The sequence below is a fragment of the Glycomyces paridis genome, assembly GCF_004912155.1.
Classification (GTDB): Bacteria; Actinomycetota; Actinomycetes; order Mycobacteriales; family Micromonosporaceae; genus Glycomyces; species Glycomyces paridis.
Genome location: NZ_STGX01000015.1, coordinates 1 through 57,492, shown reverse-complemented (window position 1 = coordinate 57,492; position 57,492 = coordinate 1). Strand labels below are relative to the sequence as shown.

The window sequence follows — 57,492 nt, the reverse complement described above, 5'->3', positions numbered from 1 at the left end:
GGCATTTCGCGGCGATGGAGGTGCCGGACCTCTTCGCGGCGGAGGTGGCGGGGTTCTTCGGGAAGATCGCCGAGGGTCGCTTTATTGGGTGAATTCGTCGATGAGGGCGTGGAGGCGGGCGGCGGCGGCCCGGTCGCCGCTGGCGGGGACGGCTGCGGCGTCGGTGCGGCGCCACAACCACAGCAGGAGTGCGGCGGGGTCGGTCTCGATGCGGGCGGCGGGGTCGGGGTGCGAGCCTGGCCCGGCGGTGACGGTGTCGGTGCCGACGGCGAGGGTCCAGGTGCGGTCGGCGGCGGCGAGGTCGACCACCAGGCCGGCGTCGGCGGCCAGGCGGGGGGCCAGTTCGGCGCTCCAGGCGCGTGAGCCCCAGTCGACCATGACGGTGAGGATCTCGTCGATGCCGTCGAGGGCGAGGCGCTGGTCGATCGCGGTGCGGGGGCGGTCGGCGGCGAGTTCGGCGTCGACGCGGTGGATGAGGGTCTCGTGGGCCATGCGCCGCATCCAGAAGCCGACGGTCTGGTCGGGCCCGTACCAGGTGTAGGCGAGGGTGTCGGGGCCTCTGGCGTCGAATTCGGCGAGGAGGTCGGCCAGGGCGGCGTCGAACCGGTCGGCGGCGGTGCCGGGCCGGTCGGTGCGGTGGTCGTCGCCGGGGTCGCGCAGCAGCCGCATCGAGGCGATCTTGTGGTCGTAGGTCTCGGTGACGTGGTCGAGGAGGTCGGTGGCGGTCCATTCGGGGCAGGTCGGGACGCGCGCCTCGGCGGGTGCGGCGAGTGCGGCCTCGCGCAGGAGGGCGGCTTCGGTGACGAGGTGGGCGCGGAAGGCGGTGGGTTCCATGCGGCGATCCTCGCACGTGCGTGCGACACGATGGGCGGCGGTGGGGCCCTTGCGATCAGGCGGTCAGGTGTGCCCTCCAGCCGCCTGCGGCGGTGATGTCGGTGCCGGTCGGGGCGGTGGCGCAGAAGCCGGTGGCCCAGGTGCCGTCGTCGAGTTCGATCTTGCCGAGGGTCATGGGGGCGGGGAGGTCGGCGAGGAAGCGGCCGAGGGCGGCGGGGGCCAGGAGCCAGCGTTCGCCGGGGAGGCTCGCGCCGAGCTCGGATCGGGTGACGAAGGGTTTAGGGGGTGCGGTGTCGAGGGCGTGCATGCGGTAGGCCGGTGCGGTGCGCACGTCGCCGATGAAGCGGGCGCCGAGGTCGGTGAGTTGGCCGTTGAGGGGCATGCCGGTCATGTGGGCGCCGAAGACGACGAGGTCGGTGCCGCCGGGGGCGATCAGGGGCGGGTGTTCGCCGAGGAATCGGGCGGCGATGTCGGCGCCGATCTGGTCGGCGAAGGCGGCGGTGACGACGCTGATGCCGAAGTGCTTGGTGCCGGCGGTGCCGGCGGGGACGGCGACGGCGGCGAGGTCGAGGAGGTTGACGAAGTTGGTGTAGGTGCCCAGGGCGGCGTTGACGCCGACGGGGTCGGCGCGGACGTCGTCGAGGGTGGGGTGGAGTGGTGCGGTGGGCAGGACGAGGGCGTCGAAGTCGGCGAGGAGGGCGGCGGCCTCGGTGCGGGAGCGTCGCAGGGTCTGCTGGTCGGCGGCGAGGTCGGCGGCGGTGAATTTCGCGGCGCCGCCGACGAGGTGGGCGACGACGGGGTCGGCGTCGCCGGGGTGGGCGTCGAGGTGGGCGCCGAAGGCGGCGGCGCGTTCGGCGATGAGGGCGCCTTCGTAGAGCAGCAGGGCCGCTGCCAGGAGCGGCTGGATGTCGATGGGGGTGAGGGTGGCTCCGGTGGCGGCCAGGCGGTCGAGGGCGGCGTCCCACAATGGGGTGAGGTCGGGGTCGAGGGCGGTGAGGTCGGCGGGTCGGGGGACGGCCAGGCGCGGGGCGGGCGGGGCGCTGAGCGGGGCGCCGTCGGGCCGGGGGCGCGAGGCGGGGTCGGTCGGGCTCGGTCCGGTGATGCGGCGCAGGACGGCGGCGGCGGCGGTGAGGTCGGGGGCGAAGACGGTCACGCAGTCGTAGGAGGGGCAGGCGGGGACGACGCCGTCGGCGGGGACGGCGCCGAGGCTGGCCTTGACGCCGACGATGCCGTTGAGGGCGGCCGGGACGCGGCCGGACCCGGCGGTGTCGGTGCCCAGGGCGAAGTCGGCGATGCCCAGGGCGACGGCGACGGCCGACCCGGAGGAGGAGCCGCCGGCGATGCGGGCGGGGTCGACGGCGCCGCGCACGGCCCCGTAGGGGCTGCGGGTGCCGACCAGGCCGGTGGCGAACTGGTCGAGGTTGGTCTTGCCCAGGCACACGGCGCCGGCCGCGCGCAGGCGGGCGACGGCGGTCGCGTCGCGCTGCGGCACATACGTGTAGGAAGGGCAGGCGGCGGTCGTGGGCAGGCCCGCGACGTCGATGTTGTCCTTGACGGCGTACACGAGTCCGGCCAGCGGCAGGTCGGCCCCGGCGGCCGCCGCGGCGTCGACGGCCCGGGCTTCGGCGATGACGTCGTCCTTGTCGCGCAAGGCGATCCACACCTCGGGCCGGTCGGTTTCGGCGATGCGCTCGAAGGCGGTCTCGGCGCGCGCTGCACTGCTCACGGTCTCCCCTGTCATGTCGTGGTGCCCTATCCGATCACCAGGAGCGGTGTGCCCGGCCCGGCCTGGTCGCCCGGTGCGGCGAGCACCCGCCGCACCGTCCCGGTCGCCGTGGCGGCGACGGGCATCTCCAGTTTCATCGCCTCCAGCACCACCACGGTGTCCCCGGCGGCCACCGTGTCGCCTTCGGCGACGGCCACGCGCCACACGCTCGCGGCCATCGGCGCCTCCACGAGCGTCTCGCCTTCGGCGAGGTCGACGCTCCCGGTGGCGGGGGCCGGTTCGGTGTGGTCGCGGTCGAACTCCCCCGCCGCGGCCCAACGTTGCCGCTCGGCCTCGAACGCCGTGGCCTGGCGGGCCCGGAACGCCTCGATCGAGTCGGCGTTGTCGGCCAGCAGGCGCCGGTAGTCGGCGTACGCGAACGTCCCTTCGCGGATGTCGATCACCGCGCGCCCGGCGGCGAGGTCGCGGCGCGTCTCGGCGAGCTCCTCCTCCGAGACGCGTTCGAAGACGACGCGGTCGAAGAAGCGCAGCAGCCACGGCAGGCCGTCGTGGAAGGACGGGAGGTCGCGCAGGCCCGCCCAGATCGGGGCCGTGCGCCCCACGAGCTGGTAGCCGCCCGGGGAGTCCATGCCGTAGATGCACATGTACGAGCCGCCGATGCCGACCGTGCCTTCGGCGGTCCACGTCCGCGCCGGGTTGTACTTCGTGGTCACCAGGCGGTGGCGGGGGTCGACCGGGACGGCGGCGGGCGCGCCCAGGTACACGTCGCCCAGGCCCAGGACGAGCCATTCGGCCGCGGTCGCGATCGCCGCGACCTCCTCGACCGACCCCAGGCCATTGATGCGGCGGATGAACTCGATGTTCGAGGGGTTGAACAGGGCGTCGTCGCGCACGTTGGTCGCATACCGGGCGATCGCCTCGTCCACGACCGCGTCGTTCCACGAGATCGGCAGCCGCACCACACGCGAGGGCACCGTCATGTCCGCCGTGTCCGGCAGGTCCGCCTCCAATTCGGTCAGCAGCCCCGTCAAGGCCCGGACCGGCAGCACGTCCGGGTCGACGTGCAGGTGCAGCGACCGCACCCCCGGCGTGGTGTCGATGAGCCCGGCCGGGTCAGCCGCGGCGAGGGCGTCCATGAGCGCCCCGACCCGCATGCGCAGCGCCAGGTCGAGGTGCATCGGACCGTATTCGAGGAGCACCGCGTCGTCCCCGGCCCGCCGGTAGGCGACCGCGGGCCGGTCGCCCTCGGCGTCAATGGAGGCGAGGGTCGCCGTGTCCTCGTGGGCGCCGATGAGCGGCACCGGATTCGCCAACGGAGTGGCGCGCAACCGGTCGGCCTCGGCCTCGCCCACCGGCACGAACCGCACCGCGTCGCCCGGACGCAACTGCCCGAGCTTCCACCGGTCCGAGGTCGTCACAGTGAACGGGCACGCGAAACCGCCCAGGCTCGGCCCGTCCGGGCCCAGCAGCGCCGGCGTGTCGCCGGTGAAGTTCACCGTCCCCACCGAGTACGGATTGTCGTGCAGGTTCGAAGGATGCAGGCCCGCCTCGCCGCCGTCGGTACGCGCCCACTGCGGCCGCGGCCCGTCAAGCCGCACCCCCGAACGCCCGGCGTGCACCTGCACCGACCAGTCCGCGGCGTAGATCCGCTCCATGTCCGAGGCGGTGAAGTAGTGCGGCGCCGGCTGCGGACCCGGCGTCACCGCCAGCGCCCAATCGTGCCCGAACGCGGGCCGGTCCGCCACCGGGACCGGCGCGACCGGACCCGATGCCGCACACGGCACCAGGCGGTCCCCCGCGCGCAACTGGTCGCCGGTGTACCCGCCGATCCGCCCCGGCGGGAACGTCGAAGCCGAACCCAGGAACGTCGGCACGTCCAAGCCGCCTTGGAACAGCACATAGGTGCGCGCGCCCGCGTCGGCGACCTGCCCGACCGCCAGCACGCCCCCGGCCGGCACCGCGACCGGCACCCACTGCTCCACCGCCACACCATCGAGCGTGACCGGGGCGGGGGCGCCGGTCACGCACACCGTCACCGGAACGCCGAACCGCAGCGTCGGCCCCGCGATCGTGCACTCCAGCCCCGGCAGACCCTCGGCGTTGCCGAGCGCCCTGTTGCCCAGACGGAACGACAGGTCGTCCATCGGACCCGACGGCGGCACGCCCACCTGCCAGTGCCCGATCCGGCCCGGGAAGTCCTGCACGGTCGTCAACACACCCGGCGCCACCACGTCGATCCGCGGCGACGCGTCCACGATGGAGGCGATGGTGCCGGTGTCGTGCTCCACCGCCAAGACCCGCGGGTCGACGACCGCCGCCCGCAGCTGCCCCAGGTTCGTATGCACCCCCTCGATCCGCGAACCGTCCAGCGCGACCGACATCGCCGCCCACGCCGCCTCCCGGTCCACTCCCGTGGCGACCACCTTCGCCAGCATCGGGTCGTACACCGCCGGAACCTCCACGCCCCGCTGGACCCACGTGTCCACCCGAACCGACCCCGGAAAGTCCACACACGTCAACAACCCCGCCGACGGCAGATGCCCGCGCGCCGGGTCCTCGGCGTACACCCGCGCCTCCACCGCCGCACCCACCACCGGCGGACCCTCGTCCGGCACCGCCGCCAAGAACCCGACGTCCCCGGCCGCCGCCCGGATCATCCACTCCACCAAGTCGACCCCCACGACCGCCTCGGTCACCGGATGCTCCACCTGCAAACGCGTGTTGAACTCCAGGAACGACGCCTCCTCGCGCTCGGCGTCGTAGATGAACTCCACCGTCCCCGCCGACCGGTACCGCGCCGACGCCGCCAACGCACGCGCCGCCGCATGCATCCCTTCACGCACCGCCGCAGGCAGACCCGGCGCGGGAGCTTCCTCCAGGACCTTCTGATGGCGCCGCTGCAACGTGCAGTCACGGTCCGACAACGACACCACACGACCCTCACCGTCCCCGAACACCTGCACCTCGACATGCCGCGCACGGCGCACATACCGCTCCAGGTAGACCGCGTCATCACCGAAATTGTCCGCCGCCAGACGCTTCACCGAGGCGAACACCTCCGCGAGCTCGGCCGCGTCCTCGGCGATGCGCATCCCGATACCGCCACCACCCGCAGAAGCCTTGACGATCACCGGGAACCCGACCGACGCCGCCGCAAGCGCCGCCTCCTCCACGTCGGCCAGCGCGGCCGTACCCGCAGCAAGCGGGACACCCGCCGCAGCGGCCGCCTCGCGGGCGGTCACCTTGTCCCCGAACCGCTCCAACTGCTCAGGAGTCGGCCCGATGAACACGAGCCCGGCATCGGCGACCCGCCGCGCGAACACCGCGCTCTCGGCGAGGAACCCGTAGCCCGGATGCACCGCCTGCGCCCCGGTGTCCTTCGCAGCCGACAGAATCGCATCGACGTTGAGATACGACTCGGCGACCGCCGCCGGACCCACGCACACCGCCTCGTCCGCCTCGCGCACATGCAACGACGCGGCATCGGCCTCGGAATAGACGGCGACCGTAGCGACACCGAGCCGGTGGGCCGTCCGCGTGATCCGCCGGGAGATCTCCCCGCGGTTGGCGATCAGAATGCGCTCGAACATGACACTCGCTCTCGGTGACTCAGGGTGCAAGAATGGAAATCAAGGCCGGACGGCGTTCGCCAGATGCGCCCACGTCAGGGCCGCCTCAGCACGCCCGACCACAAGGGAACGCGACGTCTCGATATGCCGGGTCAGAATCGCCGTCGCCTCCGCATAACGCCCCTCCAAGGCGCCCTCGGCGATCGCGATGTGCTCCGCGATCGTCGACTCCATCCGCTCGACCGTGAAGTAATCGAACATCCGCGCCGGCCGAATCCGGTTGTTCACGACCTTCAACGCCTCCGCGAGCTGCGCATTGCCCGACGCCGCCAACAGCGTCAAGTGGTACCGCTCATCGGACTCCACGAACCCCGCATCAGGACCCGGCGGCACCTTCCGCAACCGATACCACCGGTCAAGCTCGGGGCCCAGGAGGTCCCGGTCGTGCCGGATATCAGGATCGGCGGCAGCACGCGCCAGCCCCCGCAATTCGAGCGTCAAACGGACCTCGTACAGGTCGTTGAGCTGATCGATCCGAGGCCGATACGGATAGAGGCCATCAACCTCACGGGAGACCAAGCCGTCGGCGGAAAGACGGCTGAGGGCCTCGCGCACGGGCGTGCGCGACACGCCATAGTTCCCGGCGAGACGCTCCTCCCCCAGACGCTTCCCCGGCTCATACCGCCCCGCCATGAGGTCGGCGCGCAGGGCGACGTAAACGCGCTCCGCCAAAGGACCCTCAGACTCAGGCAACGTCGAAAACGTCATATCGACATCGCCTCCCGCACACGCCCCTCAGCCTCGACACCCGTCGACCCCTCCGAAGCCACCCGACCCGAACGCAACACGTAATACCGGTCGGCCGCCTGCAACGCGAAACCCAGATGCTGCTCGACCAGGAGCACCGACAAGCCCCCGCGCTTGGCGAGACCCACCACCGTCGACTCGATCTCCGCCACCACGTTCGGCTGAATCCCCTCCGTCGGCTCGTCCAGAATCAGCAGCCGCGGCTCGGTGATGAGCGCACGCGCGATGGCGAGCTGCTGGCGCTGGCCGCCGGAGAGGAGGCCGGCCTGGCGGCCGAGGAGGGGGCGCAGGGCGGGGAAGAGGTCGAGTTGGGCGTCGATGAGGGCCTTGCCGTGTCGGCGGCCGTCGGCGACGAGGCGGAGGTTCTCTCCTGCGGTGAGGTGCGCGAAGCACTGCTGGCCTTGGGGGACGTAGGCCATGCCCGCCTTGACGCGGCGGTTGGCGGGCCTGCGGGTCATGTCGGTGCCGTCGAGTTCGACGGTGCCCCGCATGGCGGGCAGGAGGCCGGCGACGGCGCGGAGCAGGGTGGTCTTGCCGGCGCCGTTGTGGCCCATGACGGCCACGACCTCGTCGGGTCCGATGTGGAGGTCGATGCCGTGGACGACGGGGGTGCGGCCGTAGCCGCAGGCGAGGTCACGCAGTCGCAGCATCGGCGGACTCCTTCGCGGTGCCGAGGTAGACCTCCTGGACGCGGGGGTCGCCGGAGACCTCGTCCACCGAGCCGGTGGCGAGGACGGCCCCGGCGTGGAGGACGGTGACGCGGGAGGCGAAGGCGCGCATGAAGTCCATGTCGTGCTCGACCACGGCGACGGCGCGGTCGACGGCGATGTCGTGGAGGAGGCGGCCGGTGGTCTCGCGCTCGTCGTGGCCCATCCCGGCGATGGGCTCGTCCAGCAGGAGCACGTCGGCGTCGCCGACGAGGAGCATCCCGATCTCCAGCCACTGCTTCTGGCCGTGGGCGAGGACGCCCGCGGGCGTGTCGGCGCGGTCGGCGAGGCCGATGCGCTCCATCGTGTCGACCACGTTCTGCGGCAGGTGCCTGCGGCGGCGAAGGAGCGTCCAGGGGGAGCGTCCGGCCCCGGCGGCGATGTCGAGGTTCTGGGCGACGGTGAGGTTCTCGAAGACGGTGGCGGTCTGGAAGGTGCGCCCGATGCCGCGGCGGGCGATGTGGTGGACCTTCCTGCCGCGCAGCTCCTCGCCGTCCTTCACGACGGACCCGGTGTAGGCGGCGAGGCCGGTGATCGCGTCGACCAGGGTGGTCTTCCCGGCCCCGTTGGGGCCGATGAGGAAGTGGACCTCGCCGCGGGAGAGGTCGAGGTCGACGCCCGCGACGGCTTTGAAGCCGTCGAAGGAGACTTCGATGTTCTTGCAGCTCAATGCGATGCTCATGTGGTGGCCTCCACGGTGGCGCGTTTGGTCGGTATCCGCTTGAGGACGGCGGCGGTCGAGGCGATGCCGCCGGGCAGCAGCGCGATGACGAGGATGAACATGAGCCCTTGGGCGTACGTCCACGCGGAGGGGAACTGCTCGGAGAGGGCGGTCTGGGCCCATGCGACGGCGAGGGCGCCGACGACGGGGCCGACGAGGCTCGCGCGCCCGCCGATGGCGACGCCGAGGATGAACATGATCGAGGGCACGATGCCGATGCTCGCCGGGGAGATGATCCCGACGATCGGCACGAAGACCGCCCCGGCGACCGAGGCGAACAGCGCGGCGACGGCGTAGGCGACGACCTTGACGTTCGCGGCGTCGTAGCCGAGGAAGCGCACCCTTTCTTCGGCGTCGCGCACGGCGACGAGGAGTTCGCCGTAGCGCGAGCGGCGCAGCTGGAGGCTCACCGCGACGACGGCGAGGAGGACCCCGGCGACGATGAAGTACAGCATCTGCTGGTTGACCGGGTCGTCCAGGTTGTACCCGAAGAAGTACCGGAAGCGCGAGAGGCCGTTGAACCCGCCGAGGGACTGCTGCCCGATGAGGAGGATCGCGAACGCCCCGGCGAGCGCTTGGGAGAGGATCGCGAAGTAAGCGCCCTTGACGCGGCGCTTGAAGACCGCCAGACCCAGCAGGACCGCGAACGCGGTCGGCAGGACGAGGATCGCCGCGATCGTGAACGCCGGGGAGGCGAACGGGGCCCAATAGGCGGGCAGTTCGCGGATACCGGCGAGCTCCATGAAGTCGGGGACGGCCCCCGGGCCGCCGCGGAACTCGGCGTCGGCCATCTTCAGGTGCATGGCCATGAGGTAGGCGCCCATGCCGAAGAAGACGCCCTGCCCGAGGGTGAGCATCCCGCCGCGGCCCCAGGCCAGGCCGATGCCGACCGCCACGATCGCGTAGCACAGGAACTGGGCGAGCAGGCCGAGCCGGAACCCCGACAGCAGCAGCGGCGCGAGTCCGAACAGGACGAGTGCGGCGGCGCCGAAGCCGGTCCAGGTGCCGGCCCTGGTGGTGAAGAACTTCATGCGAGGCTCCTGGTCCGCAGCGTGAACAGGCCCTGTGGGCGCAGCTGGAGGAATACGACGATGACGATGAAGACACCGACCTTGGCGAGCGACGCGGTCGAGTACGTCTCGAACACCGCTTGCAGCGCACCGAGGGCGACCGCGGCGACCACCGCGCCCTTGATACGGCCCAGGCCGCCCGCGACGACCACCAGGAAGGCGTCGACGAGGTAGGACTGGCCGGTCGTCGGGCTCGTGGACCCGATGAGGGTCAAGGCGACCCCGGCGACCCCGGCCAGGCCCGAGCCGATGAAGAACGGCCCGGCGTCCACCCGCCGCGAGGAGATCCCCGCGGTCTCGGCGAGGTCGCGATTGCCGACCACGGCGCGGATGCGCCGCCCCGCCGGCGTGAACCGCAGGACCAGGCTCACCGCGGTGACGGCCAGGACCGCCAGCGCCATAATGAACAGCCGCGTCTTCGGGACGGTCACGCCGAGCAGGTCGACGCCTCCGCGCAGGGCCTCGGGGACGGACACGTTCACCGCCGGAGCGCCGAAGACGTCGCGGGCGACCTGCTGGAGGATGAGGCCGACGCCGAAGGTGACCAGGAGCGTGTCGAGCGGGCGGTGGTAGAGGCGGCGGATGAGCACGGTCTCCAGGACCAGGCCCATCGCGCCGCCCACCGCGAACCCGACGGGGAGGGCGATCAGGAGGGAGGCGCCAGCGTCCCCGACGACCTGCTGGACGACGTACGCGGTGTAGCAGCCGGCCATGATGAACTCGCCGTGCGCCATGTTGACCACGCCCATCTGCCCGAACGTGAGCGACAGGCCCAGTGCGGCCAGCAGCAGGATCGAGCCGGTGCTCAGTCCGGTGAACAACTGTCCTACGAGGAGGTCCACGGTGTCTCCTTTCCTGATCGCCGGGCGGTTATTCGGTGACCGCGAGGTCGGCGGCCCAGTCGTAGCCCTCCAGGAACGGGTCGGGCTCGATCGGGCCCTCGGACTCCCAGACGGTGTAGAGCAGGCCATCGGCGTTGATCTCGCCGATGCGGGCGGTCTTGGAGACGTGGTGGTTGTCCCCGTCGATCACGACCGTCCCTTCGGGGGCGTCGAAGGAGACGCCGTCGGCGGCCTCCTGGACGTCCGCGACGGCGAACGAGCCGGCCTTCTCCACCGTTGCGGCCCACAGGTAGACGGAGGTGTAGGCGGCCTCCATCGGGTCGGAGGTGACGCGGTCGGCGCCGTACTCGGCCTTGAACGCCTCCACGAACGAGCCGTTGGCGGGCGAGTCGACGGTCTGGTAGTAGTTCCAGGCGGCGAGCTGGCCTTCGATGTTCTCCACGCCGATGCCGCCGACCTCCTCTTCGGCGATCGAGACGCTCATGACCGGCATCTCCTCGGCGGTGAGGCCGACGTTGGCGTACTCGCGGAAGAACGCGACGTTCGAGTCGCCGTTGAGGGTGTTGAAGACCGCGTCGGCGCCGGCGGACTTGACCTGGGTGACGATGGTGGAAAACTCGGTCGAGCCGAGGGTCACGTAGTCCTCGCCGAGCACCTCGATGCCGTGGGCCTCGGCGTAGGCGTTGATGATCGCGTTGGCGGTGCGCGGGAAGACGTAGTCGGAGCCGACGAGGTAGATCGACTCGACGCCGGTCTCGGCGAGGTAGTCGAGGGCCGGGATGATCTGCTGGTTCGTGGTCGCGCCGGTGTAGAAGATGTTCTCGGACGCTTCGAGGCCCTCGTACTGGACGGGGTAGTACAGCAGCGAGTCGTTGTCCTCGAAGACCGGGAGCATGGCCTTGCGCGAGGCGGAGGTCCACCCGCCGAAGACCGCGGCCACGCAGTCCTCGCGGATGAGCTTCTCGGCCTTCTCGGCGAACACGGTCGGCTCCGAGGCGCCGTCCTCGGCGACGATCTCGATCGTCTTGCCCTGGACGCCGCCCGCGGCGTTGATCTCCTTGACGGCGAGGGCGATGCTGTCGCGCACCGTGGTCTCGGAGATCGCCATGGTGCCGGACAGGGAGTTGAGCGAGCCGACCTTGACGGTGTCCCCGGAGGTGTCCACGCAGGATTCGACGGCGGCGGTCTCCTCCCCCGCCTTGGAGCCGCAGGCGGCGGTGGCGACGAGGCACGCGGCGGCGGCGGCCGCGGCCAGTGACTTCGTGAGGGATCGGGCTTCGAGCTTGGTACGCAGTGGCATGTGCAGTTGACCTTCCGCAGAGGAGCGCCCCGGCAACAGAGGGGCGCCGGGTCTGCAAGGGAGCGCCGCCGCAGGTCGCGGCGGTGTACAAGCGCGTATACAACGTCGTATCCGCTCTGCGTACAAGCTATGGTCGCGATGTTTCACCGCCGTTCACGAAGGGCACGAACGCATGAACTCTCGTTGCCTTCGCGTAAAGAAGCCCGCACAACGCGAAACGCCGCCCGAGAGACCCAGGGGTCCTCGGGCGGCGTCGGCGGTCTACGCGAGCGCGAGGTCGAGGGCGAGGGTGCCGATCGCGGTGGCGAGGAAGGTGAAGGTCAGGTAGGTCTCCTTGGGCCAGAAGTTCGCCAGGACGTGGGTGTGGACGGCGCAGGTCCAGAAGAGGACGAGGCCCGCGGCGGCGGCGGTGCCGACGAGGGGCACGCCGAGGAGGCCGAGGGCGATGCCGAGGCCGCCGGCGGTCTTGAGGACGCCGATGGGGAAGACGAGCATCGAGTGCGGGACGGAGGCGCCGTCCAGAAGCGGGTAGATGACCTTGAGGCGGGCGATCGAGCCGATCCCGGAGCCGAGGTTGAGGACGGCGGCGGTGAGGGCCAGGACGAGGTACAGGGTGGACATCGGGTTCTCCTTCGGTGTCGCGGCACGCCGGACTCGCGCGTCGCCGCGGTGGTGGTGTGGGTCGTGGCGGGCGCGGTTCAGCGCAGGCCGGTGAGCTTCTCGGGGTTGGTGACGGCGTAGACGGCGGCGACCGTGTCGCCGCCTGCGTCGAGGTCGAGCATGAGGACGCCGACCACGCGGCCGTCGCGGAGCATGAGGGCCGAGGGCGAGCCGTTCAGCGGCCGGAAGTCGACCTCCAGGCCTTGGGAGCGGCGGAAGGTGCGGTTGACGAGGAGGGCGGCGATGCGGTCGGCGCCGTGCAGCGGGCGCGGCCCGGCGGCCGGGCCGAGGCCGCCGCCGTCGCAGGTGAGGGTCACGTCGGGGGCCATGAGGCCCAGCAGCGCGTCGATGTCGCCTCCTGCCACGGCGTCCATGAACCGTTCGGTGACCTCGCGGTGGACGGCGGGGTCGACACGGTGGCGGGGCCGCCGGGCCCGCACGTGCGAGCGCGCCCGGTGCGCGGTCTGGCGGACCGAGGCGGGGGTGCGGTCGAGGATCGCGGCGATCTCGCCGTGCCCGTAGCCGAAGACCTCGCCGAGGACGAACACCGCCCGCTCGGCCGGGGTCAGCGACTCCAGGACCACCATGAGCGCCAAGGAGACCGACTCGATGCGCAGCAGGTGCGCGGCGCCGTCGGGCACGGCCTCGGCGTCGACCGGCTCGGGCAGCCACGGTCCGATGTAGGTCTCGCGGCGGCGCTTGACGGCGTCCTGGCGGGCGATCGCGGCGTTGATCGCCACCCGCACCAGGTAGGCCCTCGGGTGCTCGATGGGCGCGCCGTGCGAGCGCGCCTCCCAGGACAGCCAGACGTCCTGGAGGACGTCCTCGGTGTCGGCGACGGTGCCGAGCATCCCGTAGACGATGCCGAACAGCAACTCGCGGTGCTCGGCGAAGACGGCGGTGGCCGGTGGTGCGTCGTTCACGGGCCCTCCCTCTCGATGCGGTTCCTGTGTCGCCCTCTGAGAGTGCGCAGGACCGCGAAACGTGACAGTGGAACCTCGATTGTGTCCGGGCTCTCTGTTCTCGGTGAGGGCGCGGCGAAGCCGCGCGCGTCATTCGAGGGACGGTTTCGTCGACTGACGACGAGGTTCTTTACCTCGAGAACGATATATCTTGACTATTCTGCCATAATGGACGCATGCTGAAGATGGCCATACTCGGATTCCTGCGGGACTTCCCGCTCCACGGCTACGACCTCAAGAACCGGGTCGCGAGCCTCGCCGGACACGTCCGGCCCGTCGCCGACGGCACCCTCTACCCGACGATCAAGAAGCTCGAAGACGCGCAGTGCCTCACCAGGCGCACCGCCCCGGGGTCGGTCGCCGCCCCGCGGCACATGCTGGAGATCACGCAGACCGGCACCGACCAGCTGCGCCGGTGGCTGCGCGACCCCGAGCCGGGCTTCCTCACCGACGACAACAAGTGGTACGTGCTCCTGGCGTTCCTCCACCACCTGGAGAACCCCCGCGAGCAGGCGCTCGTCCTCGCCCGCAGGCGCGAGTTCCTCGACACGCCCGCGCAGCTGTTCTTCGACGAGCACGGCGCGCCCATCCCGCCCGAACGGCTCGACTCACCGTTCCGCAAGGGGCTCATGCAGATCCACCGGTCGACGAACCTCACCGAGATCGACTGGCTCGACCGCCAGATCGCCGAGCTCAACCGCCGCGCCGGCTTCACGGCGACGGCGAAGGACCGCGCCTGAGACTGGCGCGGACCTCAGCCGTTGAGGATCGTCGACAGGAGCACGAAGAAGACGACCAGCAGGATCACCACGGCCGCGCCGGTCACCAGCACCGCCGGCTCCTGGTGGAGCGGACGGCGGCCCGCCGGGGCCGCCTGCTGGTAGGCCGGCTGCGGGACCGGGGCCTGCTGCTGGTAGCTCGTCTGCGGCGGCAGCATCTGCGGGGCCTGGACCGGCGCCTGCACCGGCGGGCGCGGGCCCGACATCATGCCCGAGGGCGAGACGGGCCCGCCCGAGGTCGGCCGCGTCTGCGGCTGGTCGGCCGGGGCCGGACCCGAGGCCGCCCGCACCGCGCCCTCGACCACGACGGTCTCGGGCTGCTCGAACGTCTGCGGCGGCACTCCGAGCTTGGAGTGGATGAGCTGCGAGATCGCCGGGATGCGCGAGGAGCCGCCGACGAGGAAGATCCCGACCAGGTCGGCGGGGTTCATCCGCGCCGAGGAGATGGCCCGCTGGAGGCAGTCGACGGTGCGCTCCAGGGGCGGGCGCGCGATCTCCTCGAACTCGGCGCGCGTCAGGTGCGCGTCGACCTCCAGGGCCGGCAGGTGGATGTCGGCGCTCGCGGTCCGCGAGAGCGTCTCCTTGGCCCCGCGCACGTCCTCGTAGAGCATCCGCCGGTAGCGGCGGTCGCGGTCGTCGGCGGGGTTGAGCAGGCGCTGCCAGTCGGCCGGGTGCGAGGCGCCGTAGGTCTTGCCGAGGTGCTCGACGATGCCGTGGTCGAAGTCGAGCCCGCCGATGTCGCCGATGCCCTCCTCGGCGAGCACCTCGAAACCGGTCTGGGTGCGGCGCACGACCGTGGCGTCGAACGTGCCGCCGCCGAGGTCGTAGATCGCCAGCGAGCGCCCGGGCGGGACGGCGGTGCCGAGCACCGACGTGAAGTAGGAGGCCGCCGCGACCGGCTCGGGGATGAGCTGCGGGGCGGGCAGGCCCGCGAGGCGCGCCGAGTCGACCAGGATCGAGCGGCGCCGCTCCCCCCACCGGGCGGGGTGGGTCAGGCGGACCTGGCTCGGCATCTGGCCGGCCTGGCGCTGGGCCTCCAGGGCGACCTGCTGGAGCACGTACGCGAACACCTGCGGCACCGGGATCTCGGAGGTCCCCAGGAACAGCGACCCGTCGTCGATGCGGCGCTTCGGGTTCGGCTCGAACCGGGCGGGGTCCATGCGGGCGTTGCGCTCGGCGTCGCGGCCGACGAGCATGCGCCCGTCCGAGTTGTAGTACACCGCGGAGGGCAGGATCGGGGCGCCGTCGAACAGCAGGGGGCGAACACGGCCGTCCGCCGAGCGGAGCACGGCGACGGTGTTCGAGGTGCCGAAGTCGATTCCAAGCACATGCATTTTGCGAACTCCTTCTCGGCGATGCTTGCGAGACGTTAGTGTGCCGAGTCTGATGCACACCTTACTGGGCGCGCCCCGGCCCGATGCGACCCGATGGGTGTTCACGCGTCGCTCTCGCATCGTTTGCACCGCTGTGACCCGGACTCGCCGCCGCGGCTCGAAAGCGGATGCCGGTCCCCGCGTCCTGGGACACCCTGGGCGGACGATGCGGGCGAGGGGCGTCTCACGCGCGGACCCCGTGGACGGAGTGCCGTGTTGTGTCACACTTCAAGGGGACGTCTGTGGCCGCGGCGACCGCGCCGGGCCACACTTGGGGGTCCGCGTCGGCTCCGCGCGCCGGGAAGGTTCCGGCCCCGTTCCGGCGTTGTAGGTAGCGAAGCCCCGGGAATCGGCGTGATCGGCTGGGGATTCCTGCGGCCGGCCCAGGGCTGACCGGGCCGGCGACATGGTTCAGGGCAAGTGCTCAAAGGAAGTGCAGGGGAACATGGGCGACAGAATGCTGAGGGGTTCGCGTCTCGGCGCCGTCAGCTACGAATCGGACCGCAACACGGAGCTGGCCCCCCGCCAGACCCGCGATTACGTGTGCCCGCAAGGCCACCGCTTCGAGGTGCCCTTCGCAGTCGAAGCGGAGATCCCGCTGACGTGGGAGTGCCGGCTCGACGGCACCACGGCCAAGCTGGTCGACGGCGAGGAGCCCGAGACCAAGAAGGTCAAGCCGCCGCGCACCCACTGGGACATGCTGCTGGAGCGCCGCTCGATGGAGGAGCTCGAAGAGATCCTCGACGAGCGTCTCCAGGAGATGCGCGCCCGCCGCGGCGAACGCTAGCGGTACAGACTCACGGGCCCTGGTCGATCGACCGGGGCCCTTCGCCGTGCCCGGGGTCGCGGCGCACCGGCTCGTCCCGCTCGGCGATCACCTCGCCGTCGATGACGTCGCCGCCGCCGAAGCGGACGGTGGGCACGCTGGCAGCGAGCCGCCGGCCCAGGCCCCGGAAGAGGGCGCGGGTGGGCGGGAAAAGCAGCAGCAGGCCGACGAGGTCGGTCACGAAACCGGGCGCGGCCAGGCAGACCGCCCCGGCGAGCGCGTAGCCGTTCGGCAGTTCGCGGGCGGGGTCGCCGCCCGAGTTGAGGTAGTCGCGGGCGGCCCGCAGGGACTTCGCGCCCGTGTAGCGCACGAGCACGGCGCCCAGGACGGTCGTGCCGATGAAGACGAGGATCGTGTAGAACAGGCCGATGAGGTAGACCAGCCCGAAGAAGGCGGCGGCCTCGCTGACGACCCACACCGCCAGCGCGAGCCGCAGTGCGAACGGCGCCCGTGCGGGGGCCCTGGGCGGTTGGTGGTACGTCACTCCTCGATTCTGCCACGGGAGAAGGCGCGGCGCAGTTGGCGCAGACGGTGCGCTACGCCCCACCTGGTGAGGTTCCGCAGGGCCTCGACGGTGATGGCGCCGTTCATCTTCGAAGCGCCGGCGCGGCGTTCGGTGAAGACGATTGGGACTTCGCGGATGTCGAGTCCGGCCTTGGCGGCACGCCAGGTGAGGTCGATCTGGAAGCAGTAGCCGCCGGAGTCGACGGTGTCGAGCTGGAGTTTGTGGAGGGCGTCGAGGCGGTAGGCGCGGTAGCCGGCGGTGACGTCGCGGATGCGCAGGCCGAGCATGGCGCGGGTGTAGACGCCGGCGCCGCGGGAGAGGGCGAGGCGGTGGAGGGGCCAGTTGCGGACGGCGCCGCCGGGGATGTAGCGCGAGCCGATGGCGAGGTCGGCGCCCTGGTCGAGGGCGTCGAGGAGGCGGGGCAGGTCGGCGGGGTCGTGGGAGCCGTCGGCGTCCATCTCGACGACGGTGCCGTAGCCGTGTTCGGCGGCCCAGGCGAAGGCGGCGAGGTAGGCGGCGCCCAGTCCCTGCTTCTGGGGCCGGTGGAGGACGTGGACGCGCGGGTGGTCCTGGGCGAGGGCGTCGGCGAGGTCGCCGGTGCCGTCGGGCGAGGAGTCGTCGACGATGAGGACGTCGATGTGGTCGCAGCCGGCGAGGGCGGCGGCGACGGTCTGCTCGATGTTGTCGCGCTCGTTGTAGGTGGGTACGGCCACTATGGCCGGTGCGGGCCGGTCGTCGGTGCCTCGGTCGCCGTGGTCGGCGGGCCGGTCCGGGGTCTGACTCATGGCGTCGGCTTTCTAGGTCTGGCTGCGGCGGTGCCGGAGGTTCATACTGACAGCGCAGGCCAGGGCCACCAGTGCCGCTCCGGTGAGGACCGCTTCAGGCAGGATACCCATCGCCGTGGCGGGCGTCGAGCGGTCCGAGAGGGTCAGGTCGGTCTGGATGACGGCGGCGGTGTTGAACTCGGTGGCCTGGGAGACCTCGCCGGTGTGGTCGGTGAAGCCGGAGACGCCGACGGTGGAGGCCATGAGGCCGTCGCGGGCGTGCTCGATGGAGCGCAGTTGGACCATGGCGAGCTGCTGCTGGGCCTCGTTGGTGTCGAAGGTGGCGTTGTTGGTGCCGACGGCGAGGAGTTCGGCGCCTTCGCGGACGGAGGCGGTGGTCTCGGCGTCGAAGGCGATCTCGAAGCAGATGAGGCCGGAGAGTTCGAGGTCGCCGACCTTGACGATGCCGGGGTTGTCGCCGGCCTCGAATCCGGCGACGTTGTCGATGCCCTCGGCCATGCGCGGGTCGATCCATCCGGCGACGGTGCGGAAGAAGCCCTTGTAGGGGACGTATTCGGCGAAGGGCACGGGGTGGCGCTTGGAGTACATGAAGACCGGTCCGGCCACGGGGTCCCAGACGATGCTCATGTTGGAGCGGGTGCCGTCGTCGTTGTGGACGATGCCGCCGAGGACGATCGGGGCGCCGATGGCGGCGGCGGCCTCGCTGATGCGGTCGTAGGCGTCCTGGTTCTCGATGGGGTCGATGTCGGAGGCGTTCTCGGGCCAGACGACGAGGTCGGGCTGCTCGGCGTTCCCGGCGGCGACGTCGGCGGCGAGGTCGAGGGTGGCGTCGACGTGGTTGTCGAGGACGGCGCGGCGCTGCTCGTTGAAGCCCAGGCCGAGCCGGGGGACGTTGCCTTGGACGACGGCGACGTTGATGGTGTCGCCGGCGGGCGCGGTGGCGCCGAGGGGGACGGCGAGGGGGGCTACGGCGGTCAGAGCTGCGGCGGCGGTGAGCGCGGCGGCGGTCTTGAGTCCGGCGCCCTTACGGGTGGCGAGGGCGAAGCCCGCGGCGAGGAGGAGGCCTCCGGCGAGGGCGACGAGGAAGCTGAGGAAGGGGGCGCCGCCGAGCCAGGCGGCGGCGGCGGTGGGCGCGTCGGCCTGGCTGAAGGCGAGGCGGCCCCAGGGGAAGCCGCCGAAGGGCTGGCGCGAGCGCAGGGCCTCCTGGGCGACCCAGGCGACGGCGGTGAGGGGCGCCCAGGTCCAGCGGTGGGCGTCGACGAGGCGCGAACAGGCGGCCAGGGCGGCGCCGAGGAGGCCGGTGGCGAGCGCTTCGAGCGCGCACAGGAACAGCCAGGGCCACTGGCCGACCTGGGTGGAGGACCAGGCCAGGAGCGGGAGGAAGAACGCCATGCCGTAGACGAAGCCGACGCCGAGGCCGCCGCGGGGGCGCCTGCGGTGGACGGCGGCGCCGAGTCCGGCGACGGAGACGGCTGCGAGCGGCCACAGGCCGTAGGGCGGGAAGGCGAGGACGGCGAGGAGGCCGGAGGCGACGGCGAGGACGAGGGCGGCCGGGAGGCTCAGGCGGCGTCCGGCGGGGGTGTCGACGAGGAGGCGGAGGCGGCGCGCGGGGGCGGGGTCGGCCTGTGGCGGTACGGGGGCGTCGCGGTCGTCGTCGATCACGGTGCTCAAGAAGGGTGCTCCTCGTTCGTGCGCGGGGCGCCGGGCCGTCGCCGGGGCGCCGTCCGGGGAGCGAGGGCGCCTCGGCTCCGCGGGTGGGGGTCAAGCGTACTGCGGGGTACGGCAAAGGGGCGTAGCTGTGTCCGGCTACGCCCCTCGCACGGGTTTCTCCCAGTCCCTGTACGGCCGGTGTCCCCTGCCGCGTTCGCTGGTGATCTTCGGACCAACTCGCACCCGTCTGGCTGAGCGTCTACGAGCTGTTGTCTAGGGATCACTGGCGTCCGCCGCGGGTCCACCACCGGCGACCGGCCCGCCTTCCTCCGCCGACCCCCGCGATCTGGACCTGGCCGCCGGTAGCGGTGCGGCCGCGCCGCCACCTTGTCCAGTCTGCGTGGGAGCAAAGCAAGTCGAGTCGCCCCCGACGTTCGGCGGTCTTCCGTTTCGGGTCGTCCGCCGAGGACCAGACCACCGTAAGCCAATCGGCGCCGGAGGTGTCGACCGGGTCGGAATTTTGGTCCAGCAATTTTTCTCGCGTCGGGCCCGTTGCGGCGGGGTCCGGGTGCGGCGGTGCAGGTCAGGACCGCTGGTGGATGACGCGGCCGCGCGAGACGGTCGTGCGGCAGGCCGGCGGGGGCGTGCGCGGATCACTCAAGTCGGGGAGGCCGGGGGCGGTGAGGTCCCACACGGCGAAGTCCGCGCGGGTGCCCGGGGCGAGCGCGCCGGCGTCGTCGATGCCGAGGGCCCTCCAGCCGCCTCTGGTGGCCGCCGAGAACGCCGCTGCGGTCGAGAGGCGCGAGAGGGGGTTGCGGTGCGCCAGCGCGGCCCTGACGCCGCCCCAGGGGTCGAGTGCGGTGACCGGGGAGTCGGAGCCGAAGGCGAGGGGGACGCCGACGCCGGCGAGTCCGGCGAGGGGGTTGGCGGCGAGGGCGCGTTCGGTTCCGAGGCGGGCGGCGTACATGCCGTCGGGGCCGCCCCAGGCGGCGTCGAAGGCGGGTTGGACGGAGGCGTGGACGCCGTGGTGGACCATGCGCGCGATGAGGGCGGCGTCGAGGAGTTCGGCGTGCTCGATGCGGTGGCGGGCGTGGCGGACCGCGTCCAGGCCCAGGCGGGGTTCGGCGAGGTCGAGGCCGTCGAGGACGGCCTCGACGGCGCCGTCGCCGATGGCGTGGAAGGCCGCTGAGAGGCCGGCGGCGTGGCAGTCGAGGAGGTGGGCGGCGATGTCGGGAGCGGTGAGGTACTGGGCGCCGAGGGTGTCGGCGTCGGCGTAGGGGGTGCGCAGGTAGGCGGTGCGGGCGCCGAGGGAGCCGTCGGCGGAGAGGTCGCCGCCGCAGCCGTGGGCGCCGAGGTCGCGGGCCTTCTCGGCGGCGGCCAGTTCGCCCCACCAGCCGTGGACGGCGGGGAGTCCCTCGTCGGTGCCGAGGGCGGTGAGGCCTTGGAACTCGGGTTCGATCAGGTCGTCGAAGGCGTTGGGGACCGAGTGCTCGGCGACCGCGGCGATGCCGAGGGTCGCGGCGTGGGCGAGGGCGGCGCGGGCCTTGTCGAGGCGCTGGTGGACGGGGACGGCGCGGGCGACGGCGGCGCGGGCGGCGCGGTGGGCCATGCGACGGTAGGGCGGTTTGAACAGGCCGTACTCGAGGAGGGCGATCTCGGGGTGCTCGGCGTCGAGGCGGTTGCCTGGGATGCCGGCGTGGCCGCACACGCGCGAGAGGTAGGCGAGGCGTCCGCCGGCGGCGCGGTCGACCTCGTCGTAGCCGGGGAGGGTCGGGTCGTCCCAGGTGGTCTCGTCCCAGCCGCCGGCGAGGACGACGGCGTCGGCGGGGAGGGTCGCGGCGTGGGCGGCGACGCGGTCGAGGACGTCGGCGGCCGAGGTGGTGCCGGCGAGGTCGAGGCCGGTGAGGGCGGCGCCGGTGCCGGTGAGGTGGACGTGGGAGTCGACGAAGGCGGGGGTCACGAGGCATTGTTCGAGGTCGACGGTGCGGTCGGCGGCGGGCGCGTCGGCGTCGCGTCCGACCCAGGTGATCCGGTCGCCTTCGGTGCGCAGCGCCGTCGCGGCCGGGCTGCTGGCGCTCAGGACGTGCCCGCCGCGCCACAGTGTCGTCTGGAGGCTCATGCCCCCAATGATGTCAGTCCGCGGGGTGCAGGACGCGGTGGAGGAACTCGCGCGCGCGTTCGGTGCGGGGGGCGGTGAGGACGTCGGCGGGCGGCCCGGATTCGACGATGACGCCGCCGTCGAGGAAGAGGACGCGGTCGGCGACCTCGCGGGCGAAGCCCATCTCGTGGGTGACGACGAGCATGGTCATGCCTTCGGCGGCAAGGCCTTTCATGACGGCGAGGACGTCGCCGACGAGTTCGGGGTCGAGGGCGCTGGTGGGCTCGTCGAAGAGCATGAGGCGCGGTTTGACGGCGAGGGCGCGGGCGATGGCGACGCGCTGCTGCTGGCCGCCGGAGAGCTGCGCGGGTTTGGCCCGCTCCTTGCCTTCGATGCCGACCTGGGCGAGGAGCCGCCTGGCCTCGGCGACCGCCTCCGCCTTGGGCAGTCTGCACACCTGTCGCTGCGGGACGACGAGGTTGTCGAGGATCGTCATGTGGCTGAACAGGTTGAAGTGCTGGAAGACCATGCCGATGTCGCGTCGGGCGAGGTCGAGGTCGGCGTCGGGGCCGGTCAGGTCGTGTCCGGCGGCCTCGATGGTCCCTTCGGTGGGGGTCTCCAGGAGGTTGACGCAGCGCAGGAGGGTGGACTTGCCGGAGCCGGAGGGCCCGATGAGGCACACGACCTCGCCTTGGGCGACGTCGAGGTCGATGCCCCGCAGGACTTCGTTGTCGCCGAAGCGCTTGCGCAGTCCCCTGATGGAGACGACGGGGTCGCTCATCGCCGGTCCTCCCGGTGTTCGAGTCGGCGGGCCAGCGCCGAGAGCGGCACGGTCAGCAGCAGGTAGAGCAGGCCGCCGACGAGGAGGGGGGTGGCGTTGGCGGTGGAGGTGAGCTCGTTGCGGGCGAACTTGGAGAGCTCCATGGTGGCGGTGGTGACGCCGAGGACGAAGACGAGGCTGGAGTCCTTGGTGAGCATGACGAGTTCGTTGGTCAGGGGCGGGACGACGATCCGCAGGGCCTGCGGGAGGACGACGGTGACCATGGTGCGGGTGTGGCTCATGCCGAGGGACCTGGCGGCCTCGACCTGGCCTCGGGGGACGGCCTGGATGCCGGCGCGGACGCTCTCGGCGATGTAGGCCGAGGAGGTGAGGCCCAGGCCGATGGCGACCTGGCCGTAGACGCCGCCGGGGTACTGGAGGCCGGGGAAGGCCTGGGGGACGCCGAAGCCGACGAGGAAGAGGACCAGGAGCGCGGGCAGGCCGCGGAAGACCTCGACGTAGGCGGTGGCGAACCAGCGGTAGGGGCCGAACTCGGAGACCCTCATGAGCGCGATCGGGATGCCCGCGACCATGCCGAAGGCGAAGGCGAGGAGGGTGTAGACGATCGTGTTGCCGAACGCGGTCCACACGTCGGGGAACATGTCGGCGGCGATGTCGAGCTGGAGGAAGGACTCGGCGATGCGGCCCCAGTCGGCGGCGAGCGCGAGCGCGAGGAGGACGGCGGCGATGAGCGCGTACTGGAGGGCGCGCGCGAGTCGGCGCCGCCGCCGGGGCGTCATCTTGGGCCGCCGTTGGACGGCGGTGGCGGGAGGGGCCACTACTCGGCGGCGTTCCCGGTGTAGGTCTCGCCGATCCACTGCTCGTAGAGCTCGGCGTAGGTGCCGTCCTCGAAGGCCTCGTCGAGCATGGCGTTGACATCGCCGAGCAGGTCGGTGTCGTCCTTCTGGACGGCGAAGCCGTAGTGCTCCTCGGTCTCGATGGTCTCGACGAGCGTGAGGCCGGTGTCGGTCTCGACCATGCTCGACCAGGTGGCGAGGTCGGCGATGGAGGCGTCGACGGTCCCGGCGGACAGGGCGGAGGCGATGTCGCCCATGGTCTCGAAGGAGACGACCTCGAAGCCGTAGGCCTCGGCGTTGTCGTTGGCGTAGGACTCGCCGGTGGTGCCGGACTGGACGGCGACCTGGAGGCCCGAGAGGTCGTCGAGGCTCGCGGCCTCGGCGCCCGCGGGGACGACGAGGGCCTGGTCGGCGCGGTAGTAGGCCTGGGACATGCCCATGGCCTCCTGGCGCTCCTCGGTGATGGAGATGCCGGCGGCCGCGATGTCGCAGGTGCCGGCGTTCAGGGCCGAGCCCGAGCCGATGGAGTCGAAGTCGATCTCGACGACCTCGACGGTCTGGTCGAGGCGGTCGGCGAGGAGGTTCATCAGGGCGATGTCGAAGCCGACGTACTCGCCGTCCTCCTGGTACTCGAAGGGCACGAAGGGCACGTTCGTGCAGACGGTGAGCGTGTCGTCGTCCTCGGCGCCGGACGAGCACGCGGCGGCGGCCAGACCGGTCCCGATGAGTGCGAGTGCTGCGGCGGCGCGGCGCGCGATGGTGTTCACCTGAAGGCTCCTCGTGAGTAGCGGACCAGCTGATCTTCCCGGGCGGACCCTCTCATGGTTGTGGCGCCTGGTAGGCAATGTGACAGATTTTGCAGTATGGGGCCCGTGGTTTCAGCCCGCGTGTGCCCGCTCGTCCCGACTCCGGCGCACTCGGGCCGAATTATCGGACCTGCGTGAGAGAGTGGTGCGCATGCTGATGCTCATCGACGCCGCCTCGCTGTGGTACCGCGCCTACTACGGTCTGCCCTCCTCGATCAAGGCGCCGGACGGGCGGCGGGCCGGGGCGGTCCGCGGGTTCTTCGACGGCCTGGCCGTCCTGGGGCGGCGCTTCTCCCCCACCGGGATGGTGTGCTGCCTGGAGGGGAACTGGCGCCCGCAGTGGCGCGTGGACCTCCTGCCCGCCTACAAGGCCGAGCGGGCGCTGCCTGACGGCGCCGAGGACGCGCCCGAGGGGCTCGACGACCAGGTGGCGGCCATCGAGGCGCTGCTGCCGGCACTGGGGATCGCCACGGCGTCCGATCCGGGCTACGAGGCCGACGACATCATCGCGACCCTGGCGGCGCGCACGGCCGAGCCGGTGCTGGTCGTCACCGGCGACCGGGATTTGTTCCAGCTCGTCGACGACGAGCGGGACCGGAAGGTCGTATACCTCGCACGCGGGATATCTAAAGCGGAATTGTTCGACGGGGAGGCGGTCGCGGCGAAGTTCGGCGTCGACCCGGGCCACTACGTCGACTTCGCGGTCCTGCGCGGCGACCCCTCCGACGGCCTGCCGGGCGTCAAAGGCATCGGCGCGAAGACGGCGGTGACGCTGGTGAACACCTACGGCGGCATCGCGGGCCTGCGCGCGGCGGCGGCCGAGGCCGAATCGGACCTCCCCGCCCGGCACAAGGCCGCGATCGCCGAGGCGGGCGACTACCTCGAACGGGCCGTGCGGGTCTCGACCACGGCCGCGGACGTCGCCGTCCCGACCGTCGACGCCGCGCTCCCCCGCTCCCCCGCCGACCCCGCCGCGGTCGAGGCCCTGGCGGCCGAATGGGGCGTCGCCTCGGCGATCAAGCGGTTCCACGAGGCCATCGGCGCAGCCTGAACGCGGGGCGCCCTGGAAGCGCCGCACGCTGAACGCACTGCACTTTGCACACACTGCGGCCGTAGGCCAGACCGCTGAGCGGTCCGGCCCACGGCCGGTGGTCGATCAGGCGGTCGCCTCACACGTCGGCGACGACGCCCCGGCGGATCGCGTCCACGGCGTCGAAGGCCGCGTCGCCGAGCTTGTTGGACGACTCGGTGTCGATGTACCGCGCAGCGGTGCCCATCTGGTGCAGCAGGTCCGCGGTGCGCCGGGCCCAGCGCACGAAGTCGCCGCCGGGCATCGGCCACGGGCCGTCGGCGGCCGCGAGGGCCTTGGAGAGGTCCTCGCCGTTCGTCCACCGGTAGATCGGCCAGGCCAGCCCCTGCTGCGGCCGCGAGATGAGCGAGAGCCCCCGCTGGTTCTCCGCGCGCCGGATCGCCTCCCAGCGCCGCCCGGTCTTCGCCACCGCCTCGGTGATCTGCCCGGGCACGGCCACGAAGAACTCGTCCTCCTCGAACCGCGACTCGTAGATCACCGTCGAGGCGATCGCCGCCAGCGCGGGCGCGTCCAGGCCCTCCCAGATGCCGTCGCGAAGGCACTGGGCCACAAGGAGGTCGGTCTCCACGAACAGGTTGCGCAGCAGCCGCCCGTCTGCGGTCACCGTCTCGCCTTCGAGGTAGCCGAACTCGGTGAGGACCTCGCGCACGGCGGTGAACTGGCGGGCCAGGGAGTGCTCGCGGCGCTCCGAGCGGCTGCGCAGCAGCTCCTCCTCGCGCTTGAGGCGCGACCAGCGCGAGGCGTGGACGGTGTGCTGCCCTGCGTCGTGGCACAGGCGGCACGGGTGGGCCTTGACCTCCTCGCGCAGGCGCGCGATCTCGGGGGTCTCGGCGGCGCCGCCGCGGCGGGTGGGCCGGGAGCGGTCGCGGGTGGCGTCGCGCAGGGCCGAGGCGAGGTCGGTGCGGGACTTGGCGTCGCGGCGGTCGAAGCGCTTGGGCATGCGGACGCGGGTGACGACCTCGACGCCGCCGTCGAACGCGGAGGTCTCCAGCGTGCCGGCCCAGCCGTCGGCGGTGAGGACCGACCAGCGCGAGTCGTGGTGGCGCGAGCCGCCGGTGGGGCGCAGGAACACGGCCCAGCCGGTGCGCTTGCCGCGGGAGATCCACACGACGTCGCCGCCGCGGAGCTTCTCCAGGTTGGTGCGGGCCTCGTCGCGCAGGCTGCCGCGGCGGCGCTTCTGGGCGCCGCGCTCGGCGTGCGCGAGCTGCTGGGTGAGTTCGTAGTAGGCGAGGAAGTCGCCCTTGTCGCACGCGGCGGCCTTGGCGGACTCGGCGGCGCGGCGGCCGAGGGTGCGGGCCTGCTCTGCGATGTGGACGGCTTCGGAGTCGGACTGGAACTGCGCGAAGGAGGAGGCCAGGACCTCTTGGGCGCGTTCGACTCCGGCGGCGCCGATGAGGTTGACGGCCATGTTGTAGGAGGGCGCGAAGCTGGAGTTGAGCGGGTAGGTGCGCTTGGAGGCGAGCCCGGCGAGCTCCTTGGGACGCACGTCCTCGGCCCAGACGGTGACCGCGTGGCCCTCGACGTCGATGCCGCGGCGCCCGGCCCGGCCGGTCAGCTGCGTGTACTGGCCGGGGGTGAGCATGACGTGGTCGGAGCCGTCGTACTTGATGAGCCGTTCGAGGACGACCGAGCGGGCGGGCATGTTGATGCCCAGCGCGAGGGTCTCGGTGGCGAAGACGGCCTTGAGCTTGCCGCGTTCGAAGAGCTTCTCGACGACCTCTTTGAACACCGGCAGGAGCCCGGCGTGGTGGGCGGCGATGCCCGCGGCGAGCCCGGCGAGCCAGCGGTCGAAGCCGACGGCTTGGAGGTCGGCGGGGTCGATGTGGGCGACCGCGGCGGTGGCGTAGTCGACGATGTCGTCGCGTTCGCGCCCGTCGGTGAGGCGCAGCCCGGCGCGGACGCACTCGTCGACGGCGGCGTCGCACCCGGCGCGGGAGAAGATGAAGTAGATCGCCGGGAGCAGCGAGGCCTGGTCGAGGCGCGAGACGACCTTCCCGCGGTCGACGTAGGGGCGGCCGCGGCGGCGCCCGCCGGGGCGCTGCTCGCCGCGTTCGCGCGCGCGGGCGTCCTTCTTGAGCAGTTCCTTGGAGACGTAGTCGGCGCCGGGCTCGAAGAGGTCGAGGAGGGCGCCGCCGATCATCATGTGCTGCCACAGCGGGACCGGGCGCGTCTCGGAGACGACGACCTCGGTGGAGCCGCGGACGCTCTTGAGCCAGTCGCCGAACTCCTCGGCGTTGGAGACCGTGGCCGAGAGGGAGACGACGCGGACCTCCTGGGGGAGTTCGATGATGATCTCCTCCCACACGGCCCCGCGGAAGCGGTCGGCGAGGTAGTGGACCTCGTCCATGACGACGTAGCGCAGCCCGCCGAGGGTGGAGGAGCCCGCGTAGATCATGTTGCGCAGGACCTCGGTGGTCATGACGACGATCGGGGCCTCGCCGTTGACGACGGTGTCGCCGGTCAGCAGCCCGACGTTCTCGGCGCCGTGCGCGGCGACGAGGTCGTTGAACTTCTGGTTGGAGAGCGCCTTGATCGGGGTGGTGTAGAAGCACTTGGCGCCCTCGGCAAGGGCCAGGTGGACCGCGAACTCCCCCACGACGGTCTTGCCGGCGCCGGTGGGGGCGCACACGAGGACGCCGTGGCCGTCTTCGAGGACGCGGCACGCCGCGACCTGGAAGTCGTCGAGTTCGAACGGGTAGTCCCCCGCGAATGCCGCCAGCTGGGGCCAGTGCCGACGCGCCGTGGCGGCGGCGTGGCGTTGGGCCGGGGAGCGGTCGTCGGCGTAAGGCACGTCGGCGTTAACCATGGCCCCAACACTAGACTGCCGCACCGACAAGGGCACCTCGGTAACGCGCCTGCGCACCCGGCTGTGACGACGCCTACACGGGCGGGTATCGTCCGTTTGTGCACCGGGATTCCTCAGCAGGCGATGACGATGCGGGACGCGGAGGGGTCGACGCGGTCCTGTTCGACTTTCACGGCACCTTGGCGCAGCTCGAACCCCTGACCCGGTCGGTGTCCCTGGCCGCCGAGGCCTGCGGGCGCCCGCTCTCGCCGCTGTCGGTGACGGCCCTGGCCGACGCCATCGGCGCGCAGGGCTGGCTCGGCTCGGGCATGGAGCCGCGGGTGCGCCCCGACTTCGCCGACGCATGGGCCGACCGCGACCTCGACGAGGAGGCCCACCGCGAGGCGTTCACGGCGCTGGCGGCGCAGGCCCACGGGGTGTTCGAGGGGCTCGCCGAGGCCCTGTACGACCGCCTGGCCTCCCCTGAGGGCTGGGTCGCGTTCGCCGACACCATCGCCACGCTCGTCTCCTTGAAGGCGCAGGGGTATCCGATCGCGCTGGTCTCCAACATCGGCTTCGACGCGCGCCCGATCCTCCGAAGCCTGGGCATCGACCGGTTCATCGACGCGTGGGTGCTGTCCTACGAGGTCGGCTACTGCAAACCGGACGAGAAGATCTTCTACGCGGCCTGCCATGCGCTGGACGTCGAGCCGGGCCGCGTGCTCATGGTCGGCGACACGATGGCGGACGCGGGGGCGGCCCGGATCGGCGCCCGCTGCTACCTGGTCCCCCACGCCGAGGCCGGTCGCGCCGTGGGGTTGGACGCGGTGCTGCGCCTGGTGCGCGCCGGCTGCTGAAGGCGAAGCGAACGGGCCCCGCCGGAAGGCGGGGCCCGTCTCACTGCTCTTTCCCGGTCCTCAGGGGACTCAGGTGATGTCGTCGTAGCCGTCGACGCGCCTGCCGAAGCGGTTGCGCCGCTCGTTCTCGGCCGGGTAGTCGTCCTCGTCGAGGCCGCCGGCCGCGATCGAGGTCGCCACCTCCACGTCGTCGGAGGCGCCGATGTCGCTGGCCTCCTCGTCGTCGAGGCCGTCGTCGCCGTAGACGACGCCCTTGCGCCGGTCGTTGAGGTAGGCGACGCCGCAGGCCGCGAGGTAGAGCACGAGCATGCAGATCGCCAGCGCCGTCATGCCGAACGGGTCGGGCGTGGGGGTGAAGACGGCGGTGAAGATGAAGCTCACCACGACCACGATGCGCCACCAGCCGAGCATCCGCTTGGCGTTGACGAGCCCGATCACGTTGAGCATCAACATGATCAGCGGGAACTCGAACCCGATGCCGAACACCATCATCACCGAGATGAAGAAGTTGAGGTAGTCCTCGAGGTTCAGCAGGATCACGAAGTCCTGGCTCGCCAGCAGCATGATGAACTCCATGCCGTGGGCGACCACGAAGTAGGCCAGGATCGCGCCCGCGAGGAACAGCGGGGCGGCGATGCCGATGAAGAGGTACGCGTACTTGCGCTCGTTGCGGTGCAGGCCCGGGGCGATGAAGGCCCACAGCTGGTACAGCCAGATGGGCGCCGTTCCGACCAGTGCCGAGTACAGCGAGATCTTCAGCATCAGGGCGATGTGCGAGATCGGCGAGTTCAGGACCGCCTCGCACTTCGCCCCGTCCCCGGACTCGGTCACCGTGCCGGCGCCCAGCGCGGAGCAGTACGGGTCCGACAGGAACTTGATGAGGTCGTCGGCGAAGAAGAACGCGACTGCGGTGCCAACGAGGATCGCGATGACCGCGACCAGAAGGCGCTGCCGCAGGTCCGCCAGGTGCTCCATGAGCGTCATGGAGCCGTCGGCGGCGCGCTGGAACTTGCTCTTGCGTCTTCCCGCGCGCCGCGGTGGTTCGTCAGCCATAGTCGTTACGGCCGCGTCCGGGTTAGTGGGTCTTCTTGTGGTCGACCGATTCGCCGTCGATCACGCTCTCGTTGACGGGAGCGGGCGGGTCGAGCGGCTCGCGGGTGTGCTTGGGCTCGGCGCGCACGTCGCCGTCCTTCTCCGGGCTGGTCGAGTCGGACTTCATGGCCTCGGTCTCGGACTTGAGGATGCGCATCGAGCGCCCCAGGCCGCGGGCCATGTCCGGAAGCTTCCGGGAGCCGAACACCAGCAAGATAACAACGACGAGAATGATGATGTGCCAGGGCTTCAATGCACCCATTGTTCGGTCCCTCCGGATATATGTCGGTGACGTAACCATCGTATGCCGCGCGGGAGGCGGCTGCCACGGAGCCTGAGACTCGGTTCACTTCCAGGTCACCGGCATGGGCGTGGCTACGACATCGTCGAGCCGGACAAGCATGACCGACGGTTGACACTTCCGTCAACACTGGAGGCTTCGGGATCGACGATCTTTATCAGAATGTGGCGGCCGTGACGGGGAAGCGTCACGTTTTCGGCTTTCGTCAAGGGCCGCGCGGTCATTTCGCGGTGCGTGCGGCGGCCCGCTGGGCTTCGGCGAGCGTCGCGTTCAGGCGTTCTTGCAGTTCCTGCGCCTGTGCGGCGCGTTCCTGCACGCGGTCGAGGCCGGTGCGGAGGGCGGCGAGGCCGCCGCGGAGCCGCAGGGCGGACACGGCGAGGAGTATGAGCCCGGCGAGTGCCAGGACGACCGATATCACCCAGATCATGGCGTCAGTGTAGCGGTGGGGACGCCTCAGGCGGCCGCGGCGTAGCGGGCGAGCGCGGCGCGGGCGGTCCGGCGGACCGATTCGCGCAGTTCGGCGGGGGCGACGACTTCGGCGTCGCCGCCGAGGCCGAGGACGAAGCGGCGGGCCCAGTCGAGGTCGCGCACGCGCATGGTGACGCGGCGGCGCCCGTCGGGCTCGCCGGTGACGCTCTCGCACGGGTAGGAGTCGGTGACGCCCTTGGCGCCGTGGCCCAGGAGCAGTTCGATGCTCGGCAGTTCGGAGGCGAGGAACGCGGTGGGTGCGGGCTGGTTGGTCAGGCGCAGCGGCTCGGAGGGCTCGTCGAGCTCGGTGCACGCGTCGATGCGGTCGATGCGGAACTGGCGGATCTCGCCGGCGGCGCGGCACCAGGCGCGCAGGTAGGCGTGGCCGTCGGCGGCGACGACCTCGATGGGGTCGACGACGCGCTCGGAGGTGGTGTCACGGCTGGCGGAGTAGTAGGTGATGCGGGCGGCGTGCCCGGCGGCGACGAGCGCGGTGTAGCGCTCGGCGCGGGGGTCGGTGACGGTGTCGCGGACGGTGACGTCGGCGGGGGCCTCGCCCGCGGCGGCGGCGAGCTTGTCGAGGGCCGAGGCGATGGCGGCGCGGTCGCCGACGCCGGGGGTGTCGGCGAGGACGCGCAGGGCGACGGAGAGGGCGAGCGCCTCGTGGGCGGCGAGGCGGACGGGGCGGTCCATCCCGGCGGCGAAGAGGACGCGGACGGCGTCGGCGTCGAAGGCGATGTCGATGAGGTCGCCGGGGCCGTAGCCGGGCAGGCCGCACATCCACAGCATGGTGAGGTCGGACTGGATCTGGTCGACCGGCACGTCGAAGTCGGCCGCGATCTCGGCGATGGGGACCCCTTCGGGGCGCGCGACGAGGTACGGGACGAGGTTGAGCAGGCGGGCGAGTCTACTGGTCACGGCGGTCCCTCAGTTCCTGGTCGGCGGTCACGGGCGTTCCTCGTCGGCGAGGGCCTGGAGGCAGGCGACGGTCTCCTTGACCAGTTCGGGCGGTTCGAGGACGAGCACGTCGGGGCCGAAGGAGGCGAGCCAGGCCGCGGTCTGGGCGGTGTCGGTGTAGGAGAAGCGGGCCTCGTCGCCTTCGGGGGTGCGCGGGCCGATCTGGTCGACGCGGCGGCGCACGCCCCAGGCGCGTTTGGGCCGGACGACGATCCTGGCGCGGGAGGGGATCTGGGGGGTCTCGGACGCGGACGCGAAGGCGAGCACGTCGACGCCCTCGGGGATCGTGTAGGCGCCTTCGGGGCCGGTGAGGCGGACCTTGCCGGGGATGCGCGAGAGCCGGAAGCAGCGCTGCGCGCCCCGGTCGAGGTCGAGTCCGGCGACGTACCAGCGGCCGCGCCAGGCCGCGCAGCCCCAGGGCTGGAGGCGGCGCTGCTGGGCGGTCTCGTCACGCGCGCCGAGGTACTCGAAGACGACGGCGCGGCGGGAGGCGACCGCTTCGAGGAACGGCGCCAGCGCGGTCTCGGCGCCGGGCAGGGCCTTGATGGGGGTGGCGGCGGCGTGCGACTCGACGTCGATCCCGGCGGCGCGGAGTTTGCGCAGGGCCTCGGCGGAGCCCGACTGAAGGTCGGGCTGCTGCCACAGGCGGGCGGCGGCGGCGACGGCGGCGGCCTCGGCGTCGGTGAACTCGATCTGCGGGAGCTCGAAGTCGGAGCGGGCGATCCGGTAGCCCGGTTCGCCGTCGCCGAGGAAGTCGACGCCGGACTGGAGGGGGATGCCGATGCGGCGCAGTTCTGACTTGTCGCGCTCGAACTTGCGCTGGAAGGCGTCGTGGGCCTTCTTGTCGTCGAGATCGTGCTCGTATCCGGGGACGATCCTGGCGATGCGCCCGGCGGTCTGGAAGCGCCGCGAGGACAGCAGGCAGAGGACCAGGTTCACCAGTCGTTCAGTGCGATCGTTGGACACCCGCCCAGCCTATGCCCTGGCGGAGGCGGGCCGCCATCACGCCCGGCCCGGCGTGCGGGGGCTTCGCGAGGCGTCCACGGCTCCGGCTGGGCCGCTTTGATACTGTCCGGTCGTGATCAGATGGCGATACGGGACCGTGACCGGCGTGCGCGGCGGCTGGCGCGGGTGCACCGAGCTGGACGTGGACGTGGAGGCCCGCGAGGGCGAGGACGGGTTCTCGTGCCGGGGCTTGGCCTACGACGAGCTCGTGGGGGTCCCCGAGGCCGGGGACCGGGTGCTCCTCAACTGCAACGCCATCGCCAAGGGTCTGGGCACGGGCGGGTACGCGCTGGTCGTGGCGGTGCCCGACCGGCTCCCCGCGGACGTGGAGGGGCCCGGGCACATCGTCAAGGCCCGGTACACGCCCATGCAGGCGATGCGCCTGGCCGTGGACGAGGACGACTCGCCGTACCGCGCGGCCGTGGAGGGCTGCGAGGACCTCGGCGGGATGCCGGTGGTGGTCGCGGACCTGCACTCGGCGCTCGCGCCGGTGCTCGCGGGCGTCCACGCGACGGCGCCGGGCGCGAAGGTCGCGTACGTGATGACCGACGGCGGCTCGCTGCCGGCGTGGTTCTCGCGCCAGCTCGACCAGCTGTCGGACCGGCTGTGCACCGTGGTGACGGCGGGGCAGTGCTTCGGCGGGGACCTGGAGGCGACAAACGTGCACAACGCGCTCATCGCGGCCCGGGTCGTCGGCGGGGCGGACATCGCGATCGTCGCGCAGGGCCCGGGGAACCTGGGGACCGGCACGGTGTGGGGTTTCTCGGGGACGGCCGCGGGCGAGGCGGTCAACGCCGCCGCGGTGCTCGGCGGCCGGCCGGTGGCGTCGCTGCGGATCTCCGAGGGCGACGCGCGCGAACGCCACCGGGGCGTGTCGCACCATTCGATGACGGCGTACGGCAAGGTCGCCCTCGCGGGCGCCGACGTGCCGGTGCCCGACGAGCTCCCCGCCGACCTGGAGCCGAAGATCCGCACCCAGCTCGCCGAACTGCCCGAACGCCACCGCCAGGTCACCGTCGACTGCTCGGGCCTGGCCGAGGCCATGCTCGACCTGCCGGTCAAACTGTCCACCATGGGCAGAGGCCTTGACCGCGACCGCGTCTACTTCGTGGCCGCCGCAGCCGCGGGCAGGCACGCCGCCCACATCGCCGCCCACCGCGACTGACCGCCTTCAGCTCCCCTTCAGGAACCACGCGCTAGCGTCGAAACTGGGGGCCCTCTCCCGGCGCCGAGGCGCTCCTTTCGGATGCGCCCAAACCGGTTGCGCCCGGTCTCGCCAGCACCGCACCGTCTTCAGCTCCGCTTCAGGTTCCTTGCGCTAGCGTCGAAACCGGGGGCCCTCTCCCGGCGCCGAGGCGCTCCTTTCGGATTCGCCCAAACCGGTTGCGCCCGGTCTCGCCAGAACCGCACCGTCTTCAGCTCCGCTTCAGGTACCTTGCGCTAGCGTCGAAACCGGGGGCCCTTACCCAGCACCGAGGCGCTCCTCTGCTGCGCCCGAACCGCTCTCGCTTGCGCTGCGCCGCCTTCAGTTCCGCTTCAGGTTCTCCGCGCTACGGTCGAAATCGGGGGCCTTCCCCAGGGTCCGTTCGGACGCTCGACATGCCCTGGGAACAGCGGAACGCCCGCGCCGGAGCGCGGGCGTTCCTCGTGTTCAGTCGGCTAGAGCACGAACAGGACCACGATCCAGGCGCCGGCGACCGCCGCCAGGGCGAGGGCGAGGACCCAGGTCGGGACCGTGTACTCGCCGCGGCGGTTGCGGGCGATCTCCTCGCGGATGCGGGTGGTGCGCCGCTCGTAGGCGGCGACCGGGTCGAGGGAGCCGAGGCGGCTCGCCCGGCCGGGTGCCGACCGGTCGGCGGGGCGCTCCGGTTCGGCGCGTTCGCGTTGCTCGGTCACGGCGCGGCTCACATGCTGGCGATGAGCTTGTCGACGCGCTCGTCGCGCGAGCGGAACGGGTCCTTGCACAGCACCGTGCGCTGGGCCTGGTCGTTGAGCTTGAGATGCACCCAGTCCACGGTGAAGTCGCGGCGCTTCTCCTGCGCCTTGCGGATGAACTCGCCGCGCAGGCGCGCGCGCGTGGTCTGCGGCGGCACCTCCTTGGCCTCGAACACCTCGACGTCATGGGTGATCCGCTCGGCCTCGCCGCGCTTCTCCATGAGGTGGTGGAGCCCGCGGCCGCGCCGGATGTCGTGGTAGGCAAGGTCGAGCTGGGCGACCCGCGGGCTCGACAGCGCCAGGCCGCGCTTCTCGCGGTAGCGCTCGATGAGCTTGTACTTCGCGACCCAGTCGATCTCGCGCGAGACCGAGTCGAGGTCCTCCGATTCGACGGCCTGGAGGACCCGGCCCCACAGGTCGATGACGCGCTTGGTGTTCGCGTCGGCGCCGCGCTGGTCGACGAAGTCGATCGCCTTCTCGAGGTACTCGCGCTGGATGTCGAGCGCGGAGGCCTCGCGGCCGCTCGCCAGGCGCACCAGGCGCTTGCCGGTGGTGTCGTGGCTGATCTCGCGGATGGCCCGGATCGGGTTCTCCAAAGTGAGGTCGCGCATCGTCACGCCGGTCTCGATCATCCGCAGCACCAGGTCGGCCGAGCCGACCTTGAGCATCGTGGTGACCTCGTTGATGTTGGAGTCGCCGACGATGACATGCAGGCGCCGGTAGCGCTCGGCGTCGGCATGCGGCTCGTCGCGGGTGTTGATGATCGGGCGCGACCGCGTGGTCGCCGAGGAGACGCCCTCCCAGATGTGCTCGGCGCGCTGGGAGAGGCAGAAGCGGGCGCCGCGGGGGGTCTGGAGGACCTTGCCGGCGCCGCAGATGAGCTGGCGGGTGACCAGGAACGGGATGAGGACCTCGGCGAGGCGCCCGAACTCGCCGTGGCGGCTGACGAGGTAGTTCTCGTGGCAGCCATAGGAGTTCCCGGCCGAGTCGGTGTTGTTCTTGAACAGGTAGATGTCCCCGGCGATGCCCTCGTCGTGGAGTCGCTTCTCCGCGTCGATCATGAGGCCTTCGAGGATGCGCTCGCCGGCGCGGTCGTGCTTGACGAGGTCGTCGACCGAGTCGCACTCGGGAGTGGCGTACTCGGGGTGGGAGCCCACGTCGAGGTAGAGGCGGGCGCCGTTGCGGAGGAACACGTTGGAGGAGCGGCCCCAGGAGACCACACGCCTGAAGAGGTAGCGGGCCACTTCGTCCGGGGACAGGCGGCGCTGTCCCCTGAAGGTGCAAGTGACCCCGTATTCGGTCTCCAGTCCGAAAATGCGCCTGTCCATGTCGAAACCCTACCCCGATTCGGTTGAGGAGAACACCCCTCGCGGTCGAACGGTTCCGTACCGCGACGGGCACTATGGAGATTGTTCGGATTGCGGCGGTTCGGTTCGGCTTGGCCGGACACCGCCGTCACGGTCCGTCCACTTGAGTGGGACGGTCCGTTCGCGATGGAGCGTCGTCGATCGCGCCTCGGGTGCGCGCCGGTCCCGTGCCGGGCGGGCCCCGCTAATGCGAGAGCCGCCCGGCCTCGGTGCTCGGCGCCGGTCAGGACTCGTCGGTGTCGGTGGTCGCGTCGCCTTCGGCGGCGCCGTCGTCGGTGTCGGATTCGGACTCGGTCTGCGCCAGCAGCGCGTCGAGGGCCAGGCCCTCGATGCGGCGGAAGGCGCGGCCCGGGCGGGCGCGTTCGAGGACGGCGATCTCCAGGACGTCCTTCGTCAGCTCGCGGCGGGTGCCGTTGCCGCCGTCCGAGGACAGGGCCCGCAGCGCCAGCGCGAACGCGTCGGCGAGCGGGGCCGCGAAGTCGTGGCCCTCGGCGAGGACCTCCTTGAGTCGGTCGGCGTCGCCGCCCATGGCGAGGTAACCGGGTTCGTCGTTGATGGAGCCGTCGAAGGTGAGCCGGTAGAACTCGTCGGCTTCGGGGGCGGCCCCCACGCCGGTGACGCACAGTTCGACTTCGAGCGGCTTGGTCTGCTCCGGGAACATCGCGCCGAGGGTCTGGGCGTAGGCCTTGGCCAGGCCCAGCGCGGTGACGTCGCGGCGGTCGTAGGAGTAGCCGCGCAGGTCGGCGAGGCGGACGCCCGCGGAGCGGAGGTTCTCGAACTCGTTGTACTTGCCGACGGCGAGGAAGCCGATGCGGTCGTAGAGCTCGTGGACCTTGTGCAGCGTCGAGGACACGTTCTCGGCCACCATGAGGACCCCGTCGGCGCATGAGAGCGCCACGACGTTGCGGCCGCGGGAGATGTTCTTGCGGGCGAACTCGGCCCGGTCCCGCATGATCTGTTCGGGACTGGTGTAGAACTGCATGGCCATGTCAGGCTCCTCTCCTTATCCGTAGGGGTTCTCGGTGCGCGCGGCGATGACCGCGCGGGCGACGTCGGCGACGGCGGCCTCGTCGATCCGCTTGGAGCCCTCGGCGGTGGCGGTCATGACCACCGGGTAGAGGTCGCGGGTCGGGTCGGGTCCGCCGGTGGCGGAGTCGTCGTCGGCGGCGTCGTAAAGCGCCTCGACGGCGGCGGCGACGGCCTCGTCGGTGGAGATGCCGCGCCGGTAGCGCTTTTTCAGGGAGCTCTTCGCGAAGATCGAGCCCGAGCCGATGGAGTCGAAGTCGCGTTCGGCGTAGATGCCGCCGACGACGTCGTAGCTGTAGATGCGTCCGGCTTCGGCGGGTGTGGCGGCGTCGATGTCGAACCCTGCGAACAGGGGGACGACGGCGAGGCCCTGGAGGGCGATGCCGAGGTTGCCGCGCAGCATGGTGGCGAGGCGGTTGGCCTTGCCGTTCAAGGTGAGCGGGGCGCCCTCGATCTTCTCGTAGTGTTCGAGTTCGAGCTGGTAGAGCTTGACCAGTTCGAGGCCGAGTCCGGCCGTGCCCGCGATGCCGACGAGCGAGTAGCCGTCGGCGGGGAAGACCTTCTCGATGTCACGGCTGGAGATGTAGTTGCCCATGGTGGCGCGCCGGTCGCCGGCCATGACGACGCCGTCTGCGGTGCGCAGGGCGACGATGGTGGTGGCGTGGGCGCTGATCTCGGCGTAGTCGCCGGGGGGCAGGGGTCTGCGCCCCGGCAGCAGTTCCGGTGCCACCTGCGAGAGGAACTCCGAGAAGGAGGAGGTTCCAGCCGTCATATACGCGTTGGGCAGTTTGCCTGGGAATCCTTGACCTGTCACGACATGACCTCCCTATTTCTCACTATTCAGAAAGTGCGGATCGCCGCTGGGGGCCCTGGCACCGCCGCTAGGGGTGCGGGGCCGACGGTGGGGGCAAGGCCCCCGATGCGCCTGTACGACGTCGCACCAGGTGGCCCTGTCACCGGCAGGGGGCCTTTGTTACTGGCCGCCCTTTTGCACGAACGAGCGGACGAATTCCTCGGAGTTGGTCTCCAGGACCTCGTCGATCTCGTCGAGCAGGTCGTCGACTTCTTCGGTGATCGCTTCGTGGCGTTCGGCGATCTCGGGGTCTACAGCGGCCTCGGTGGTCTCGGCGTCTGCTTCCTGCCGTGACCGCTGCGACTGCGACTGCCCGCCGGAGTCCTTCGCTGCCATAGCCGTTCCCTTCTACCCTTGGTGCCTAAACCGTACCGCGAGAGTACGACAAGACGCCAGATACGACGCTTCGCCGCCGTGCATTATTCCCGCGGCCGGTACGTGCCGCCTCAGTCGGCGGTGATGACGTCGAGGAGGTCCTTGGCCGCGGCGCAGCGTTCGAACAGCTCCCCCACATGGGCTTTGGTGCCCTTTTCGGGCTCCATCATGGGCACTCGCACGAGCGAGTCGGCGCCCACGTCGAAGATGACCGAGTCCCATGAGGCCGCGACGACCTCGGAGGGGTAGCGCGCCAGGCACCGACCGCGGAAGAACGCGCGGGTGTCGGCGGGCGGCTCGGTCATGGCGTCGATGATCTCGGTGTCGGTGAGCAGGCGCTTCATCTTGCCGCGGGCGACGAGGCGGTGGTAGAGGCCCTTCTCGGGACGCACGTCGTGGTACTGGAGGTCGATGGCCTGGAGTTTGGCGGCGCCCCAGTCGAGGTTCTCGCGTTCGCGGTAGCGCTCCAGGAGGGAGAGCTTGGCGGGCCAGTCGAGCATGTCGGCCAGTTCCATCGGGTCGCGGGCGAGCGCGTCGAGGACGTACGCCCACTGGTCGAGAACCTCGCGGGTGTCGGGGTCGGCGTCGGGTCCGCAGTAGGCCTCGGCCTGTTCGAGGATGGCCTGCTGGAGTTCGACGGCGGTGAGGCGCTTGCCGTTGCGCAGTTCGATCTTGTGCCGCAGGGTCGGGTCGTGGCTGACGGCGCGGAGTTCGGCGACGGGTTCGGCGATTGCCAGGGAGCCGTCGAAGGCGCCGGACTCGATCATGGCGAGCACGATGGAGGCGGTGCCGACCTTGAGGAAGGTGGCCCATTCGGCGAGGTTGGCGTCGCCGATGATGACGTGGAGGCGCCGGTAGCGCTCGGCGTCGGCGTGGGGTTCGTCGCGGGTGTTGATGATGGGGCGTTTGAGCGTGGTCTCAAGGCCCACTTCGACTTCGAAGAAGTCGGCGCGCTGGGAGATCTGGAAGCGGTGCTCGGAGGCGTCCTGGCCGATGCCGATGCGCCCGGCGCCGGCGTAGACCTGTCGGGTGACCAGGAACGGCGTGAAGTGGGCGACGATGTCGGCGAAGGGCGTCTGGCGCGACATGAGGTAGTTCTCGTGCGCGCCGTAGGAGGCGCCCTTGTTGTCGGTGTTGTTCTTGTAGAGGTTGATCGGTCCGATGCCGGGCGTGTGGGCGGCGCGCAGGGCGGCCTCGGCCATGGTCATCTCGCCGGCCTTGTCGAACAGGACGATCTCGCGGGGGTTGGTGACCTCGGGGGTGGAGTACTCGGGGTGCGCGTGGTCGACGTAGAGGCGGGCGCCGTTGGTGAGGATGACGTTGGCGAGCCCGGAGTCCTCGTCGGCGAGGTTCTCGGCGGGGTCGTAGAGGGCCCCGGTGTAGGTGAAGCCGCGCGCGTCGCGAAGGGGGGTCTCCTCCTCGTAGTCCCACCTGGCGCGGCCGCCTTTGGAGAGCTCGGGGCGCGCGGCGTAGGCGTTGACGATCTGGGAGGAGGTCACCATCGGGTTGGCCCCCGGCTGGCCCGGCACGGAGATCCCGTATTCGATCTCGGTGCCCATAATGCGGCGTACGGTCATGGTTTCGAGCCTAGTCCCTTCTGGCGATCGCCCGCCCCCTCCGAACGCAGCGGTTCGGATTTCCCGCCGGTGGTCGGCCAGCGTCCTGACGTGCGCCGGTTACCCGGTCGGACCGGGGCCGACACCCGCCGGGAGGGACGGGACCGGCCGACGGGCGTGCCCGTCGGCCGGTCGGCGATGGTGTGTGGGGCCGGCCGCGGGGTGCGCCCGCGGCCGGCGTCGTTACAGGTACTGGCCGGTGTTCGACACGGTGTCGATGCTGCGGCCGGAGTCGGAGCCCTTGCCGGAGACGAGCGTGCGGATGTAGACGATCCGCTCGCCCTTCTTGCCGGAGATCCGGGCCCAGTCGTCGGGGTTGGTGGTGTTGGGCAGGTCCTCGTTCTCGCGGAACTCGTCCACTGTGGAGTCGATGAGGTGGCTCAGGCGGATGCCCTTGGACTGGTGGGTGAGGAAGTCCTTGATGGCCATCTTCTTGGCGCGCGCGACGATGTTCTCGATCATGGCGCCGGAGTTGAAGTCCTTGAAGTACAGGACCTCCTTGTCGCCGTCGGCGTAGGTGACCTCCAGGAACCGGTTCTCGTCCACTTCGGAGTACATGCGCTCGACCACGGCCTGGATCATCGACAGCACGGTGGCGTCGCGGTCCTTGTCGTGCTCGGCGAGGTCGTCGTCGTGCAGCGGCAGGCCGGTGGTGATGTACTTCGAGAAGATGTCCTTGGCCGATTCGGCGTCGGGCCGCTCGATCTTGATCTTGACGTCGAGGCGGCCGGGCCGCAGGATCGCCGGGTCGATCATGTCCTCGCGGTTGGAGGCGCCGATGACGATGACGTTCTCCAGGCCCTCCACGCCGTCGATCTCCGACAGCAGCTGGGGGACGATCGTGTTCTCGACGTCGGAGGACACGCCCGATCCGCGGGTGCGGAAGATCGAGTCCATCTCGTCGAAGAAGACGATGACGGGCATGCCCTCGCTGGCCTTCTCGCGCGCCCGCTGGAAGACCAGGCGGATGTGCCGCTCGGTCTCGCCGACGTACTTGTTGAGCAGCTCGGGGCCCTTGATGTTGAGGAAGTAGGAGCGCCCGGAGGCCTCCTCGCCGCGCCGCTCGGCGACCTTCTTGGCCAGCGAGTTGGCGACGGCCTTGGCGATGAGCGTCTTGCCGCAGCCGGGCGGGCCGTAGAGCAGGATGCCCTTGGGCGGTCGCAGCTCGTGCTCACGGAAGAGGTCGGCGTGCAGGAACGGCAGCTCGACGGCGTCGCGGATCATCTCGATCTGGCCGTCGAGGCCGCCGATGTCGTAGTAGTCGACGTCGGGGACCTCTTCGAGGACGAGCTCTTCGACCTCGCTCTTCTGGATGCGCTCGTAGGCGTAGCCCGCGCGCGGCTCGATCATGACCGAGTCGCCCGCCCGCAGGGGCCCGTTGATGAGCGCCTCGGAGAGGAGGACGACCCGCTCCTCGTCGGCGTGGCTGGTCACCAGGGCCCGGTCGGGCGGTCCCCCGCCGGGGACCTCGATGAGCTCCTTGAGCGTCACCACTTCGCCGATGCGCTCGTAGTCGAGCACCTCGACGACGTTCATCGCGTCGTTGAGCAGGACCTCCTGGCCCCGTTCGAGCTCGTCTGCGTCGATCGACGGCGCGAGCGAGACGCGGAACTTCCGGCCGGAGGTGAAGACGTCGACGGTGCCGTCCTCGCGGGCGCCCAGGAACACGCCGTAACCAGACGGCGGCTGCGCGAGCCGGTCGATCTCCTCCTTGAGCGAGACGATCTGCTCGCGTGCCTCCTTGAGGGTGGACACGAGCCGCTCGTTCTGCTCCGAGAGGCGGTCGACCTGACTCTGGGCGGCGGTGAGCCGCTCCTCCAGAATGTGCAGGTGTCGGGGAGTTTCGGTGAGTCGGCGTCGTGCCGCGGCCAGTTCTTCCTGGAGCTCTTCGACCTGTCCTGACAGTTCGTCTTGCTCTGAGCCCTGGCCCAGGTTCTGTCGACGGTCATCGTTGCTTCGTGCCACGGGTCACACCTCCCGAGAGAGATCTCGTACTCCAACCGTAGCTGGCTGGGGAGGCCAATAGTAAGGCTCGCCACCGACATTGCGCTACATTCTTGCGGCGATCTAATCTGGTCGACATGGCCGAGAAACGTGAACTCGAAGTGTCGATCGATCAGGACGCCTGCACCGGCGACGGCCTGTGCGTGCAGTACGCACCGACGATTTTCGAGTTCGACATCGACGGGCTCGCATACGTCAAGGACACCGACGGCGAGCTGTTGACTACGGCCGGTTCGCAAATCGCGGTGCCCGACCACCTGCGGATCGACATCGTCAACGCCGCCCACGACTGCCCGGGCGAGTGCATCTACGTCCGCGACCGCGCCGACAAGACCCCCGTCGCCGGACCCGGGGCGGACGACTGACCGAACGGACGAGGGCGGGGCGCGCCGATACGCGTCCCGCCCTGATCCGTTTCGCCACTGGGAGAGTCGTGAATCCGACTCAGAACGTAACCGAACTGTTACGCTTCGTCCGCGCCGGACGGGCCCGGCGCGCCGTCCCCGGCGAGGCGGGCCTCCGCCTCGGCCGCGGCCTCGGCGGCGATCCGCTCCTTGCGCTCGCGCAGGGCCTGCTGTCCCTTGGAGGGCTTGAGCTTCCGCGCCGGAGCGACCGTGCCGGGCGCGAGCTTGCGGGCGGTGATGAGGAACGCGGTGTGGGCGATCATCCGGTGATCGGGCCGCACCGCCAGGCCCTCCAGGTGCCAGCCGCGGATGAGCGACTCCCACGCCTCGGGCTCGGTGAAGGTCTTGCGCTCGCGCAGCGCCTCGACGAGCTCCGACATCTGCGTGGTGGTGGCGACGTAGCCGACGAAGACCCCGCCGGGGCGCAGGATGCGCTCCACAGTGTCCAGGACCTCCCAGGGCGAGAGCATGTCGAGCACGACCCGGTCCACCGGTTCGAGGGCGGCCTCGGCCACGTCCCCGACGGTGAGCGTCCAGTGCCCGGGCACCTCGCCGTAGTAGCCAGCGACGTTCTCCTGCGCGATCTTCGCGAAGTCCTCGCGCAGCTCCCAGGAGTAGACGTGCCCGGTCGGGCCGGTCGCGCGCAGCAGCCAGTTCGTCAGCGCCCCCGACCCGGCCCCGGCCTCCACGACCCGCGAGCCGGGGTAGATGTCGCCGAAGGTGAGGATCTGGGCGATGTCCTTGGGGTAGATGACCTGGGCGCCCCGGCGCATCGACAGGCCGTAGTCGGGCAGGAGCGGCCGCAGCGCCAGGTAGGCGGTGCCGCCCTCGGTGGTCACCGTGACGCCGTCGGGCCGGCCGATGAGGTCGTCGTGGAACAGGCGGCCCCGGTGGGTGTGGAACGCGCCGCCCTCCGCGAGGGTGATCGTGGCCTTGCGGGCCTTCGCGTCGGTCAGCTGGACGCGGTCGCCCGGCTTGAGCAGGTCGGATTCCACAGGTCGATTCTCCTTCGATTTGACCGGAGCATCTTAGCGGAGCGCCTTGACCACGTCGGCGGTGTAGAGCAGGCCTGTCAGGCGGCCCTCATCGACCACGAAGTACCGCTCGGCGCCGCTGCGGCCGATCGCGTCCACGAGGTCCTGGCCCCTGAGGGCGCCCTGGAGGGCCGGGATCTGGCGGGCCGAGCGCAGCAGCCCGGCCAGCGGCATCGCATCGACCTGGTCGGCGGGGACGGCCTCGGCCGCGGGCCGGTCGAGCACGCCGACAGGCACGTCGCTGACGGCCACGACCTCGCGTCCGGCGGCGGTCCGCAGCGCCTCGCCGAGCGTGGCGCCCGCCGGGACCTGCACGACCGGGCGGGCCAGCGCCGCGGCGTCGAGGGCCTTGACGCGCGGGCCCATGCGGGCGGCGCGGATCGCGGCGGTGGCCCCGCGCCACAGTTCGAAGGCGACGAAGACGAGCAGGACCAGGCCGAACGGGGAGAACCAGTCGGCGGCGAAGAGCCACAGCCCGCCCGCCACGGTGGCGACGGCGACGACGCGTCCGGCCCAGCCGGCGAAGCGGTAGCCGGTCCACCGGTCGCCGGTGGCGGCCCAGATGCCGGCCTGGAGGGCCTTGCCGCCGTCCAGGGGCAGGCCCGGGAGGAGGTTGTAGACGGCGACGAGGAGGTTGGCGACGCAGATCTGGAAGGACAGCTGCCACGGCAGCGAGCCCGGGTCGGTGACGAGGAGGCCGAGGACGCCCAGGCCGCCGAGGGCGGCCGAGACGGCGGGTCCGGCCAGCGCGATGGCGGCGGCGGTGCCAGGCCTGGGGGCTTCGCGGTCCATCTCGGTGAAGCCGCCGAGGGCGTCGAGGTTGATGCGGCGCACGCCGATGCCGGCGCGGAGGCTGACGAGGGCGTGGCCGAGTTCGTGGAGGAAGACCGAGAGCAGGAGCGTGACGGCGAAGAGGACGGAGACGGCGAGGGAGGCGGCGGCGCTGATGCCGGGAACCGAGCGCTGCACGATCGGGGCGTAGACGACCACGACCACGGCCGCGAGCAGGAGCCAGGTGTAGCCGAGGGTGACGGGTATGCCTCTGAAGCGCAGGAGTGTGAAGCCGCTGCTGCGGAAGGCCCGGACGTTTGTGGTCGACATCGGCGGCAATGCTACGCGAGCGGGCGGGTGCGGTGGTGCCGGCGAGCGGCGTGGCCGGTCAGGCGGGGCGGACGCGGAAGGCGTGGGTGTTGTAGGGGAGGGTGAAGGTCTCCTTGCCGGCGAGGTCGGGGTGGTGGTCGAGGACGTCGGTGACGTCGCGGTCGATGCGGCGGCGCAGGGCGTCGTCGGCGGTGAGGTAGTAGGAGCGGGAGTGGACCAGGCGCAGGACGCCGGCGCGGTCGATGGCGCGTTCGTGGCGGAAGACGCGGTGCTCGGGTTCGGCGAAGAGGTCGCCGAAGTAGCCGGGGTCGGTGGCGGCGACGGCGTCGCGCTCGCCTTGGGAGGCGTCGATGGAGGCCCAGACGGCGGTGACCCAGGGGGTGTCGGCGTCGCGGAGGTTCCAGATGGGGGCGAGGACGCCGCCGGGGCGCAGGACGCGGCGCAGTTCGGGGAGGGCCTTGGGGCGGTCGAACCAGTGGAAGGCCTGTCCGGCGGTGAGGACGTCGGCGGAGGCGTCGGGCAGGGGCAGGGCCTCGGCGGTGCCTTCGAGGCCGGCGACGAGTCCGGTGGTGGCGGCGGTGAGCTTGGCGAGCATCTGCGGGTCGGGTTCGACGGCGGTGACGCGATGGCCGGCGGCGATGAGGCCGCGGGTGAGCAGGCCGGTGCCGGCGCCGATGTCGACGACGTCCTTGGGGGCGTCGCCGGCGAGCCAGGCGAGCGCTTCGGCGGGGTAGGTGGGGCGGGCGGCGTCGTAGAGGTCGGCGGCCTGGCCGAAGGAGCGGGAGGGTCGGTTCGCTTCGATGCTCATGGTTTTACAGTACATTCGTTATGTTTGTTGGTCGAGGCGCCCGCAGGCCATGTCGCACCCCGCCTTTATGCTCGGGGGATGTCGAACGCCACCCGACCGACGCAGCTGTCGCCTTCGCGCGCCGGGGATTTCAAGCAGTGCCCGCTGCTGTACCGCTTCCGCGCGGTCGACCGCCTCCCCGAGCCGCCCTCGCGCGCGCAGGTGCAGGGCACGCTCGTGCACTCGGTGCTCGAACGCCTCTACGAGGTCGACGCGGGCAAGCGCACACCGACCCAGGCGCTGGCGATGATCGAGCCGGAGTGGTCGAAGCTCAACGCCTCCCAGGAGTACTCGGAGCTGTTCGACGGGCTCGACGACGAGGCGGGCTGGCTGCGCGGGGTGCGGCGCCTGGTCGAGACGTACTTCGCGATGGAGGACCCCCGGCGCCTCCAGCCGCACCGCACCGAGTGCCTGGTGACGACCACGCTCGACGACGGCACGCAGCTCAAGGGCTTCATCGACCGCGCCGACGTCAACGCCGACGGCCTGGTGCGGCTGGTGGACTACAAGACCGGGAAGCGCCCGCCTGAGCGGTTCGCGGACAAGGCGCTGTTCCAGATGAAGTTCTACGCTCTGGTGTGGTGGCGCACCAGGGGCACCGTGCCGACCCTGCTGCGGCTGATGTACCTCGGCGACGGCCAGATGCTCGACTACTCCCCCGACGAGAGGGAGCTCGCCTCGTTCGAGCGCACGCTCAAGACGCTGTGGGCGGCGATGCGCGAGGCCATCGCCACCGGCGAGTTCCGGGCGCAGAAGTCGAAGCTGTGCGGCTGGTGCGCCCACCAGAAGATCTGCCCCGAGTTCGGGGGCGAGCCGCCGGCGTACCCGCTGACGACGGTCCTTCCAGGACTTGAGATGCCTCCTACCTGAGGCGGACGCGCGGATCGTCCTCTCGCTCGATGATTCGGGCGTGCCCTGCGGATACGGTGGTGTGCGTGCAATCCGCCTCCGCCCTCAGCCGCTGCCGCCTCTGGCTCCACGACCGGCCCTTCACGGCCGACTGCCTCCTGGCGGTGGCCCTCGCGGTCGGCTACACGGGGTTCTTCGCCGCGATGGCGGACCTGACGCCCGAGTTCGACCTCGACTGGCCGCGGTCGCTGATCATCATGGCGCCCTTCGCGGTCATCGCGCTGCGCCGCAGGGCGCTGTGGGCGGGCGTGGCGCTGGGCGTCGCGATCATGGCCGTGGCGGTGTTCTGGGAGCCCGCGCAGGTCATGGGCGCCGACAGCGGCATCGGCTTTTTCGTCCTGACGTACACCGCGGCGGCCTGGCGGAGCCTCAGGGAGGCGCTGCTGGTGGCGGCGGCTATCTGGTCGCCGGTCGCGGTCGTCATCTACACCGGCGTCGGCAGCGGCATCGACCACGTCACCGCGACGATCCTGGTCATGGTCAACCTGGTCATGGCCGCGACGGTGTTCTGGATCGGCTGGGTGGTGCGCAACCGGCGCGAGAAGGTCGAGGAGCTGTCGGAGCGGGCCCGGTTCGCCGAGGAGCGCCAGGAGGCGCTCGCGGCGCAGGCCGTGGCCGACGAGCAGCGGCGCATCGCCCGCGAACTGCACGACGTCGTGGCCCACCACATCTCGGTCATCGGGGTGATGTCCGAGGGGGCCAAGCGGGTCCTGCGCACCGACCCCGACGCGGCCGAGGAGGCGCTGGCGACGGTGAACCAGACCGCGCGCACGGCGCTGCGCGAGATGCGCGACATCCTCACCGTGCTACGCCAGGGCCACGACGAGGCCGGCGCCGCCGACCTCGAACCGCAGCCCACGGTCGACTCCCTGCGGGCGCTCGTGGCGCAGACCAAGGACGCCGGGCTGCCGGTGCGCTACACCGTCCGCGGCCAGGAGTACCCGCTGCCGACCGGCGTGAGCCTGGCGGTCTTCCGGATCGCCCAGGAGGCGCTGACGAACACCATCAAGCACGCCGGTCCGCAGGCCAGGGCCGGCGTCGTGGTCGACTACGGCGAGACCGAGTTCCGCATCTCGGTCGGCGACTCGGGGACCGGCGCGCCGGTCGTCGCCGGGTTCTCCGGCGGGCACGGCCTCATCGGCATGCGCGAGCGCGCCACGCTGTACGGCGGCACCCTCGAATCCGGGCCCCGGCCCGGCGGCGGCTACCTCGTCGAGGCCCGCTTCCCCAAGAACGCGCACCTCCAGGGAGTCACCCGATGAACGACGACAGGCCGATCCGACTGCTCCTCGCCGACGACCAGCAGCTCCTGCGCGCCGGGTTCAAGATGGTGCTCGGCGCCGAGAGCGACATCGACATCGTCGGCGAGGCCGGCGACGGCGTCGAGGCCTTCGACCTGACGCGCCGCCTCGTCCCCGACGTGGTCCTCATGGACATCCGGATGCCCCGCCGCGACGGGGTGGCCGCGACCGCCGACATCGTGGGCGCCTCGCTGCCGACCCGCGTCCTCGTCCTCACCACGTTCGACCTCGACGAGTACGTGGTCGGGGCGCTGCGGGCGGGTGCGGCCGGGTTCCTCACCAAGGACGCGCCCGCCGCCGACCTCGTCGACGCGATCCGCACCGTCCACCGCGGCGGCGCCGTCGTCGCCCCGCACATCCTCTCGACCCTGCTGGGCCGCTTCGCCGCCCATCGCGGCGCCGACGGCGACCGCCGCCCGGCGATCCTCGACGCCCTCACCGCCCGCGAGCGCGAGGTCCTGCTGCTCCTGGCGAAGGGCCTGACGAACGCCGAGATCGCCGACTCCCTCACCGTCGGGGAGACCACCGTCAAGACCCACGTCGGCCACCTGCTCACCAAGCTCGGCGTCCGCGACCGCGTCCAGGCGGTGGTCCTGGCCTACGAGAGCGGCCTCGTCAAGCCCGGGGACGGCGAGGGCAAGGGCCGGTAGAGGGCGGCGGTCCTCCCCCGCGGGGTGGTACCGCGGTACCGGCGCCTCCGACTTCAGACGTAGAAGAAGACCGTTCTCCAAGCGGATGCGCCCCGTCGCGGGCGAGAATATCGTCGAATACGGTCACTCGGCACACGACGTCAAATGACATCAGCTATGATGTCATTATCTGGCGCTTCGACGTCATGAACCGGCACCACTCATACCATCAGCGTTCCCGGGCGGCGTCCCGCGGAACCCGGAACACCGAATCCCTCGGCACACCGACACCTTCACCGAAAGCGAGAGCGTCGTGTCCACCGCATCCCCCGTCAAGACCACAGCCGTAGCGGCCCAAGGCGTCTGGAAGGCCTACGGGTCGGGCGAGGCCCAAGTCGTGGCCCTGCGAGACGTCTCCGTGGAGTTCGCCTCCGGCGCCTTCACCGCCATCATGGGCCCTTCGGGCTCGGGCAAGTCCACGCTCATGCACTGCCTCGCCGGGCTCGACACCACCGACCGCGGCACGGTCACCATCGGGGACGCCACCGTCAGCGGTCTGGGCGACAAGGCCCTGACCAAGCTCCGCCGCGACAAGATCGGCTTCATCTTCCAGCAGTTCAACCTCCTGCCGCCCCTGACCGCCGAGGAGAACATCACCCTCCCGGCCGCCATCGCCGGCACCAAAGCCGACCCCGACTGGATCAAGCAGATCATCCACACCCTCGACCTCGCCGACCGGCTCTCGCACAAGCCGACCGAGCTGTCGGGCGGCCAGCAGCAGCGCGTCGCCTGCGCCCGCGCCCTCGCCACCCGCCCCGAAGTGGTCTTCGCCGACGAGCCCACCGGCAACCTCGACACCCGCTCGGGCGCCGAGGTGCTGCGCTTCCTGCGCAAGTCCGTGGACGACTTCGGCCAGACCATCGTCATGGTCACCCACGACCCGGGAGCGGCCGCCTACGCCGACCGCGTGGTCTTCCTGGCCGACGGCCAGATCGTCGAGGACATGAACGACCCGACCGCCGACTCCGTCATCGACAAGATGAAGCACTTCGAAGAGCTCGTCGCGGCCGCCCGGGACCAGGAAGAGGCCGCCTAGCCATGCTGCGCGCCACCTTCAAGGGCATGGCCAGCCGCAAGGCCCGCCTCGTCCTCACCAGCCTCGCCGTCGTGCTCGGCACGATGTTCGTCGCCGCGGCCATGATCCTCACCGCGACCATGGAGAAGTCCGTCACCGGCGTCATCGCCGACGCCTTCACCGGCGTCGACGCCGTCGTCACCTCCGCCGAGGACCCGGCCGCCGCGCAGGGCAACACGCCCGCCGCGACCCTCATCCCCGCCGCCGTCCTCGACACCGTCCGCGGCGTCGACGGCGTCGAGGCCGCCGACGGCGACGTCTCCGGCCAGGTCAACGCCATCGGCGACGACGGCAAGCTCGTCGGCGCCTTCGCGCCCACCATCGGGTTCAACTGGAACGACCAGAGCACCGGGTACAACGAGATCCGCGAGGGCCGCGGCCCCGAGGCCGAGAACGAGGTCATCGTCTCCGGCCAGTTCGTCACCGACTCCGGCCTCGGCCTCGGCGACACCGTGACCGCCTACTCCTACTCCGCCGACCGCGCCGACTACGAGATCGTCGGCGTCTTCGGGCTCGGCGGCGACCGCGACTCCCTCGCCGGCGAGACCCAGATGGGCTTCACCACGACCGAGGCGCAGCGCCTGCTCACCGAGGGCGAGAACGCCTACATGACGATCTACGTCGAAGGCGACGACGTCTCCACCGACGCGATCGCCGACGCCGTCGGCGCCGACTACCGCGTCCAGACCGGGGACGAGGCCAGCGAAGAGGCCGCCGAAGGCTTCGCCGTGGTCGCCGACGTCATGGGCTACATCTTCCTGGGCTTCGGCCTCGTGGCCGTCTTCGTCTCGGTCTTCCTCATCATCAACACCTTCACGATCATCGTCGCCCAGCGCCAGCGGGAGCTCGCGCTCCTGCGCGCCATCGGCGCCGCGAGGGGCCAGGTCGTCGCCTCGGTCCTCGCCGAGGCCGCCGTCATCGGCGTCCTCGCCTCGATCCTCGGACTCGGGCTCGGCGTGCTCCTCGGCTGGGGCCTCGCCTCGCTGGTCAGCTCCACCGCGATGGGCGGCCTGCCCGTCCAGCTCCAGGTCCCGGCGACGGCCCTGTGGGCGCTCGCGGTCGGCATCGGCGTCACCGTGCTCTCCGCGCTCGTCCCCGCCGTCAAGGCCTCGGGCGTCCCGCCGGTCGCCGCCATGCGCGAAGCGGTCAACCCGCCCAAGCCCCTGCGCGGCATCACCATCGCCGGCGCCACCGTCACCGCGGTCGGCGCGGTCCTGGTCGCCCTGGGCCTCACCGACAACCTCGGCGGCCTCGGCCTGACCGGGTTCCTCGCCGGCGTCGGCATCGCCTTCGTGGGCATCACCCTGCTCACGCCGATCCTGTCCAAGCCCCTCGTCGGGCTCCTGGGCGCGGTCATGTCATGGTCGTTCTCCGGGCGCCTCGGCAAGCTCAACGCCGGCCGCAACCCGCGGCGCACCGCGATCACCGCCTCGGCGCTCATGATCGCCGTCGCGCTCGTCACCGGCATCGCCACCCTGGTCTCCAGCTTCAAGGCCACCACCGAGGAGCTGACCGACCAGAACCTCAACTCCGACCTCATCGTCATGGGCCAGCAGGGGGCCAACATCCCCACATTCGCGCCCGAGACGCTCGCGGAGATCAAGGCGCTGCCCGACGTGGCCGCCGTCGGCGACCTCTACGGCGAATTCTTCGGCGCCGAAGTCGACGGCCGACCGACCGCCCTGTTCGCCAGCGAGGACCTCCCGACCAGCCTCGACATCTACAGCGGCACCGTCGCCGAAGGCTCCGTCGCGGACCTCCCCGACGACGGGCTGGTCGTGAACGAGTCGGCCGCCGCCGACCGGGACCTCGCCCTCGGCGACACCGTCCCGGTGACCTTCGCCGACGGCGAGACCGCCGAGCTGCGGATCGCCGCGATCCTCGACGACTCGCTGCTCACCGACGGCTGGTGGGTCGCCCCCGCGCAGATCGAGCACTTCACCGTGCCCAAGCCGATGCAGGCCTACATCCAGGTCGCCGACGGCGCCGACGTCGGCGCGGTCGAAGACCAGGTCGACGACATCCTCGCCGACGAGCCCGAAGTGAGCGTCGCCAACAACGCCGACTTCGTCGACCAGCAGACCAGCCAGCTCGACACGCTCCTGGCGTCGGTGCAGGTCCTGCTCGCGCTGGCGATCATCATCGCGATCATCGGCGTCGTCAACACGCTGGTCCTGTCGGTCCTCGAACGCACCAGGGAGCTGGGGCTCCTGCGGGCGATCGGCATGACCCGCGGCCAGGCCCGGCGCATGATCACCGTCGAGTCGGTCATCATCTGCCTGTTCGGCGCCGTCCTGGGCATCGCCGTCGGCATCGGACTGGGCTGGACCGTCCAGCAGGCGCTCGAAGAGGAGGGCCTGACGAGCTTCGCGCTCCCCTGGGGCCTCATCGTCGGGTACCTGGTCGCGGCCGTCGCGGTGGGCCTGCTCGCCGCGATCGCCCCCGCGGCGCGGGCGGCGAAGCTCAACGTGCTCAACGCCATCGCCTATGAATAGAGCTTGATTCTCAAGGAAACCAGGTAGAGGGGCGGCGCCGCAGGCGCCGCCCCTCCCGTCTGCCCGGAGCCGCCGAAGGACGGAGGAGCCGCGGGCGGCGGCTCGGTCGAACGGCCGAGGCCCGTGCCGGTCCTCCGCCCCGGGGATGACGTTCTTTCCGGCCCGCGGGCCGAAGCGGGTGCGCCCTGATCTCAATAGCCTTGTGGCAACAGGAAAGACACCCGATCAGGAAGGCCTCCCCGTGCCACTCGCAACTCCCCCCGCCCCGCACCTGACCCGCACGCGAGCCGCCGTCACCGCGACCGGCCTCTGGCGGGCCTACGGCTCCGGCGAGGCCCAGGTGGTCGCCCTCCGCGACGTCTCCGTGGAGTTCGCCTCCGGCGCCTTCACCGCCATCATGGGCCCTTCCGGCTCGGGCAAGTCGACGCTCATGCACTGCCTCGCCGGGCTCGACACCACCGACCGCGGCACCGTCAACATCGGCGACGCCACGATCACCGGGCTCGGCGACAAGGCCCTGACGCGCCTGCGCCGCGACAAGATCGGCTTCATCTTCCAGCAGTTCAACCTCCTGCCGACCCTCACCGCCGAAGAGAACATCCAGCTTCCCGCCTCCATCGCCGGCGCCAAGGCCGACCCCGAGTGGCTGCGCCGCGTCATCGACACCCTCGACCTGCGCGACCGCCTGACGCACAAGCCCACCGAGCTCTCGGGCGGCCAGCAGCAGCGCGTCGCCTGCGCCCGCGCCCTCGCCACCCGGCCCGAGGTCGTCTTCGCCGACGAGCCCACCGGCAACCTCGACACCCGATCCAGCGGTGAGGTGCTGCGCTTCCTGCGCAAGTCCGTGGACGACTTCGGGCAGACCATCGTCATGGTCACCCACGACCCCAGCGCCGCCGCGTACGCCGACCGCGTGGTCTTCCTGGCCGACGGCCAGATCGTCCACGACCTGCGCGAACCCACCGCCGACACCGTCATCGACACCATGCGCGGCTTCGAGAACCGCGTCCCGCTCGCCGGAGAGGCCCGCTAGCAGATGCTCCGCGCCGCACTCAAGGGCATGGCGGCCCGCAAGGCCCGCCTGGCCCTCACCAGCATCGCCGTCGTCCTCGGCGCCGCGTTCATCGCCGCCGCCCTGGTCCTCACCGCCTCCATCCAATCCACCGTCGCCGACCTCAACGGCGACTCCTACACCGGCGCCGACGTCATCGTCCAACCCGTCGAACCCGAGACCTCCGCCGAACGGCACGTGCGCGACGGCGTCGCCGCCTCCACCCTCGCAGCGATCGAGGCCGACGAGGACGTCGCCGCCGTCAGCACCACCGTCACCTGGATGGTCAACGCCATCGGCGACGACGGCAAGATCGTCGGCGGCCTCTCCCCCACCCTCGCCATCAACTGGGGAGACGAGTCCGTCGAACGCGAACTGCGCGAAGGCCGCGGCCCCGAGGCCGACGGCGAAGTCGCCGTCTCCGCCCAGTTCGCCGCCGACGCCGGCCTGGGCCTCGGCGACGACGTCACCGCCTACTCCCTCTCCAGCGACAAGACCGCCTACGAGATCGTCGGCGTCTACGGCTACGCCGGCGGACGCGACTCACTCTCGGGCGCCACCGAGCTCGCCTTCACCACCCCCGACGCCCAGCGGCTCGTCTTCGACGGCCAAGACGTCTACACCGCCGTCGCCGTCACCGCCGCCGAAGGCGTCGACGCCGACACGCTCCTCGCCGCAATCGGCGACGACCTCGGACCGGAGTCCCAGGCCATGACCTGGGACGACTACATCGCCGAGGCGAACGCCGAGAACGCCAAGGCCACGAGCATCGTCGGGTACTTCCTCCTCGGCTTCGGACTCATCGCCGTGTTCGTCTCGGTCTTCCTCATCGCCAACACCTTCACGATCGTCATCGCCGGGCGCCTCAAGGAGATCGCGATGATGCGCGCCATCGGCGCCTCCCGCGGCCAGATCATCCGCTCGGTCCTGACCGAGGCGGTCCTGCTCGGCACCGGCGCCTCCATCGTCGGCACCGGCCTCGGCATCGCCGCCGGCGCCGGACTGACCTCCCTGGTCGCCGACAACCTGCTCGACACCGCGACCACGAACGTCACCGTCCCGCTCTCCGCACCGCTCGCGGCCCTGGCCGTCGGCATCGGCGTCACGGTCCTCTCGGCCCTCGTCCCGGCCATGCGGGCCTCCCGCATCCCGCCGGTCGAGGCCATGCGCGAAGCGGTCAAGTCCGACAAGCCGATCGTCGCGCTCACCGTCACCGGCGCACTGGTCACCCTCGCGGGCGCCGCGGCGATCGCCTTGGGCCTCAACGGGGTCTTCGACGGCGACCGTACGAACCTCGTCGCGACCGCCGCCGGCGCAGGCGTCGTGTTCATCGGCGTCTCGCTGCTCACCGCATGGCTGTCCAAGCCGGTCGTGTCCCTCCTGGGCACCGTCTGGGCCTGGTCCTTCGCCGGGCGGCTCGGGCGCCTCAACGCCTCCCGCAACCCGCGCCGCACCGCCGTCACCGCCGCCGCGCTCATGATCGGCGTGACCCTCGTGACCGCCACCGCGACCCTGCTCACCAGCGTCAAGGAGAGCCTGAACGCGCAGTTCGAGTCCACGGTGAAGGCCGAGCTGTTCATCACCGGCCCGCTCACCTCCACCGTCCCGGCGACCTTCGACCCGGCCCTCATGGACGAGGTCCGCGCCGTCGACGGCGTCGGCACCGCGGTCGAGCTCTACCGCGACATCACCCTCATCGACGGCACCGAGCAGTCCGTGTACGCCAGCACCGACCTGTTCGGCGCGGTCGACCAGTTCGGCGGCGAGGTAGTCGAAGGCTCGATGGACGACGTCGGCGACGGCGAGATCGCCGTCAACCAGTGGTCGGCCGACCAGCTCGGCGTCGGCGTCGGCGACACGGTCGCGGCGACCTTCAGCCGCGGCGAGGAGGCGCACGAATTCACCCTCGCGGCGATCCTCGCCGACAACGAGGAGTCCGACGGCTGGTACGTCACCACCGCCTACACCGACGAGTTCTACACGCCCAAGCCGACACTGGCGCTGGTCGACGTCGCCGACGGCGCCGACGTGGAGGCCGTCACCGGCGACCTCGAAACGCTCCTCGCAGGCGAGCCCGAGGTCAGCGTCCAGAACCACGAGGACTACCTGGCGCAGCTGACGGTGTTCTTCGACTACGCCATCATCGCGATCCAGCTGCTCCTGGCGCTGGCGATGATCGTCGCGGTCATCGGCGTGATCAACACGCTGGTCCTGTCGGTCCTCGAACGCACCCGCGAGCTCGGGATGCTCAGGGCGATCGGCATGACCCGCGGCCAGAGCACCCGCATGGTCACCGTCGAGAGCGTCACGATCGCCCTGTTCGGCGCCCTCCTCGGCATCGGCACGGGCCTGGGCCTCGGCTGGGTCCTTCAGCTGGCGCTCGCGGACTCCGGCATCGGCGAGTTCGCGGTCCCGACCGCGCTCATCGCGGCCTACCTGGGCGCGGCCGTCCTCGTCGGACTCCTCGCGGCCATCGCCCCGGCGGTGCGGGCCTCAAAGGTGAACATCCTCGGCGCGATCTCCTACGAGTAATCGCGGACAGCACTGAGGGGCGGACCGTTCGGTCCGCCCCTCTCGCGTGCGCGGTGTCAGGCCGGCGTGCCGAACTTGCCCGACTCCAGCGACTCCATGTCCTCCAACTCGACGCCCTTGGTCTCCTTCACCATCTTGAGGACGAAGAAGAACGAGATGAGCGCGAAGAGGGCGTAGAGCCCGTAGGCGAGGAACAGGCCGGTCCTGGCCAGTTCGGGGAACGTGACGGTGATGAGCCAGTTGCTGATCCACTGGGCGGCGGCGGCCACGCCGAGCGCCGAGGCGCGGATGCGGTTGGAGAACATCTCCCCCAGCAGCACCCAGACCACCGGGCCCCACGTGAAGGCGAAGCCGAACACGAACACGTTCGCCGCGATGAGCGCCACCGTGCCCTCGGCGTCGCCGAGGATCGGGTTGTTGTCGGCGTCGACCGGCGCGGAGGCAAAGATGACCGCCATCGTGCCGAGCGCGACGAACATGATCAGCGAGCCCCACATCAGCAGCTTCTTGCGCCCGACTCGGTCGACCAGGTAGATCGCGAGGATCGTGCCGGCGATGTTGACGACCGAGTTGATGACGCTGGTCAAGAACGCGTCGCTCTCGCTGAACCCGACCGACTGCCACAACGACGTCGAGTAGTAGAAGATGACGTTGATGCCCACGAACTGCTGGAACATCGACAGGAAGATGCCGATCCACACGATCGGCAGCAGGCCCAGGCGCGGGCCGCGCACGTCCGAAATGCGCGGCGGGTGGTCGCTCGTGAGCGTCCGCTGGATCTCGGAGATCCTGGTGTCCACATCGCCGCCGACGTACTTCGTGAGGACCTCCTTGGCCTCCTGGAGACGCTGCTTGGCGACGAGGTAGCGGGGCGATTCGGGGATGTTCAGCGAGAACATGAAGTACACGAACGCCGGAACGGCCGCGGCAGCGAACATCCACCGCCACGCGGTCCCGCCCCAGGGGACTTCGCCGCTCGCGCCCCCGGCCGAGGCCTGGATGCCGTAGTTCACCAGCAGCGCCGCGAAGATGCCGAGCACGATGGCGAACTGCTGGAGCGACCCGAGCCGCCCGCGCAGGTGCGCCGGCGCGATCTCGGCGATGTAGGCGGGCGCGATGACGCTCGCGGCACCGATCGCCAGACCGCCGACCACACGCCAGACGGTCAGGTCGACCGGTCCCGTGGCGAGGGCGCTGCCCAGCGAGGTGATGAAGAAGATGATCGCCGCGAGCATCATGACCTTGGGCCGGCCGAACTTGTTCGCGAGCGAACCGGCGAACCAGGCGCCGACCGCGCAGCCGAGCAGCGCCGAGGAGACGACCACGCCGGTCTCGACCGAGTTGATCCCCCACTGGCTTTCGAGCGCGCCGGTGGTCCCGTTGATCACGGCCGTGTCGTATCCGAACAGGAACCCGCCGAGTGCCGCCGCGATCGACACGAACACCGCCGAAGAAGTGCCCGAATGCGTCTGCGCAGGCAGCAGACCGTCATTGTCCGAAGTCATCGCTCACTCCCCGTAGGCCACTGGGTGCCGGTACCACACGTCCCGAAATCCTAAGCCGCAATAGCCGTGAACATCACGAATTGCCGCAATCCGTAGCTCTACCCGGAAGCAGTGGGAATGAACGCGAAACCGCCCCGAATCAGGCGAGAAGATCGTCGATCCGCACGTCCAGTGCGCGGAGCATCCGTGCGATCGCGAGGTACGTCGCGCCGGTGACCGTCAGCTCGGTCTGCTCGACGGGGCTGAAGCACGCGTCGAGCGCCTCGTCGTCGCGCGGCGCGCCGGCGCCGATGTGCTCGGCGTACCCGAGCACCGCCCGCTGCGGGGCGCTGAAGCAGGAGGCCTCACGCCAGCCGACGATCGACCGCACCTGCTCGGAGTCCAATCCGGACGAGGCCGCCATCGGAAGATGATGGGCCAGTTCGTACTCCGAGCCCTCCAACTGCGCGATGCGACAGATCATCAGCTCGCGCAGCGAACGCGACACCTGGGCGTCGAATCGAAGCGCATGGATGAGGTCCAGGAGCGGCGCCAGCAGGGCCGGAGCGTGCGCGAGTGCCCGGTGCAGATTGATCGGATCCCGCCCGACGGCGGCGAGCCGCCGCGACGCCGAACTAGGAAGGGGCGCAACGGGAATCCGAGAAATCGAACCCGAGTCCATGAAATGTGACCTACCTAACTTGTGACGCACGATACGCATGATCCATCGATGTGGGACAATACTTGTAGGGCATAACCCAGTCAACGAGCCTGCAACGGAGGAGGCCACGTGAGCACATTCTTCAGTGTCGTCGGAGCTATCGGGATCGCGATCGCACTCGTGACCGTCTCGCTACTGACATTCCTGGTGACAGGCGCGATCTTCGGTATCGGAGTCGGCGTGTCGAAGCTCAGAGACGCGCTCTCTACGGCTTCCTGAACCGGACATGCGGAAGGGCCCCCACCATCGGTGGGGGCCCTTCTCTTCAGTTCATGTTTGGCGGTGTCCTGCTCTCCCACACCCTCTCGAGTGCAGTACCATCGGCGCTGGAAGCCGTAACGACCGGGTTCGGAATGGGACCGGGTGTGACACTTCCGCTGTCACCACCAAACCAACCTGCGACCAACACGAACCACACGATCAACAACACACCCCGCAGGGGTGGTGCGATCAAGTCCGGGCGTGTTGCCTCAGAATCGCA

The 57,492-nt window shown here is 71.0% G+C and carries 52 protein-coding genes and 1 rRNA gene (1 of these 53 only partly in view); 15 read left to right on the top strand and 38 right to left on the bottom strand.

Going from position 1 to position 57,492, the window contains the following annotated elements; all coding sequences use genetic code 11:
• A protein-coding gene (locus E9998_RS18840) for an epoxide hydrolase family protein (protein WP_136531243.1) crosses the window boundary here: on the top strand, positions 1-92 show its 3' portion. It extends 1,006 nt beyond the left edge of the window; only the last 92 of its 1,098 coding nucleotides appear in the window; its start codon lies beyond the left edge, outside the window; its stop codon occupies positions 90-92.
• Here the strand turns inward: E9998_RS18840 and E9998_RS18835 are convergent.
• From E9998_RS18835 to E9998_RS18785, 11 genes are all read right to left on the bottom strand, one after another.
• Positions 82-834 carry a maleylpyruvate isomerase family mycothiol-dependent enzyme gene (locus E9998_RS18835; RefSeq protein WP_136531242.1) on the bottom strand — a complete coding sequence of 251 codons (753 nt, stop codon included), beginning with the start codon at positions 832-834 and terminating at the stop codon, positions 82-84. The genes E9998_RS18840 and E9998_RS18835 overlap by 11 nt on opposite strands.
• 55 nt (positions 835-889) lie before the next feature.
• Entirely contained in the window at positions 890-2,575 is a 1,686-nt protein-coding gene (gene atzF, locus E9998_RS18830) for an allophanate hydrolase (RefSeq protein ID WP_136531241.1), read from the bottom strand.
• Between the two features lie 11 nt (positions 2,576-2,586).
• Positions 2,587-6,150: an urea carboxylase gene (uca, locus tag E9998_RS18825; RefSeq protein WP_136531240.1), complete on the bottom strand. Its 3,564-nt coding sequence runs from the start codon at positions 6,148-6,150 to the stop codon at positions 2,587-2,589.
• Positions 6,151-6,189: 39 nt separating this feature from the next.
• Complete coding sequence (locus E9998_RS18820; RefSeq protein WP_136531239.1) at positions 6,190-6,897, bottom strand: GntR family transcriptional regulator; 708 nt, start codon at positions 6,895-6,897, stop codon at positions 6,190-6,192.
• Entirely contained in the window at positions 6,894-7,586 is a 693-nt protein-coding gene (gene urtE, locus E9998_RS18815; protein ID WP_136531238.1) for an urea ABC transporter ATP-binding subunit UrtE, read from the bottom strand. Before urtE ends, E9998_RS18820 begins: the two co-directional genes overlap by 4 nt.
• On the bottom strand, positions 7,570-8,325 hold the full coding sequence (urtD, locus tag E9998_RS18810; RefSeq protein ID WP_136531237.1) for an urea ABC transporter ATP-binding protein UrtD: 756 nt from the start codon (positions 8,323-8,325) through the stop codon (positions 7,570-7,572). Before urtD ends, urtE begins: the two co-directional genes overlap by 17 nt.
• Positions 8,322-9,395 carry an urea ABC transporter permease subunit UrtC gene (gene urtC, locus E9998_RS18805; RefSeq protein ID WP_136531236.1) on the bottom strand — a complete coding sequence of 358 codons (1,074 nt, stop codon included), beginning with the start codon at positions 9,393-9,395 and terminating at the stop codon, positions 8,322-8,324. The genes urtD and urtC overlap by 4 nt, the downstream gene beginning before the upstream one ends.
• Complete coding sequence (gene urtB, locus E9998_RS18800; protein ID WP_136531235.1) at positions 9,392-10,276, bottom strand: urea ABC transporter permease subunit UrtB; 885 nt, start codon at positions 10,274-10,276, stop codon at positions 9,392-9,394. The genes urtC and urtB overlap by 4 nt, the downstream gene beginning before the upstream one ends.
• Positions 10,277-10,304: 28 nt before the next feature.
• Positions 10,305-11,576, bottom strand: coding sequence for an urea ABC transporter substrate-binding protein (gene urtA, locus E9998_RS18795; protein ID WP_136531234.1), 1,272 nt, complete (start codon positions 11,574-11,576; stop codon positions 10,305-10,307).
• A 261-nt stretch (positions 11,577-11,837) separates the two neighbouring features.
• On the bottom strand, positions 11,838-12,197 hold the full coding sequence (locus E9998_RS18790) for a DoxX family protein (RefSeq protein ID WP_136531233.1): 360 nt from the start codon (positions 12,195-12,197) through the stop codon (positions 11,838-11,840).
• A 77-nt stretch (positions 12,198-12,274) separates the two neighbouring features.
• A complete protein-coding gene (locus tag E9998_RS18785) occupies positions 12,275-13,159 on the bottom strand; it encodes a sigma-70 family RNA polymerase sigma factor (protein WP_204745528.1) in 885 nt (294 codons plus the stop codon).
• 215 nt (positions 13,160-13,374) lie between these two features.
• On the opposite strand from E9998_RS18785, the gene E9998_RS18780 reads away from it, so the two are divergent.
• Positions 13,375-13,938: a PadR family transcriptional regulator gene (locus E9998_RS18780; RefSeq protein ID WP_136531232.1), complete on the top strand. Its 564-nt coding sequence runs from the start codon at positions 13,375-13,377 to the stop codon at positions 13,936-13,938.
• A gap of 14 nt (positions 13,939-13,952) precedes the next feature.
• Here E9998_RS18780 and E9998_RS18775 read toward each other — a convergent pair whose 3' ends face one another.
• Positions 13,953-15,311, bottom strand: a complete 1,359-nt coding sequence (locus E9998_RS18775; RefSeq protein WP_158299878.1) for an Hsp70 family protein — start codon at positions 15,309-15,311, stop codon at positions 13,953-13,955.
• Positions 15,312-15,795: 484 nt separating this feature from the next.
• Here E9998_RS18775 and E9998_RS18770 point away from each other — a divergent pair, with 484 nt between their 5' ends.
• Positions 15,796-16,137, top strand: coding sequence for an RNA polymerase-binding protein RbpA (locus E9998_RS18770; RefSeq protein WP_091028371.1), 342 nt, complete (start codon positions 15,796-15,798; stop codon positions 16,135-16,137).
• Positions 16,138-16,147: 10 nt separating this feature from the next.
• On the opposite strand, the gene E9998_RS18765 is transcribed toward E9998_RS18770, so the two are convergent.
• From E9998_RS18765 to E9998_RS18735, 7 genes are all read right to left on the bottom strand, one after another.
• Positions 16,148-16,660 carry an FxsA family protein gene (locus E9998_RS18765; RefSeq protein ID WP_158299877.1) on the bottom strand — a complete coding sequence of 171 codons (513 nt, stop codon included), beginning with the start codon at positions 16,658-16,660 and terminating at the stop codon, positions 16,148-16,150.
• Positions 16,657-17,466 (bottom strand): polyprenol monophosphomannose synthase, encoded by an 810-nt coding sequence (locus E9998_RS18760; RefSeq protein WP_136531229.1) that lies wholly within the window; start codon positions 17,464-17,466, stop codon positions 16,657-16,659. The genes E9998_RS18765 and E9998_RS18760 overlap by 4 nt, the downstream gene beginning before the upstream one ends.
• 12 nt (positions 17,467-17,478) lie before the next feature.
• Entirely contained in the window at positions 17,479-19,128 is a 1,650-nt protein-coding gene (lnt, locus tag E9998_RS18755; RefSeq protein WP_240037684.1) for an apolipoprotein N-acyltransferase, read from the bottom strand.
• A gap of 571 nt (positions 19,129-19,699) precedes the next feature.
• On the bottom strand, positions 19,700-21,235 hold the full coding sequence (locus E9998_RS18750; RefSeq protein WP_136531228.1) for an amidohydrolase: 1,536 nt from the start codon (positions 21,233-21,235) through the stop codon (positions 19,700-19,702).
• A 13-nt stretch (positions 21,236-21,248) separates the two neighbouring features.
• A complete protein-coding gene (locus E9998_RS18745; protein ID WP_136531227.1) occupies positions 21,249-21,995 on the bottom strand; it encodes an amino acid ABC transporter ATP-binding protein in 747 nt (248 codons plus the stop codon).
• Entirely contained in the window at positions 21,992-22,813 is an 822-nt protein-coding gene (locus E9998_RS18740) for an amino acid ABC transporter permease (RefSeq protein ID WP_240037673.1), read from the bottom strand. The genes E9998_RS18745 and E9998_RS18740 overlap by 4 nt, the downstream gene beginning before the upstream one ends.
• Positions 22,813-23,598, bottom strand: a complete 786-nt coding sequence (locus E9998_RS18735) for a transporter substrate-binding domain-containing protein (RefSeq protein WP_158299876.1) — start codon at positions 23,596-23,598, stop codon at positions 22,813-22,815. Before E9998_RS18735 ends, E9998_RS18740 begins: the two co-directional genes overlap by 1 nt.
• Before the next feature lie 190 nt (positions 23,599-23,788).
• Between E9998_RS18735 and E9998_RS18730 the strand changes: the two genes are divergently transcribed.
• Entirely contained in the window at positions 23,789-24,688 is a 900-nt protein-coding gene (locus E9998_RS18730) for a 5'-3' exonuclease (RefSeq protein WP_240037672.1), read from the top strand.
• Positions 24,689-24,806: 118 nt separating this feature from the next.
• Here the strand turns inward: E9998_RS18730 and E9998_RS18725 are convergent, their stop codons facing one another.
• Positions 24,807-27,533 carry a DEAD/DEAH box helicase gene (locus E9998_RS18725; protein WP_136531225.1) on the bottom strand — a complete coding sequence of 909 codons (2,727 nt, stop codon included), beginning with the start codon at positions 27,531-27,533 and terminating at the stop codon, positions 24,807-24,809.
• Between the two features lie 98 nt (positions 27,534-27,631).
• Here E9998_RS18725 and E9998_RS18720 point away from each other — a divergent pair, with 98 nt between their 5' ends.
• Positions 27,632-28,369, top strand: a complete 738-nt coding sequence (locus E9998_RS18720; RefSeq protein WP_136531224.1) for an HAD family hydrolase — start codon at positions 27,632-27,634, stop codon at positions 28,367-28,369.
• A gap of 69 nt (positions 28,370-28,438) precedes the next feature.
• Here the strand turns inward: E9998_RS18720 and tatC are convergent, their stop codons facing one another.
• The 5 genes from tatC to E9998_RS18695 all read right to left on the bottom strand — a co-directional run bounded on the left by tatC (position 28,439) and on the right by E9998_RS18695 (position 32,153).
• Positions 28,439-29,422 (bottom strand): twin-arginine translocase subunit TatC, encoded by a 984-nt coding sequence (tatC, locus tag E9998_RS18715; RefSeq protein WP_136531223.1) that lies wholly within the window; start codon positions 29,420-29,422, stop codon positions 28,439-28,441.
• A gap of 22 nt (positions 29,423-29,444) precedes the next feature.
• The gene (gene tatA, locus E9998_RS18710; protein WP_136531222.1) at positions 29,445-29,723 is read right to left on the bottom strand and encodes a Sec-independent protein translocase subunit TatA; all 279 of its coding nucleotides are present in this window, start codon (positions 29,721-29,723) and stop codon (positions 29,445-29,447) included.
• Between the two features lie 259 nt (positions 29,724-29,982).
• Complete coding sequence (locus E9998_RS18705) at positions 29,983-30,189, bottom strand: hypothetical protein (RefSeq protein ID WP_136531221.1); 207 nt, start codon at positions 30,187-30,189, stop codon at positions 29,983-29,985.
• Between the two features lie 26 nt (positions 30,190-30,215).
• Entirely contained in the window at positions 30,216-31,148 is a 933-nt protein-coding gene (locus tag E9998_RS18700; protein WP_136531220.1) for a helix-turn-helix transcriptional regulator, read from the bottom strand.
• 27 nt (positions 31,149-31,175) lie between these two features.
• Complete coding sequence (locus tag E9998_RS18695; RefSeq protein WP_136531219.1) at positions 31,176-32,153, bottom strand: helix-turn-helix transcriptional regulator; 978 nt, start codon at positions 32,151-32,153, stop codon at positions 31,176-31,178.
• Between the two features lie 112 nt (positions 32,154-32,265).
• Here E9998_RS18695 and E9998_RS18690 point away from each other — a divergent pair, with 112 nt between their 5' ends.
• The gene (locus tag E9998_RS18690) at positions 32,266-33,357 is read left to right on the top strand and encodes a DUF3866 family protein (protein ID WP_136531218.1); all 1,092 of its coding nucleotides are present in this window, start codon (positions 32,266-32,268) and stop codon (positions 33,355-33,357) included.
• A gap of 494 nt (positions 33,358-33,851) precedes the next feature.
• Here the strand turns inward: E9998_RS18690 and E9998_RS18685 are convergent, their stop codons facing one another.
• The 7 genes from E9998_RS18685 to arc form a co-directional block, all read right to left on the bottom strand.
• Complete coding sequence (locus E9998_RS18685; RefSeq protein WP_136531217.1) at positions 33,852-34,088, bottom strand: hypothetical protein; 237 nt, start codon at positions 34,086-34,088, stop codon at positions 33,852-33,854.
• An 8-nt stretch (positions 34,089-34,096) separates the two neighbouring features.
• Complete coding sequence (gene pafA / locus E9998_RS18680) at positions 34,097-35,455, bottom strand: Pup--protein ligase (RefSeq protein WP_136531216.1); 1,359 nt, start codon at positions 35,453-35,455, stop codon at positions 34,097-34,099.
• A gap of 262 nt (positions 35,456-35,717) precedes the next feature.
• The gene (gene prcA, locus E9998_RS18675) at positions 35,718-36,482 is read right to left on the bottom strand and encodes a proteasome subunit alpha (RefSeq protein WP_136531215.1); all 765 of its coding nucleotides are present in this window, start codon (positions 36,480-36,482) and stop codon (positions 35,718-35,720) included.
• Positions 36,483-36,497: 15 nt separating this feature from the next.
• Positions 36,498-37,292, bottom strand: coding sequence for a proteasome subunit beta (prcB, locus tag E9998_RS18670; protein ID WP_136531214.1), 795 nt, complete (start codon positions 37,290-37,292; stop codon positions 36,498-36,500).
• 201 nt (positions 37,293-37,493) lie between these two features.
• Positions 37,494-37,709, bottom strand: a complete 216-nt coding sequence (locus E9998_RS18665; protein ID WP_091028433.1) for a ubiquitin-like protein Pup — start codon at positions 37,707-37,709, stop codon at positions 37,494-37,496.
• Between the two features lie 110 nt (positions 37,710-37,819).
• Entirely contained in the window at positions 37,820-39,325 is a 1,506-nt protein-coding gene (dop, locus tag E9998_RS18660) for a depupylase/deamidase Dop (protein ID WP_136531213.1), read from the bottom strand.
• Between the two features lie 222 nt (positions 39,326-39,547).
• On the bottom strand, positions 39,548-41,329 hold the full coding sequence (gene arc, locus E9998_RS18655; protein WP_136531212.1) for a proteasome ATPase: 1,782 nt from the start codon (positions 41,327-41,329) through the stop codon (positions 39,548-39,550).
• Positions 41,330-41,436: 107 nt separating this feature from the next.
• Between arc and E9998_RS18650 the strand changes: the two genes are divergently transcribed.
• Positions 41,437-41,733, top strand: coding sequence for a ferredoxin (locus tag E9998_RS18650; protein WP_136531335.1), 297 nt, complete (start codon positions 41,437-41,439; stop codon positions 41,731-41,733).
• 98 nt (positions 41,734-41,831) lie between these two features.
• Here the strand turns inward: E9998_RS18650 and E9998_RS18645 are convergent, their stop codons facing one another.
• The 3 genes from E9998_RS18645 to E9998_RS26445 are packed head-to-tail and all read right to left on the bottom strand — an operon-like array spanning position 41,832 to position 44,715.
• On the bottom strand, positions 41,832-42,767 hold the full coding sequence (locus E9998_RS18645) for a tRNA (adenine-N1)-methyltransferase (protein WP_136531211.1): 936 nt from the start codon (positions 42,765-42,767) through the stop codon (positions 41,832-41,834).
• 33 nt (positions 42,768-42,800) lie between these two features.
• Complete coding sequence (locus E9998_RS18640; RefSeq protein WP_136531210.1) at positions 42,801-43,907, bottom strand: M50 family metallopeptidase; 1,107 nt, start codon at positions 43,905-43,907, stop codon at positions 42,801-42,803.
• A gap of 58 nt (positions 43,908-43,965) precedes the next feature.
• The gene (locus tag E9998_RS26445; RefSeq protein ID WP_158299875.1) at positions 43,966-44,715 is read right to left on the bottom strand and encodes a class I SAM-dependent methyltransferase; all 750 of its coding nucleotides are present in this window, start codon (positions 44,713-44,715) and stop codon (positions 43,966-43,968) included.
• A gap of 78 nt (positions 44,716-44,793) precedes the next feature.
• Here E9998_RS26445 and E9998_RS18630 point away from each other — a divergent pair, with 78 nt between their 5' ends.
• From E9998_RS18630 to E9998_RS18600, 7 genes are all read left to right on the top strand, one after another.
• A complete protein-coding gene (locus E9998_RS18630) occupies positions 44,794-45,624 on the top strand; it encodes a RecB family exonuclease (RefSeq protein ID WP_136531208.1) in 831 nt (276 codons plus the stop codon).
• A 65-nt stretch (positions 45,625-45,689) separates the two neighbouring features.
• Entirely contained in the window at positions 45,690-46,925 is a 1,236-nt protein-coding gene (locus E9998_RS18625; protein ID WP_158299874.1) for a sensor histidine kinase, read from the top strand.
• Entirely contained in the window at positions 46,922-47,614 is a 693-nt protein-coding gene (locus tag E9998_RS18620) for a response regulator (protein ID WP_136531206.1), read from the top strand. The genes E9998_RS18625 and E9998_RS18620 overlap by 4 nt, the downstream gene beginning before the upstream one ends.
• Before the next feature lie 292 nt (positions 47,615-47,906).
• The gene (locus E9998_RS18615; RefSeq protein ID WP_136531205.1) at positions 47,907-48,689 is read left to right on the top strand and encodes an ABC transporter ATP-binding protein; all 783 of its coding nucleotides are present in this window, start codon (positions 47,907-47,909) and stop codon (positions 48,687-48,689) included.
• 2 nt (positions 48,690-48,691) lie between these two features.
• The gene (locus E9998_RS18610) at positions 48,692-51,223 is read left to right on the top strand and encodes an ABC transporter permease (RefSeq protein WP_136531204.1); all 2,532 of its coding nucleotides are present in this window, start codon (positions 48,692-48,694) and stop codon (positions 51,221-51,223) included.
• A 241-nt stretch (positions 51,224-51,464) separates the two neighbouring features.
• Positions 51,465-52,256 (top strand): ABC transporter ATP-binding protein, encoded by a 792-nt coding sequence (locus E9998_RS18605; protein ID WP_240037671.1) that lies wholly within the window; start codon positions 51,465-51,467, stop codon positions 52,254-52,256.
• Between the two features lie 3 nt (positions 52,257-52,259).
• A complete protein-coding gene (locus E9998_RS18600; protein WP_136531202.1) occupies positions 52,260-54,806 on the top strand; it encodes an ABC transporter permease in 2,547 nt (848 codons plus the stop codon).
• 56 nt (positions 54,807-54,862) lie between these two features.
• Here E9998_RS18600 and E9998_RS18595 read toward each other — a convergent pair whose 3' ends face one another.
• Together E9998_RS18595 and E9998_RS18590 are read right to left on the bottom strand one after the other, a co-directional pair.
• Positions 54,863-56,311, bottom strand: coding sequence for a sugar porter family MFS transporter (locus tag E9998_RS18595; protein WP_136531201.1), 1,449 nt, complete (start codon positions 56,309-56,311; stop codon positions 54,863-54,865).
• 139 nt (positions 56,312-56,450) lie between these two features.
• Positions 56,451-56,972: a carboxymuconolactone decarboxylase family protein gene (locus E9998_RS18590; RefSeq protein ID WP_158299873.1), complete on the bottom strand. Its 522-nt coding sequence runs from the start codon at positions 56,970-56,972 to the stop codon at positions 56,451-56,453.
• Between the two features lie 108 nt (positions 56,973-57,080).
• Here E9998_RS18590 and E9998_RS25465 point away from each other — a divergent pair, with 108 nt between their 5' ends.
• The gene (locus tag E9998_RS25465; protein WP_158299872.1) at positions 57,081-57,230 is read left to right on the top strand and encodes a hypothetical protein; all 150 of its coding nucleotides are present in this window, start codon (positions 57,081-57,083) and stop codon (positions 57,228-57,230) included.
• Positions 57,231-57,285: 55 nt separating this feature from the next.
• Here the strand turns inward: E9998_RS25465 and rrf are convergent.
• A 5S ribosomal RNA gene (gene rrf / locus E9998_RS18585) occupies positions 57,286-57,402 on the bottom strand.
• Positions 57,403-57,492 lie beyond the last annotated feature (90 nt).

Coding starts and splice junctions, on each gene's coding strand:
- E9998_RS18835 (WP_136531242.1), bottom strand. CDS start 834: ATGGAACCCACCGCCTTCCGCGCCCACCTCGTCACCGAAGCCGCCCTC.
- E9998_RS18665 (WP_091028433.1), bottom strand. CDS start 37,709: ATGGCAGCGAAGGACTCCGGCGGGCAGTCGCAGTCGCAGCGGTCACGG.
- E9998_RS18705 (WP_136531221.1), bottom strand. CDS start 30,189: ATGATCTGGGTGATATCGGTCGTCCTGGCACTCGCCGGGCTCATACTC.
- E9998_RS18750 (WP_136531228.1), bottom strand. CDS start 21,235: ATGAGCCTCCAGACGACACTGTGGCGCGGCGGGCACGTCCTGAGCGCC.
- E9998_RS18780 (WP_136531232.1), top strand. CDS start 13,375: ATGCTGAAGATGGCCATACTCGGATTCCTGCGGGACTTCCCGCTCCAC.
- uca (WP_136531240.1), bottom strand. CDS start 6,150: ATGTTCGAGCGCATTCTGATCGCCAACCGCGGGGAGATCTCCCGGCGG.
- urtA (WP_136531234.1), bottom strand. CDS start 11,576: ATGCCACTGCGTACCAAGCTCGAAGCCCGATCCCTCACGAAGTCACTG.
- E9998_RS18730 (WP_240037672.1), top strand. CDS start 23,789: ATGCTGATGCTCATCGACGCCGCCTCGCTGTGGTACCGCGCCTACTAC.
- urtC (WP_136531236.1), bottom strand. CDS start 9,395: ATGAAGTTCTTCACCACCAGGGCCGGCACCTGGACCGGCTTCGGCGCC.
- E9998_RS26445 (WP_158299875.1), bottom strand. CDS start 44,715: ATGAGCATCGAAGCGAACCGACCCTCCCGCTCCTTCGGCCAGGCCGCC.
- E9998_RS18790 (WP_136531233.1), bottom strand. CDS start 12,197: ATGTCCACCCTGTACCTCGTCCTGGCCCTCACCGCCGCCGTCCTCAAC.
- prcA (WP_136531215.1), bottom strand. CDS start 36,482: ATGGCCATGCAGTTCTACACCAGTCCCGAACAGATCATGCGGGACCGG.
- dop (WP_136531213.1), bottom strand. CDS start 39,325: ATGACCGTACGCCGCATTATGGGCACCGAGATCGAATACGGGATCTCC.
- tatA (WP_136531222.1), bottom strand. CDS start 29,723: ATGGGTGCATTGAAGCCCTGGCACATCATCATTCTCGTCGTTGTTATC.
- E9998_RS18775 (WP_158299878.1), bottom strand. CDS start 15,311: ATGCATGTGCTTGGAATCGACTTCGGCACCTCGAACACCGTCGCCGTG.
- E9998_RS18725 (WP_136531225.1), bottom strand. CDS start 27,533: ATGGTTAACGCCGACGTGCCTTACGCCGACGACCGCTCCCCGGCCCAA.
- pafA (WP_136531216.1), bottom strand. CDS start 35,455: ATGGACAGGCGCATTTTCGGACTGGAGACCGAATACGGGGTCACTTGC.
- E9998_RS18595 (WP_136531201.1), bottom strand. CDS start 56,311: ATGACTTCGGACAATGACGGTCTGCTGCCTGCGCAGACGCATTCGGGC.
- urtE (WP_136531238.1), bottom strand. CDS start 7,586: ATGCTGCGACTGCGTGACCTCGCCTGCGGCTACGGCCGCACCCCCGTC.
- E9998_RS18640 (WP_136531210.1), bottom strand. CDS start 43,907: ATGTCGACCACAAACGTCCGGGCCTTCCGCAGCAGCGGCTTCACACTC.
- E9998_RS18820 (WP_136531239.1), bottom strand. CDS start 6,897: ATGACGTTTTCGACGTTGCCTGAGTCTGAGGGTCCTTTGGCGGAGCGC.
- prcB (WP_136531214.1), bottom strand. CDS start 37,292: ATGACGGCTGGAACCTCCTCCTTCTCGGAGTTCCTCTCGCAGGTGGCA.
- urtD (WP_136531237.1), bottom strand. CDS start 8,325: ATGAGCATCGCATTGAGCTGCAAGAACATCGAAGTCTCCTTCGACGGC.
- E9998_RS18745 (WP_136531227.1), bottom strand. CDS start 21,995: ATGAGCGACCCCGTCGTCTCCATCAGGGGACTGCGCAAGCGCTTCGGC.
- E9998_RS18610 (WP_136531204.1), top strand. CDS start 48,692: ATGCTGCGCGCCACCTTCAAGGGCATGGCCAGCCGCAAGGCCCGCCTC.
- E9998_RS18630 (WP_136531208.1), top strand. CDS start 44,794: ATGTCGAACGCCACCCGACCGACGCAGCTGTCGCCTTCGCGCGCCGGG.
- E9998_RS18760 (WP_136531229.1), bottom strand. CDS start 17,466: ATGAGTCAGACCCCGGACCGGCCCGCCGACCACGGCGACCGAGGCACC.
- E9998_RS18590 (WP_158299873.1), bottom strand. CDS start 56,972: ATGGACTCGGGTTCGATTTCTCGGATTCCCGTTGCGCCCCTTCCTAGT.
- tatC (WP_136531223.1), bottom strand. CDS start 29,422: ATGGCTGACGAACCACCGCGGCGCGCGGGAAGACGCAAGAGCAAGTTC.
- E9998_RS18600 (WP_136531202.1), top strand. CDS start 52,260: ATGCTCCGCGCCGCACTCAAGGGCATGGCGGCCCGCAAGGCCCGCCTG.
- E9998_RS18770 (WP_091028371.1), top strand. CDS start 15,796: ATGGGCGACAGAATGCTGAGGGGTTCGCGTCTCGGCGCCGTCAGCTAC.
- atzF (WP_136531241.1), bottom strand. CDS start 2,575: ATGACAGGGGAGACCGTGAGCAGTGCAGCGCGCGCCGAGACCGCCTTC.
- E9998_RS18620 (WP_136531206.1), top strand. CDS start 46,922: ATGAACGACGACAGGCCGATCCGACTGCTCCTCGCCGACGACCAGCAG.